Genomic DNA, 57671 nt, shown 5'->3' with positions numbered 1-57671 from the left:
CTCGAGCTGGGACAAGCGTCCTCCTTGTTACTCAACCTGTGCGCTATTGCACAGTGCGAGTATTATTGCACACCGTGTGCATCAACACGTAAAGGCAATATTTGGGTTGTGACAAAGGGACGGTCCCTTTGTCACATTCAGCGACCGCCTAGGTTGTGCCAGTTGTGCCTGGCTTTTGAAGCGGCATTGCCGATTGTTCAAAATGTCATTCGTGGGTAGAATAGTGTCGACGGCAGCCCAAGTTCTGGAAAGCTGGGCAGCGCCGTTGTTTGCATTAGGGGGTCAACGCCTTAGCGGCGGCGACCCCTTCTGTTGCGCTTCGAACGCTGCTTGAGTGCCTCGGAAAGGCCGACAAGTGCCGTGAAGAACGAGACCAAAGCGGTCAGAAGTCTCACGAAATCAATCAAATCGGTCATGGGCATCACCTCCCATCAGATGGAGGGCGCTGCCCGACACATGGAGCTGCCGTCAACGATACCGATTCTATCAAAACTTAGTTATATATACGAATATATGTTCGCATGCCAAAGGTGCAGGGTTCTCGTGAAAAAGGGGCTGTCCCTTTGTCAAATTATTCGATGACGGTGCGGGAATTTTGCTTGTGCATGGTGGCGAGCATGTGTTTGGGGACGGCGTGGACCATGCAGCTGCCGATGGTCGCGCTCGCGGCGGCCTTGGCGGCATCGCTTGCGTTTTTGGTCGCGTAGCTGTGGCGGAAGCGTTTGAGCATGGCAATGTCGTTGCCGCCGTCGCCGTAGACCGCGACCTCGTCCTCGGCAATACCGTAATAGCCCGCCAGCCACGCCACGCTCTCGCCCTTGTTGCACGCCACGTCCGTGATCTCGAACATCACCGGATCGAACGGCGCGTTGACCACGCGGTCCGATCGCTCAGCCAAATATGCCTTAAGGTCGCGCTCCAGCTCGGGCGAGGTCACGCGGCAGTTGATTTTGCACACGTCATGACGCAGGATGTCACCGATCGACTGGTCGAAATACTGTTCCTCGTGATACCCGCCACGTGCACGCATGCCGCGCATCACGATGCGCTTGATAGGACTGTCCTTTTTAAAGCCCGCCTGGTGCATCTCGAACGAACCGCTCGAGAACATGCCGTCGGGCGTGGAGCAGTCGAAGCAAATGTCCGGGAACGCTTTGAGCAGCTCCTCGGTAACCTGCGGGTCGATGGTCCAGGTCTTGAGCACCTCACCATGGCTGTCGCGCACGATGGATCCGTTGGAGCAGCAGGCGTCGAGTGCCAGACCTGTGAAGCCATGCTCGCCGATCGGCAGCGTCGAGCGTCCGGTCGCGGGAACCACATGCAGCCCGGCTTCGGTCAGCTCGCGAATGGCGCGGCGGATGGTTCCGTCGGCCTCGTGTAGGGCATTCAGCAGCGTTCCGTCTAAGTCACTCGCAAACATCTTGATCATGGGCATGCCTCTCCTTCGTCTGCACGATATTGTAGACGAGAACGGGCGCACCCCAAGAGAGGCACGCCCGTCAGGCGAAAGATTGTTCTACACCGCGGCGGGGCCGTGTTCGCCGGTACGGATGCGGATGACTTCCTCGACCGGCTCGACCCAAATCTTGCCGTCGCCGACGGTGCCGCAATCTTGGAAACGGCGCGGCAACGGACGCGAAACGGACGGGAAATACGCGAGCAAGGAAGCCGTGAGCGTGCCCGTCCCGGCTAGTGGCGGAACAGCTCGCGGGCTCGGTCACGGAGGTCGGTAGCTCGGATGACGCCTTCGTAGCGATTGATGCGCAGACGCGGGAAGGCGTTAAAGAAGCGTAGGTCGCGGCGGCTGAGCGACACGCTTGGCACCGGACGGCTCATGCGCTTGCCGGCAAGGCGACGACCGAGCGACGGACGCGGCATGCTCGGCGCGGCATCGGCCACGCGGCGGGCAGCGAGCGCCAAGCCGCGAGCACCATCCGAGATAAACGTCGGCATCGAAGCCTTCTCACGAAGGGCATCGAGCGTCGCGTCGCCCAGCTCGGCCAGCCACGCGTTAACGGCACGGCTACGGATATGCGTCTGTGCCACCGAGTCGATCGCCGAATCGGGAATACGTTCGAGCATGGAGTCGGACGCATCGGCAAGCGACTCATTGATGCGGTCGGCAAGGTCAGCGCGCACACGCTCCAGCTGATCGAACAGGCGACGCCAGCTGGCCAAAGAGCACACCGCGTCGACCATCATCGCGACCGCGGCGATAAAGGCGGACAGCCGCACAATCAGCACCGGCAGATGGCCAAGCAGCCCCAGCAATGCCGGCTCCACTAAACGGCAAATGCACAGCGCACCCAAGCCAAACGCGCAGGCCCAGTACAGGCAGATGCGTCCATGCAGGTTAAACGGCAGGTGCGAGTAATCCCAAAAGCGCGCGCCTGTTGTTTTTTCCAATAGAAGGCCCACGCTGTACTCGATTGCGCTACATACAAGCGCCGCGGCGACAAACTGGCTCGAGGCATCCGGAATCCCGCGCAGCAAAAGCCAGCAGGCAATGCCGCCCGCGCCATAGATGGGGCAGCACGGCCCCAGCAAAAAGCCGCTGTTGGCAAAGCGTCCGTGGTTGAGCATGGCGCAGACTGTCGATTCCCATGCCCAGCCGCAAAACCCGTAAAAGGCAAACGAGAGCACCAGTGCCGAGAGTGGGCAGGTGGCAAGCGTCGCGCCGCCAAATGCCATGTCGATCGCGGTCCCCACCGTCTACCCTCTCCTCTTTTCGCTCGATTCGCTACTCACGCTATCGACCGTCTCGTCTTTGCGCCGCAGACGACCGGCGACCGTCTCGCGCAGAGCACACCATTTATCCGCCAGGCACACAATCCATGCCTCACGACACGTCGGCGGCACCGGTACCAGCGGAAACATATGGCGCACGATGATATTCCGCTCGCGCGGCGTCAGCTCAAAATCTTCCTCCGCACGTGCCAGGGCAAAAAACGGGTGGCGAAAGCCATGCAGCCGATGGCTTGGGTCGGGATCGTGCCAGTCATAGAGAAAGTAATCGTGCAGCAGGGCCCCGCGCAGCAGCGAGGCACGGTCGACCGAGACACCGACGCGACCCAGGCGCTCGGCAAAGGACAGGCTCGCCCGCGCCACCGAGGTCACATGCGTATACACCGTCACATCGCCATGCTGGATAAACTCGCGCGTCAGGTCCAGACGGCCCGCCTGTGCCAGTTGACGGGCAGCATTGTCTACTTCGCACGCGATTTTCTCGGCACGAACGACATCAGACATGCTGTCTCCTTCCAGCGACTCACGGCGACAAGCTACGGCCTGTGCACAATCGATAAAAACATCATGGAACATATTAGTATGGCATCGGACAAAACGTTTTGCCCCACCAGTCGGCGAATTACCGCGCCGCCGTCACATATCAAACGCCAAAATGTGCGAGACTGTCTTGTGCAATTGTGCCGGCCGAGGGAGCGCCGGCGCTCGATTCGCATGGAGTAACCCACAACGATGCTGCTTACGCAAACGACAACGCCCGAGGACGTCAAGGCTCTCGACCGCACCGAGCTTCCGCTGCTCTGCGGCGAGATCCGTCAGGCAATCCTCGAAAGCTCCGCCGCCGTCGGCGGGCACGTTGCCCCCAACCTGGGCGTCGTTGAGCTTACGGTTGCGCTTCATCGCGTGTTTAACTCCCCCACCGACAAAATTGTCTTTGACGTGTCGCACCAGACCTACGCCCACAAGGCGCTGACCGGGCGTGCGTACACTTATATCGATCCGGAGCGTTATGGTGAGGCTTCTGGCTTTGCCAATCCCGACGAGTCCGAGCACGACCTGTTCGCCATGGGCCACACCTCCACGTCGGTAAGCCTGGGCTGCGGCCTGGCGCACGCTCGCGACCTGGCGGGTGACGCGTACAACGTCATCACCATCATTGGCGACGGCTCGCTTTCGGGCGGCCTGGCGTTTGAGGGCTTCAACAATGCTGCCGATCTCGACAGCAACCTGATCATCATCGTCAACGATAACGACCAGTCCATCGCCGAAAACCACGGTGGCCTGTATCGCAATCTGGCCGAGCTGCGCGCCAGCAACGGCACCTGTGAGCGCAACGTTTTCCGCGCGATGGGACTCGACTACCGCTATCTGGACGCCGGTAACGATGTGTTAGCCCTCGTCGACGCGCTGCAGGAACTGCGCAATATCGATCATCCCATCGTGCTGCACGTCTCCACCGCCAAGGGCAAGGGCTTTGAACCAGCCCAGAACGACCCCGAGCACTGGCACCACGTGGGCCCGTTTGACATGGCGACCGGGCGCAAGCTCTGCCCGGGCCATCCGAGCGAGCCTGCGCCGCGCACCTATGCCGACATTACGGGCGAGGCGCTCAGCGCCGCCATCGAGCGCGATCCGCAGGTCGTGGGCATCACGGCCGCCACGCCCTACATCATGGGCTTTACACCCGAGCTTCGCGCTGCCGCCGGCAAACAGTTCGTCGATGTGGGCATTGCCGAGGAGCACGCCGTGACCTTCGCCACCGCGCTTGCGCGCTCGGGCGCCAAGCCGGTCTTTGGCGTGTACGGCACGTTTTTGCAGCGTGCCTACGACGAGCTGTGGCACGACCTGTGCCTCAACGACGCCCCCGCAACCATCTTGGTGTTTGGCGCGTCGATCTTTGGCACCACGTCCGAGACGCACCTCTCGTTCTTTGATATTTCCATGCTGGGCGGTCTTCCCAACATGCACTATTTGGCGCCTTCCTGCATGGAAGAATACCTGTCCATGCTGAGCTGGTCGCTCGACCACCGCGAGCATCCCGTGGCGATTCGTGTGCCTGGTATTGGCCTGGTAAGCCGTCCCGATCTGGCGCCCGCCGAAGACGCCGACTACAGCACCGTTCGCTACAACGTGGTGCGCCAGGGTCGCGACGTTGCTGTGCTCGCGCTCGGCGATTTCTTTGAGCTGGGCGAGCGCGTGGCAAACCACCTGGCTGCCGAGTACGGTATCGAGGCCACGCTCGTCAACCCGCGCTTTGCAACCGAGCTTGACCGTGAGTTCCTCGACAGCCTTGCCGCCGAGCATCGCGTTGTCGTCACCCTCGAGGACGGCATCTTGGACGGCGGCTGGGGCGAGCGCGTGGCATGCTATCTGGCATGCACGCCGTTGCGCACGCGCACCTTCGGCATCGCCAAGGGCTTCCCCGATCGCTACGACCCCAACGAACTGCTTGCGCAGAACGGCATGACGGTCGAGAACATGGCCGCCGAAGCCGCAAGACTGCTCAACGAGTAGAAAAACCTCCGCAAGGGAAGCACCCCTGCGGAGGTTTTTGTTTTCGCGGCGCGATTATCTCGATCTGTAACATCTAGGGCCCGAATTCCCGTCTAACTGTTACAGATCGAGACAAAACGTCTTAGTCCCTGACCTTTGTCTCAATCTGTAACAGATAGAGACCTTTTGTCCGTCCAGATGTTACAGATCGAGACATTCGAATTCCCCTGAAGTGAAAATCTCGATCTGTAACAGGTAGAACCCATTTCCTCGTCTAACTGTTACAGATTGAGACAAAGCAGCGAGACAGGCCACCACATCTGCAAGAACCACCACAAAGGTGCCTGTCCCTTTTTGGTAGGTAGAATAACCCATAAGGCAAGTATGTTTCTGAGTTATTTCGTGTTGACCCATTTGAGCGCGATAGGGTATAACTCTACTCAACCGCTAGGGATTTTATTGAGAAAGGTGTTCTACCATGAGCAAGAACCTCTCCCAGCAGGTCGTTCTCGACCGCCGCGGCTTCGTTGCCGCCACCTTCGCAACCGTCGCCGGCCTTGGTCTTGCCGGCTGCTCTGACACCAGCGCCGAGGCCGACAAGGGTTCCGCCGCCGGCTCCTCCAAGAGCTCCGAGGATACCGAAGTTTCCGCCACGCTCGATGCCAAGGCATTCGACAAGCTCGTCGACAACGGCCCCAAGGCCGATGACGATGCCATCGCCGCCAGCACCTGGGCCACGGCTGTCAAGGACGCCGGCGTCTTTAAGATCGGCGGCGTTCAGACCTCAACGCTCTTCTCCCTCCTCAACGAGAAAGACGGCCAGACCCGCGGCTTCGATGCCGGTATCGCACAGCTCCTGTCCAACTACATCCTGGGCGAGAACAGGGTCGAGATCACCCAGGTGACCTCGGACACGCGAGAGTCCGTCCTGCAGAACGGCCAGGTCGACGCCGTCTTTGCCACCTACACCATCACTGACGAGCGCAAGAAGCTCGTCTCCTTTGCCGGTCCCTACTACTACACCCAGCAGGCTATCCTGGTGCTCGCCGATAACGACGACATCAAGAGCGTCGACGACCTGGCCGACAAGAGCGTTGCCGTCCAGTCCGGCTCCAACGGCCCCGCCATCCTGGAGGAGCTCGCTCCCAAGGCCAGCCAGCAGGAGTTCAAGACCGACGAGGAGGCCCGCCAGGCACTCCAGCAGGGCCGCGTTGACGCCTACGTCATCGATAACAACATGCAGCAGAGCGCCCTGGTCCGCGAGCCTGGTAAGTACAAGATCGCCGGCAAGCCCTTCGGCAGCAAGGAGCCCTACGGCATCGGCCTGCCGCTCGATTCCGACGGCGTCGCCTTTGTCAACGACTTCCTTAAGAAGATCGAGGACGACGGCACCTGGACCGAGCTGTGGCAGATCTGCATCGGCGACCGTACGGGCGACACCAATGTTCCCGAGCTGCCCGAGATCGGCGCCTAGGCAGCGGGCCTGGTAACGGCCGCAACGAAACCATACGGAAACGCATGATGCGCTTTATTGCGGTAAACTGTTTCCTCACTGAGTTGTCGGGGCTTCCGTACACACGGGAGCCCCTTTCCTTATCGGCGGGAGGTCCGCATGAGTCTCTCCGAACTCTGGTCGCTCTATGGCCAGAACTATATCGACGCGCTGCTAGCAACCTGGGGCATGACGCTTGAGTCGTTTGCCATCGCCATGGTACTGGCCGTCGCCGTCACCGTGATGCGCGTGTCGCCGCTCAAGCCACTGCGCGTCTTTGGCGACCTGTATGTCCAGGTCTTCCGTAACATCCCCGGCATCGCGCTGCTCATCATCGTCGTCTATGCGCTGCCGCCGCTCAAGGTCGTTCTGCCCTACCGCACCTGCGTTATCGTCGCCACGGTCCTTTTGGGCTCGGCCTTTGGTTCCGAGAACTTTATGAGCGGCATCAACACCGTCGGCGTCGGCCAAGTGGAAGCTGCACGTTCGCTCGGCATGAGCTTTAACCGCATCCTCGCCAAGATCGTGATTCCGCAGGCGCTGCGCTCGAGCGTGCTGCCCATGACCAACCTCTTTATCGCCGTCATGCTCACTACCGCACTCGGCAGCCAGGTGCCGCTTAAGTCGCAAGAGCTCACCGGCGTGGTGAGCTATATCAACACGCGCTCGCTCGGCGGCGTCGCCGCGTTCTTTATCTCGGCGCTCGGCTACCTGGGCACGGCCTTTGTGGTGAGCCACATTGGCAACTATATCGATAAGAAGGTGAGGATCCTCCGATGAGCAAGCACTCCTCCCCTGCACTTACCATGCGCGATGCGCTCTACGAGGCTCCCGGTCCCAAGATGCGCGCCAAGATTCGCATCGGCACCGCCATCTCGCTTGTTGCCGTGGCCGCACTCGCCGTCCTGGTACTGCAGCGCTTTTATGTGACCGGCCAGCTTTCGGTCCACTATTGGTATTTCTTTACGCACCTCACCACCTGGAAGTTCTTGCTTGCCGGCTTTGAGGGCACCGTTAAAGTCGCACTCACCGCTGGCGCCATCGCGCTGGTGCTGGGCTTAGCCCTTATGCTCGGCCGCACCAGCGACATTAAGCCGCTGCAGCTGGTCTGCCGCGTGCTTACCGACTTCTTCCGCGGTGTGCCGAGCCTGCTGTTTATCTACTTCTTCTTTTTGGTGCTGCCCCAGTACAAGATCTCGCTGCCGTCGTTTTGGATGCTCACGTTGCCTGTCGCGCTCGCTGCGGCCGGCGTGCTGGCCGAGATTTTCCGCGCCGGCGTCAATGCCGTGCCGCGCGGTCAGGTCGAGGCAGCCCAGGCGCTCGGTCTCTCCAAGGCCAAAATCACCTTTAAAATCGTGTTGCCGCAGGCTATTCGGTTTATCATTCCGTCGTTGATTTCGCAGCTCGTGGTCGTAGTCAAAGACACCACCGTCGCCTATGTAGTGAGCTACCCCGACCTCATGCAAAACGCCCGCGTGCTCATTACCAACTACGACGCCCTCGTGTCGGTCTACCTGGTGATCGCAGTCATCTACATCCTCATCAACGTCGCGATCAACAAGGCCGCTGTCTATGTTTCGCACAAGACCGGCGCGACCATCATCCGCTAACGCTTTACCATTTCGAGTCATAAGGAGCCGAGCACCATGGCACAGAGCACCTCTTCCACCGGCAATCAGCCGCTGATCGAGCTCAGACACGTCGATAAGCACTATGGCGATCTGCACGTCCTCAACGACATCAATCTGTCGGTCGACCGCGGCGAGGTCGTCGTGGTGATTGGCCCCTCGGGCTCGGGCAAGTCGACCATGTGCCGCACCATCAACCGCCTGGAAACCATCGACTCGGGCGAGATCCTCATCGAGGGCGAGCCCCTGCCGCAGGAAGGCAAGGATCTTGCCCGCATGCGTGCCGAGCTGGGCATGGTGTTTCAACAGTTCAACCTGTTCGCACATATGACCGTACTGCAGAACGTCATGCTGGGGCCGGTCGACGTGCTGGGCGTGTCCAAGGACGAGGCCCGTGAGCGCGCCATGGACCTGCTGAGCCGCGTGGGCGTGGCCGAGCAGGCCGACAAGGTGCCCGCGCAGCTTTCGGGCGGCCAGCAGCAGCGCGTGGCCATCGCTCGTTCACTCGCCATGCAGCCCAAGGCTATGCTCTTTGACGAGCCCACAAGCGCCCTCGATCCCGAAATGATCAACGAGGTGCTCGAGGTCATGGTCCGTCTGGCCCAGCAGGGCATGACGATGATTGTCATCACCCACGAGATGAACTTTGCCCGCCGCGTGGCCGATCGCGTCGTCTTTATGGCCGACGGCCAGATCGTGGAGACCGGCACGCCCGACGAGTTCTTCGACCATCCCCAGACCAAGCGCGCCCAGGACTTCCTCAACTCCATCAAGGGCCACTAACCCAATTGCCGCGCGGGGCAAATTCATCACCAGCGTTTGCCCCGCGCACCCCTGTGCCATGTCCACCCGGATTCGAAAGCAACACCTATGATCGGAACACGTACTTCCTCGTCCTATACCCCGCACGTCAACGTCGCCCCCGCCGACCGCCCACTCATCCTCGTCGCGCCGCGCTGGGAAGATGCAAAGCCGTTTTTAAGCGAGACGCTCTCTCCCAACGAGGAAATCGCAAGCGTCTTTGTCGATGCCATCCTTGCCGCCGGCGGCCTGCCACTGCAGATGTCCATCACCGAGGACATTGAGGTCATCCGTCATTACGTGGAAATCGCCGATGGTGTCGCTATTCCCGGCGGCCCGGACGTCAACCCCAAGCGCTGGGGCGATGATCGACCCTACGACCCCACCCTCTGCTGCGAGATCCGCGATAGCTTTGAGTTTAAGCTGGTCGGCGAGGTGCTCCGCGCCAAGAAGCCGCTCTTTACCACCTGCCGCGGCACGCAGCTGCTCAACGTCGCCACCGGCGGCACCCTGTGCATGGACGTGCCGAGCCTGGGTGCGCGCGAGGGCCGCACGCAGTGGCGCCACACCCACGTGCTCAACGATCCCGTGCATCCTGTCGAGGTCATGCCGGGCTCGCTGCTGGAGCGCGCACTTGGCGGGCACAGACTGATCCAGACCAACTCGGCACATCACTGCTGCGTCAACCGTCTGGGTAAGAGCACACGCTTGGTCGCCAAGGCAACCGACGGCGTTCCCGAGTGCATCGAAGTCGAAGGCCAGCCTTTCTGCCTGGGCATGCAATGGCATCCCGAGTACACCTGGCAGACGCTCGAGACCGACTTTAACCTGTGGAAGTCGTTTGTCGAGGCAGCGGCAAAGGTTAAGCAGGCCCGTTAATTCACAGACAGCACAACACAAAAGGGCACCTCGCCGACCACATGGCCCGGCGGGGCGCCCTTTTACCTATATGTGGCCGGGGCACACAGCCCAAGGCCCGCAAGCCCTTATTCAGCCGCTTCGCGCAGGGCCGACATCGTAGCCGCATATTGCTGCTGCAGCGCATGCATTCCCTCACGAGCGCCGTCAACGGCATCGGCGCCGCGCAGCGCCTCGGTCACCACGACCGCCGGCTCGTACAGATTATCGAATCCCAGGTTCTGGCTCACGCCCTTGAGCGTATGCGCTGCCATAAACGCGCTCTCGGCGTCTCTTGCCGCCATGGCAGCCTCCAGCTTGTCCATGCTCTCGTCATCCAAAAACTTGAGGGCAAAGCGGGCAAGCATTTCCTCACCCATCAGCCGAGCGCACGCGTCATCATAATTGGCGCCAATCTTCTCATACGCCTCACGCATGGAAATCATGGGTTAAAAACTCCTTTGGTCAAACTAAATCGTGGGAAACGCGACGACGTCGGCGGGGCGTGCCAACGTCTCGGCAATACGGTCTTGCACCTCGAGCAGGCAGTCGAGCAACAGCGGGTTAAAGGTGCCGCACTTACCGTCCAGAATCATCTTGATCGCCTCCTTATGCGGGATGGCGTCCTTGTACACACGCACACTCGTCAGCGCATCGTACACGTCGGCCACCGAAACCACCTGTGCGGCAATGGGAATTTCGTCGCCCTTAAGGCCATCGGGATAACCCCTGCCATCCCAGCGCTCGTGATGCCAACGCGCAATCTGGTACGCATATTCCATAAGCGCATTGCCGACGTGATGGCGGCCCAGCTCGAGCAGCATGTCGGCGCCGATCGTGGTATGCGTCTTCATAATCTCGAACTCCTCGGGCGTAAGACGCCCGGGTTTGTTGAGGATCGCATCGTCAATCGACATCTTGCCGATATCGTGCAGCGCCGAAGCCAGGGCAATCGTGGAGCGCTCCTCATTGTCGAGGGAGATCGTGTCGCTACGCTGAACCAGACAGTCAAGCAGCAGCTCGGTCAGCTTTTCGATATTCGTAACGTGCCTGCCGCTCTCACCATTGCGAAGCTCCATGACGCCGGCCATGATGTCGATGAGCATGCGACTGTTCTTGACGCGCTCGTTGTACTGCTGGGACAGCAGGCTCGTCAGGCGGCGCTGTTTGGCGTATAGGCGGATGGTGTTGCTTACACGGCGGCGCACGACACGGGAGTCAAACGGGCGGTTGATATAGTCCGAGGCGCCCAGCTCGTACGCGCGCAGAACCATATCATCGGAATCTTCGCTCGAAATCATGATGACAGGCAGATTGTCGATACCCGATCGGCGCGACAAATCGGCCAGCACCTCAAAGCCGCTTATGCCCGGCATGACAATATCCAGCAGCACGAGCGACAACTCATCGCCATAGCGGTCGACCATGTCGAGCGCCGTACGACCGTTATCGGCCTCGAGGATGCAATACTCGTCCTTGAGCATCTCGTTGAGAATGGCTCGGTTCATCTCGGAGTCATCGGCAATAAGCACCGAAGGCTTTTCGCTTTGGAAGGCCTCGATGGAATCGGCATCGGTCACGACCGTACCGGCTTTTGCCTTAGCGCGGCTCAATAACTGGACAGCGCGGCCAACTCCCTCATCGACCGTCTCGCCATGAATGCGAACGCCACCAACACATGCCGTCAAGCTCACGTACTCATGGCCCGGAATAATCGTGGCATGAACGGCATCGGATACCTGATGCAGGCGACGGGTGAAGTCATCGGAGGGAATATTGGGCATGACGACCACAAACTTGTCGCAGCCATAGCGCACAAGCTCGTCAGTCGAACGAATTCCGCTGCGTATGGCTGTCGCCACAGCACCGAGCGCAAGGTCACCGGCATGACGGCCACACGTATCGTTGAAGACCTTAAAATCATCAAGGTCAATCACCGCAACGCCGGCCTTCATGCGGGCGCTACGGAGCTTTTCCTCGTAATATCGGCGATTGTGCACATTCGTCAGCACGTCGGTGTAGACAAGGTCCTCTTCTGCAGCCTCTTGCTCATCAATCGGACGCACCATCAACAAGACGTGAGGCTCGCCCTCGACCTTCAGAGGGCGCAGGCGAGCGCGGTACTCGATACCATCATTGAGTAGCTGCTCCGACACCTCATCCGAATCTGCCAAGGCCTCAAGACTCGACTGACGCAGACAAGGGCAGCGATCGCCGGCGAGCAAGCAGTTAGGCTCGCTCTTAATCTGATCGGCCGACAGCAAACGCACCACGGGGTAGGTCTTCGCGACGCGGGCGACCTCGGCGGCGGCCTCCTCGTCGGTTAGATTGACCTCGTGATTATTGAGCATATGGGGCCCTTTCTATCGTTACGCACGGCAACGGTGCATATCAAATGGTACAAGGGTAACATCTAACAACTGCAGGCAAACGCGCGATTATCGTTACATTTTTATGACCTGGCAAACGGCGGTAATGGAGCCGCGGGCGCGCGGTTATGGGCGCATTCGTTAACAATGACGAAACGCTAACAGTCCCCCTCCCCGCAGGTCATCGAGCGTGCTAACGCTCCAAGATATCGCGAACGGCGTTTGCCGCCGTAACGGGACGATCGCGCAGACCGTTATGCGCGCCCGGGATCATCACAAGGGGGCAATCGAGATATTCGGCAGCCGCTCGCGTGCCAGCCTCGCGGGGTGTATCGACCGAAAGCTCGCCCAAAAACACAGCCGACACCGCCTTTGACGCGCGGGCGCGCTCCCAGTCGGGAGCATATGTCATATTTGTTCCGTATTCATTGGCCATAAAGCAACGACCATTGCGCAGGGCATGTTTGGCTTCCGCTTCGGTCGTCCCAGGAGCCTCGGGGTCCAAGTCGCCGAGAGCTCCCAAGAAAAGCCGGAGCGCCCTTGAAACCTTTCCAGCCGCAATCATATCGAGCAAAATCGGAGCTGCGCCCATGCCGACGCCTTCGGCCGACACAGCCGGCTCATGCAGAATCGCACGGGCGACGAGATGGGGTTCGGTGCGAAGAAGCTCCAGCGCCACCAACGTACCGGCGCTGTGCGCAAGCACATTTGTCGGAGCGCCAACGTGTTCGATCACGGCCTGCAGGTCGGCGGCCTGAGCGGCAAGATCATAGCTGCCGTCTGCCGCTTCGCTGCTGCCGCCACAGCCGCGGCGGTCGTAGGCAATTACGCGGTAGTTGCGGCTGAGCTCACAAGCGATGCCGTCGAAAAATGTGCCGTCGACACAAGCGCCGTGCACGCACACCAAAGCAGGAGTATCAGGCGACACATCCGGGCCGGCATATTCGCGACAGGCAATCGTGGTGCCCGCATTCTCGACCGTAAAATCCATGTTGTGCCCCCATCATCAATGCCCATCCAGCTGCACGTCAGTACGGTTGGATGGACCCGCATTGCCTTACGACTTGTTAACAGATTAACTGTACCCGACCCGAGGCTTTTCATGGCACGGCATCATGAGCGACGTGAAAAAACGAAACTTGTAAAGCAAGAGCCCACACCCTGCTTCGGAGCCGATGCTATGCTTAGGCACAATTGTCTTGAGGAGCATATGCCTATGTCTACGTTTTTGAATGCCAGCCCCATCTTTGGGCCCGTTCGCAGCCGTCGCCTTGGTCTCTCGCTCGGCGTCAACATGATGCCGGCCAGCGGCAAAATCTGCACGTTCGACTGCATTTACTGCGAAAACGGCCTCAACGCCGAGCGCTCCTGCCATGAACCGTACAACACGGCCGCCGTGGTACTCGATGCGCTCGAGGCAAAGCTGCGCGAGATGGCAGCCGAAGGCGAGCTCCCCGATGTGATCACCTTCGCAGGCAACGGCGAGCCCACCGCCGCACCGGAGTTTCCGCAGGCCATCGCCGGCGCCATCGCGCTGCGCGACGAGCTTGCCCCAAACTCCAAGATCGCCGTGCTCTCCAACGGCACGCGCGCCGATCGCCCCGAGGTGCACGACGCGCTCATGATGGTCGACGACAACATCCTCAAGCTCGATACCGTCGACCCGGCGTTTATCCAGCTGCTCGACCAGCCCGTTGGCCCCTACGACGTCGAGCACCAGATCGAGACGTTCGCAAGCTTTGACGGTCACGTCATTATCCAGACGATCTTTTTGACCGGCGAGTACCGGGGCAAGTCTATCGATAACACCGGCGAGGAGTACGTCGGCCCCTGGCTCGCGGCGCTTGAGCGCATTCGCCCACAAGAAGCGACCATCTACACGGTGGCGCGCGAGACACCGATCGCCGGCCTTACCAAAGCAGCGCCCGAGGTGCTCGACGCCATTGCCGCGCGCGTCCAAGCCCTCGGCATCCCCTGCCAGGTGAGCTACTAGCAAAACCACGCAGCAGCCAGTGTCCGCCATCCCGCTCCATCAGTTGCGGTGATATAGTTCCTATTTATGCTGTTAAACCGCTTAAATCGGAACTATGTCACCGCAACTTTTATGGACGCGTGGGTGGGCTATACTAGCTGCGGATGAAAGGAAGTTAGCCATGTATGACAAAGGACCCGTGCCTGGCCGCAACGACGCTTGCTGGTGCGGCAGCGGCAAGAAATACAAGAAATGCCATAGCGCCTTTGATGAGCGCCTCGAGCGCTTGTGGGAAGAGGGCTGGGAGGTTCTGCCTCGCACGCTCTACAAGACGCCCGCCGATATCGAGGGCATTAAGCGCTCGGCCGCCATCAACGTGGGCGTGCTCGATTATGTGGGCGAGCATATCGCTGCAGGCATGACCACCAATCAGATCGACCAGATGATCTACGACTACACCGTCGAGCACGGTGGTACGCCGGCCGACCTCAACTACGAGGGCTACCCCAAGAGCGTGTGCACCTCGATCAACGACGTGGTCTGCCACGGTATCCCCTGCGATGCGGATGTGCTGCACGAGGGCGACATCATCAATGTGGACTGTTCCACAATCCTAGACGGCTACTTTAGCGACTCGAGCCGCATGTTCTGCATCGGTGAGGTCTCTGCCGAGCGCCAGCGCCTGGTCGACGTCACCCGCGCCAGCGTGGAGGCGGGTCTGGCGGCCGTCAAGCCATGGCTGCCGCTGTCCGTTATGGCCGAGGCCGTGCAAAAGACGGTCGAGGACGCCGGTTTTAGCGTGGTGCGCGAATACGGCGGGCACGGCATCGGTAAGGAGTTCCACGAGGACCCGTTTGTGGGCTTTACCACCGAGGCACCCGATGTGGACACCATCATGGCCCCGGGCATGGTCTTCACCATCGAGCCCATGGTCAATGCCGGAGCGCCCGACATCAAGATCAGCAAGGGTGACGGTTGGTGCGTGCGCACCAAGGACGGCAGCGATTCGGCTCAGTGCGAGGTACAGCTCGTAGTGACCGAGGATGGCTACGAGCTGCTGAGCTGGTAACCGTGCGGACGCCGGATGCTAACGGGCACGCCCGTCTTGCATCCGGCGTTTTATTTGAACGTTTTGCCTGATAAAACCTGCCAAAATAAACCTGTCCCTTTTTGGCAGGTCGAGCGGAGAGGACTGCTAGTGAACATCCTGGTTTTGCTGCCCGTCAATGACCGCCATCGCGCAATTCTTGAGTCGAGTGCTCCGGGCGAGGACTTTATCTACACGAGCGCCGACGCCGCCACACGTGAACAGGTCGCCGATGCCGACGTGATCTTGGGCAACATCGACCCCGACATGCTCACGGCATGCGAGCATCTCCAGCTGTTGCAATTGCAGACCGCCGGCTATGACGACTACCTTGCCGCCGGCACCGTGCCGGCCAACGCCAAACTGTCTTGCTCGGTGGGCGCCTACGGCCAGGCCGTGAGCGAGCACATGTTTGCCATGGTGTTGTCTATGATGAAGCGCCTGCCCGGCTACCAGGATCTGCAGCGCGAACATCGCTGGGAGGACTTGGGCCCGGTCACCTCGCTCAGAAACGCCAACGTGCTGGTGCTGGGCGCAGGCGATATCGGCGGCCACTTTGCCACGCTCTGCCGCAGCATGGGCGCGCACGTCCGCGGCATCAAGCGCCATCCGCTCGTCTACCCCATTGTATTTGAGGACATGGACGGCATGGATGCCCTGTCCGAGCGCCTGGCCGAGGCCGATATCGTCGCATCCTTTATGCCGAGCACGCCCGAGACCCGTGGCTTGGCGAATGCCGAGTTCTTTGCCGCGATGAAGCCGGGCGCGTTCTTTGCCAACGGCGGCCGCGGCGATCTTGTGGTCGCCGACGACCTGGTTGCCGCCCTGGAGTCGGGGCATCTCGCCGGCGCCGCGGTCGACGTCACCGACCCCGAGCCGCTGCCCGAGACAAGCCCCCTGTGGGATGCGCCCAACATGCTCATCTCGCCGCACGTCTCCGGCTGGTTCCACCTGGCCGCCACGCTCAATAACGTGGTCGACATCGCCGCGGAGAACCTGCGTCACCTGCAGGCCGGCGAGACGCTTCGCTGCTGGATCGAACATTAGGGTTCCGCCGTTCTAACGAACGGCGGACCGGTCGACGCTACGCGCCGCCCAGAGCGACAATTTGTCATTCAAAAGGCAAGGCATGACCAGAAGGTCTATGCCTTGCCTTTTTCATGCCAACTTGTTCGCTCTGGACATCGCTCGCTGACGCTTGCTCAACCTGCGGTGTCATAACAATTCTGTCCAGCTGTTGGCTTTGCGGCATTTGCCCAGATAAAACCTGCCAAAGTAAACCTGTCCCTTTTTGGCAGGTATTAGAGCTCCACGCTTTCGGCGCCGTTGATGGTTAGGTTTCGCTCGTAGAAAGCCGTGAGGGCGCGGATGGCGTACATCACGTCGCGCACGCCGCCGGTCTCGTAACTCGAGTGCATGGCAAGCTGCGGCAGGCCCACGTCCACGGCATGCATGCTCGCCTGCATATTGGACAGATTGCCGAGCGTGGAGCCGCCGGCCATATCGCTCTTGTTGGCAAAGGCCTGTGTGGGTACGTCGGCGTCATCGCAAATAGCCTGGAACACCGCGCGGCTAAAGGCATCGGTGCAGTAGTGCTGGTTGGCGGCTTCCTTGATAACGATGCCGCCGTTGAGCACCACCTGGTTGCGGACATCGCACTTCTCGGCGTGGTTGGGATGCACGGCATGCGCATTATCGCAGCTCACGAGCATCGAGGCGGCAAGTGCGCGATGGTACGACTCGTCATCGAAGCCCAGCGATCCGTTAATGCGGCGCAGCGCATCGGCCAAGAACGTCGACATGGCTCCCTGCTTGGTCTCGGAGCCAACCTCCTCGTTATCAAAGCAGCAGAAGACCGAGACGTCGCGCGCGTTCTCGGCACCCAAAAATGCCTGCAGTGAGGTGTAGGCGCAGGCCAGGTCGTCGAGCTTGGGCGTCGAGATGAACTCGTCAGCCCAGCCCCAAATGCGCGCATCCTGACGATTGACCAGGAACAGGTCGCGACCCAGGATCTGCTCGGGCTCAACGTCCAGTTCGTCGGCGATCAGAGCATCAAAGTCGCCCTGCTTAAGGTCACCGGCGCTGATGAGCGGGCACAGGTCGACAGCACGATTAGGCGCAAAGCCCTCGTTAACGCCGCGGTTCATGTGGATGGCAAGGCTCGGGATAATAGCGACCTCGCGCTCGGTGGCAAGCAGGCGGCTCTCAATACGGTCGCCCTCGCGTACCAGCACGCGGCCCGCGAGTGCCAGCGGACGGTCGAACCAGGTGTAGTCGATCATGCCGCCGTAGGCCTCTGTGTTCAGGCGCAGCGTCTCGCCCGCGCCGTCGAGCTCGGGCACGGCCTTAACCTTAAACGTCGGCGAGTCGCTGTGCGACGCCGTGAGCTGAAAATGATAGTCACCGGCAACGCCGTCCTCGCCCCACGTCGCGGCCAGGTCCTCGCCCACCTTAAAGGCAATAACGCTCGAGGTATTGCGCTGCGTGTAATAACGCCCGCCCGGCTCGATGTCCCACGCCGCGTTCTCGGGCAGGTAGGTAAAGCCCGCCTCGTCGAGCTCGGCCATAATGGTCGCCGCCGTATGGAACATGCTGGGACATGCCTCGATAAAGTCGATGAGGTCGTTGGCGGCCTCGATATCGTCGGCCGTCACATGCGCGCGCTCGGGCGTTTCCTGATCCGTCATGCTCTCCCCTTTCGCTGGGTTGATGGTCCCTTCCAGCATACCCCGCCGCGCCAGCGCCGCACTCTTCATTCCGTGTTTAATCCCGCGCCGCTCGCCAAGTTGAGCCATCATGCCCGTGCACCTTTTGCGACAATTACGCTAACAGGACGAGAGGAGCCGTCATGAAGTCACGTAACATTGCCATCGCCTGCGGTGTCGCGGGAGTCGCCGCCGGCCTTGCCGCTGCCACCGGTATCGTTTATCACAAGCAAATCAAGTCCGCCGCGTCGCTCAAACGCTTGACCGGCTACGCGGATGGCTATGACCTGTACGCAATCGACATCGCCTACGACTACGATCTTAATCGCATCATCGCCGCTGGCGTGCGCGACGACCAGGCCTACATCGATGCCGTGGTGGCGCAGGTGCTGCCCGGTGTGCCGGTACATGTCCAGGCGCCCCAGTTTGCCTGCAGCGCTTTTGTCGCCGTAGATGCCGAAGGCCGCGTGCGCACCGGTCGCAATTACGACTTTAAGGACGACACCTCGGCGCTGCTGGTGCGCAATCACCCACGCGGCGGCTATGCCTCCATCGGGTTTGCCGCCCTTAACAACCTGGGCGATAACACTCCGCTTGACTCCGTCGCCGGACGGGCCGCCGCACTCATGGGCCCGTTTGGCCAGCTCGACGGTGTTAACGAATGCGGCGTGTCCATTGCCGTACTCACCCTGGATTCCAAGCCCTGTGACCAGGACGCGCAACGCCCCGTCATCAATACCTCGCTCGCCATCCGTCTGGTGCTCGACCGTGCCGCCACCACGCAAGAAGCTGTCGACCTGCTTTCCGCCTACGACATGCACGCCATGGCAGGACGCGATTACCACTTCTTTATCAACGACGCCGCCGGTGACGCGCGCGTAGTAGAGTGGGATCCGCGCGATCCGGACCGTGCTTTCAAAGCGACTCCTGTACGCCAGGTTACGAACTTCTACGCCTGCTATGGCGACGAAGTGCTGCCCAACCAAAAGAATGGCGAGCTGGGCCATGGTAAAGAGCGCGCCATCGCAATCGCCGATGTCCTTGACGCCCATGTCGGTGCCCAGGACGAGGCAGTCGCTTGGAAGGCCCTACGCGCTGCAGCGCAAGAACCCAATCCGAAAGACATCACCAGCAATACGCAATGGTCGGTCGTCTTTGACAATACCGAACCCGCCGCCGCCATTACGCTGCGCCGCCACTGGGGCGACGTCGACGCCTTCGCACTGTAAGGACCCAGGCTCGTCGACCTTACGCTCGCCTGACGTTGTTTACATTTCTATACGCTTGAGCTAACACGTTTTACCCCCGTATCAACAGTGTGCGGGGGTAAACTTATGCGCATGTTATAACTTGCCCGGAAGGATTCATCATGCTTAGGATCGGTCTTCTTACCAGTGGCGGCGACTGCCAGGCGCTCAACGCCACCATGCGCGGCATTGTCAAAACGCTTATGACCAATAGCGAAGAGCCTATTGAGATCTATGGTTTTGAGGACGGCTACCAGGGCCTTATCTACAGCCGGTTCCGCGTCATGACGCCCGCCGATTTTAGCGGCATCCTTACCCGTGGCGGCACCATCCTGGGCACGAGCCGTACGCCGTTCAAGCGCCTGGATATTCCCGAGGCCGACGGCGTCGAGAAGGTGCCGGCAATGGTCCACACCTATCATAAGCTGCAGCTCGACTGCCTGTTTATGCTGGGCGGCAACGGCTCCACCAAGACCGCCAACCGTCTGCGCGAAGAGGGCCTCAACGTTATCGCCCTGCCTAAGACCATCGATAACGACACCTGGGGCACCGAGCTGACGTTTGGCTTTACGAGCGCCATCGACGTCGCCACCAAGTGCATCGACGACATTCACACCACCGCTTCGAGCCACGGCCGCGTGTTCGTTATCGAGATCATGGGCCACAAGGTTGGCTGGATCCCGCTATACGCCGGCGTCGCGGGCGGCGCGGATGTCATCTTGATTCCCGAGATCCCCTACGACATGGATAACGTCATCAAGACCATCGAGCATCGCATGGAGACCGGCAGCCGCTTTACCATCGTGGCCGTCGCCGAGGGCGCTATCTCCAAGGAGGACGCGGCGCTGTCCAAGAAGGAGTACAAGAAGAAACTCGCCGAGCGCACGAGCCCGTCGATCGTCTACGACATCGCCAAGGAGATCGAGGCCAAGACCGGTCGCGAGACCCGCGTCGCCATCCCCGGCCACACGCAGCGCGGCGGCCAGCCCAACGCCCAGGACCGCATCTTTGCGACCCAGTGCGGCGTCGAGGCGGCGCTGGGCTGTCTACGCGGCGAGTTTGGCTACATGATCGCCCTGCGTGACGGCAAGATGTGTCACATGCCGCTCGAGGATGTCGCCGGCAAGCTCAAGTATGTCGATCCCCAGAGCGATCTGGTGCGCGAGGCCAAGGCGTTGGGCATCAGCTTCGGCGACGAATAGCCTCGGCCGAAACTGCTCTCATCGGAGACCCCAGGGCTTACCTCCCAAATCGTCCTCGGACATGTCAGGATCCCGCCGTGCGCTTCGCGCGGCGGGATCCTTCCGTCCTGCGGAAAGATTTGGGAGGTAAGCCCTAGGGCCTCCTGCGGTGACTGGGGAGGCCGAGACTATTCGTCTTCTTGCTGCGGGTGCCTGGGGTAGGATGCGGCGTGCATTTTTGGGAGTATTCAGCAGCCGAGGGTGCCTGCATACTGGATTTTGGGCGAAAGGCAGGCACCATGGGCCGCATCCTGTAAAAAAACGAGCGGCTCTAGAGGCGTTGGGACTCAGAATCGGGGCTTTCAGCGCAGTTTTGCACCCCCGCCCCCGCGCCCGCGGACCCCGGGACGCTGAATACTCCGGAATTTGCACGGCGCCCCCTGGGGTACCTGTGGGCAAAAAGCAACCGCCCCGTCAAAGTATGCATTTGGCGGGGCGGTTTATGCAAAAATGCTGCTGCGGGCGCGTCGGCAGCTCGCTAGAACTTGAATCCCAGGGCAGGTTACTCGGCGCTTTTGAGGGCGCTGACCATGTCGATCTTGTTGAGGGTACGATTGGTGGCGAGGTTGACGATAAACGTAAAGCCAAAGGAAAGCACCACGGCGAGCACGTAGCTTAGCGGCTCGACCTCAACATCAAAGTACAGCGACGGCATCTGCAAAATGTACGTAAAACTCTCGGCCAGCAAGCCGCCCAGTGGCACGCCCAGCGCGGCGCCAATTGCCGTGAGGATCAACGTCTCCTTGTTGACGTAATGGTGCACCTCGCCACGGCGGAAACCAAGCACCTTGATGGTCGCCAGCTCGCGCTCGCGCTCGGAGATATTCGTGTTGGACAGCGTAAACACCACCACAAACGACAGGCACGCCGCCATAAAGGTCACGAGCACCACGACGGAATTGATAATAGTGAAGTTCGCCTCAAAGTTCTCCCAATGCTCGGCCGTGCTCGAAATCGAAAGCCAGCCGTCACTCTTAAGCTTCTTGCTAAACGCAATCTGGTCGGCCGACGAACCCTTGAGCAGCGCAAAGATGCCATTGAGGCGAACGCTGCGCCCAAACGCGCGCTCATAGGTGCTCTGCGTCATGTAAAGCGTGTTGCCCAGATAGTTAAGCGAAATGTCGCTGACCTTGACCTTGGCGACGTTGAGTGACGAATCCTGGACGTGCGCCGTATCGCCCGGTTGAATCCCCAGCACCAGCTGTGAACTCTTACTCAGATACACGTCTCCGTCACGCAAAGACAGTGGCTCTTTGGACTCATCCTCAAGGCGAACATAGTCGTCCAGATCGTTCGTGCGGTCATCGGGCACCACGATCAGCTGCACGGTCTCGCTCTTTCCGCCGAATGTAAAGGTGACGTTGTCGGTCATGATCGGCAGCGTCGAAGTTACGGTCACACCGGAATCCTTGACCGCGCTTCGCTCGTCGAGCGCCGCGCACGTCTGCGAAAAATCGTCGGGATTGGCAACCGCCAGCAGGTCGTAGCGTGTGATGTGGCCGTACTGCTTGGGCGAAAGCGCGACCGACGTATCACGAATGCCCATGCCGCAGATCACGAGCGCCGTGCAGCCGGCGATGCCGAAGATGGTCATAAAGGCGCGCTTTTTGTAGCGGAACAGGTTACGCGCTGCCACCTTGTTCAAAAAGCCCATGCGGCGCCAGATAAATCCGATACGCTCGAGCAGAATGCGTGAGCCGGCACGCGGCGCCTTGGGGCGCATGAGCGAGGCAGGGGTCTCGGCCATCTCGTGGCGGCAGGCGATAATCGTGGCGCCCACCACGCCCACGGCAAACAGCGCCACCGAAACGATCGAGGACACGATGTCGTACGAAAGTAGCATCTGGGGCAGTGAGTACATGTCGTCGAACACCGTAAACAGGAACAGCGGCAGGCCCACAAATCCGATGATGTTGCCGAGCACGCCGCCGATCAGACAAGCCCACAGCGCATAGTCCACGTATTTGGACAGGATGCGCCCGCGCGAATAGCCGAGCGCCTTATACAGGCCGATGAGCGTGCGCTCCTCCTCGACCATACGCGTGGCGGTGGTAAGGCTGATGAGCACGGCGACGATAAAGAAGATGAACGGGAACACCGTGGCGATAGCCTCAATTGACGAGCTATCGCTCTCCACGCTCGAGTAGCTTGCGATATTGCCGCGGTCCTGGATGTACCAGGTGCATTCGCCCAGATCGGAAAGCTCGGCGCGGGCATCGGCAAACTGCTGGTCGGCGGCGGCACGGCGCTGGTCCAGGTCGGCTTGCGCCTGCGCACGCTCGTCGCTGCCCTCGGCCATGCGATTGATGTTGTCCTGCTCAATCCCAAAGAGCATATTCGCCTGGCGCTCGGCCGCATCCAAGCTTGCCGGCGTGTCGACCGTCAGCTCCTGGGCGCGCGCCTTCTCACGCTCCTCGCGGATCTTCTCGATATTGCCCTTGACCTCATTGATCTTTGCCGCGTAGGAATACGAATAGGAGTTGAGGCTCTTGGCTCCCTCGACGATCACGTGGACCGCGGAGTAGGAAGAAGATGTCGCGGCGTCCTCGCTCACATAGAACTTATAGTCCGCCGCCGAAGCAGCGCGAAAGGCGTTGACTGTCGAGTCAGAACTTACATCAGTGGGGTCGAGGACCTCAGCCGTAATGGTGTAATCGCCCGCGGCAAACTGGTCCTTGGCGCTTTGATTGGACGAGCTCGCGTCATTGGCGGCAAAACTCACCGTATCGCCGATTTTCTTGCCCGATGCCTTCAGGAACTTCGAAGTCACCGCGACTTCATCGGCGCTCTCGGGCAAATCGCCGTTCACGAGCACCGGCTGATCGATGTTCTCCTTGGAGAGACTCTGCACGACCACGCGCTCGCGCGTTGTGCCCACGGCGGTGTAGGCGGTCTCGGTGTAGATGCCCTCGGCCGTTTCGACGCCATCGACCTCTTGTATGGCGTCGAGATCATCGTCAGTCAGGCCATAGGTCGACTGCACGTTAATGTCATAGACATTTTGCTGGTCGAAGTAGGCATCAACCGAATCACACAGGTCCTCGCAACCCGCCTTAAGGCCGCACATCACGCTCACGCCAAGCGCGGTGATGACCACGATTGACAAAAAGCGCTTAAGACTGCCTCGGATTGTGCGGTAGATGCCACGGCGAAAAACCGTCGGCACCATATCGTTTGAGCTTTGGGCAGTGCGGTAGGTCGTAAAATCCTGCTCGCGCTCCGTGTTCTGCGCGTCGCGGCGTAGGCTGTTTTGGCGGTCTTGGTCCATGGGCGCTACCACTCGATCGTCTCGATAGGCACGGGATTTTGCTGGACCGTCTCGCTCTCCACGCGACCGTTCTTAAAGCGGATCAGGCGATCGGCCATGGGCGCCAGCGCGGAGTTGTGGGTGATGATGATGACCGTAATGCCCTGCTTGCGGCAAGTGTCCTGCAGCAGCTGCAAGATCTGCTTGCCGGTTTTATAGTCAAGTGCGCCCGTGGGCTCGTCGCACAAAAGCAGCTTGGGGTTCTTTGCCAGTGCGCGGGCAATGGACACGCGCTGCTGCTCGCCGCCCGAAAGCTGCGCGGGGAAGTTGGCGAGGCGCTCACCCAAGCCAACCTGGCAAAGCGTTTGCTCGGCATCGAGCGAATCAGGGCAGATTTGCGCCGCAAGCTCAACATTTTCGAGCGCCGTCAGGTTGGGGACCAGATTGTAGAACTGGAAGACAAAGCCGACGTCGGCGCGGCGGTATTCCACGAGCTGCGCCTCGTTAGCGGAGCTCACATCGCGCCCGTCCACCGTCACGGTGCCGGAAGTCGCCGTATCCATGCCGCCCAGAATGTTGAGCGCCGTGGTCTTGCCGGCACCCGAAGCACCCAAAATGATGGCGAGCTCGCCGCGCTCGACCGTAAAGCTCGCGCCGTCGAGTGCGTGAATGCGGGCGTCGCCCTCGCCGTATGCCTTGATGACGTCTTTGAATTCGATATAAGCCATCGATCGGTTCCCATCTGGTCGGATAACTCTTTAGTATTACCCATTTCGCACCGACTAAAAAGGGACGGGTTTATTTTGGCAGGTTCTATATGGGGAAACGGCAGCTATAGATGAGGCGCCGGGGAGGCAGAGAAATCATCGATGGGGTCAGGCCGACCGCCAAACACAACGCACGCATCTCAATCTGTCAGCCAAATCATTCGAACAGCTGTTCGTTTCTATGATATGATTCAGCTATCTAAGCAGGCCAATACGCAGAAAGGCGGCCAACATGGCGTTCGACTTTAAGAAGGAATGCAAGGAGCTCTACAGACCTGCGAGCAAGCCGAGTATCGTAACTGTCCCGCCTATGAGCTACGTTGCCGTTCGCGGAAAGGGCGACCCAAATACCGAAGGTGGCGAGTATCAAAATGCCCTGCCGCTGCTTTACGGCATCGCCTATACCGTCAAGATGTCAAAGAAAGGCTCAAGGAGTATCGAGGGCTATTTCGACTTTGTGGTACCGCCGCTCGAGGGCTTCTGGTGGCAAGACTCCCCGAGCGGCGACATCGATTATGTACGCAAGGACGATTTCAACTTTATCTCGTGCATCCGCCTGCCCGATTTCGTCACTCAGGATGACTTTGACTGGGCGGTCGCGGAAGCCACGGCCAAAAAGAAACTGGACTTTTCTGCCGTCGAGCTGCTTAAAGTTGACGAGGGTCTCTGCGTTCAATGCATGCATACCGGACCCTACGACAGCGAGCCGGCAACCGTAGACGCCATGCATGAATATGCGACCGAGCAGGGCTATGTCCCCGACTTCTCAGACACCCGTTTACATCACGAAATCTATCTTTCCGATCCACGCAAGTGTGCGCCGGAGAAACTTAAGACTGTGGTTCGTCATCCTATCAAGCGCGCTGAATAGCGTGGAGCGTCATTTCACGCGCTGGGTTTTAAGCCAGCCAACCAGCCGCCTCCTAGGCCGTCCGGTAATTATCTTGACGCGGCCCGTCGCATCTTATAAGTTTGTTTTGCTAAAGCTGGAAAGCCTCTCAACGATGCGCAACTCCAGCTCTTTTTCTATCAAGAGGCTTAATGAAATACCAGAAGTCGCGGATATCCATCAACGAACAAATAGCACTATTGACAGAAAACAAGGGTCTTAAGTGCTCTGATCAAAGCGAACTCGAGCGAGCTTTGGTCGAAGCCAACCACTACAGACTGTCGGCCTACTGGTTTCCCTACAAAACCAAATGCAAGTCCGGGATTACCATCTTTCGCGAAGGCACAACATTCGAAACCATCATCTACACGTATGAATTTGACCGAGCCCTCCGGCAGTTAATGTTTGATGCGGTCGGCAGTGCGGTCGGCAGAATTGAGATCTACCTCAGAAGCAGAATTGCCTATCTTGCCTCTGAGGAACGCGGGCCTTTCTGTTACCCAGATGTCGCCATAACGAGGCTCAACTCGGCATGCCCGTCGAGCTCTGCGCCGCACTGGGCTACGCAGCCGTCTTTGGCAGCGCCACCAATACGCTGCTCGCACCCATCCTTATTGGCTGCGAAGTCTTCGGCTTTGGTAACTTGCCGATGTTCATTATTGTCTGCGTTGTGGCTTACCTGTTCAACATGGATAAGTCCATCTACGCCCTGCAGGAGCGGGCGTAGATCGATGTCCAGGCAGGTGGTCTCAGCCGGAAACGGTGTCCCACTCTGAGGCTGTATTCCGGGACACGGTTTCCGCTCGGAACGCCATTCGGAAAGCGCATCCCGCTTTAAAACGGAATTCCGGGACGTAGTTTCCGTCTGAGCCTCCATTCGGAAAGCATGTCCCGTTCTTTCACGGCATCTTGGCTATGCAAAGCGCTCGAGTGTTACTCCTCGTACGCGCCCTCAAGCCGAAGCAGCCACTCCTTGCGATCAAGCCCGCCGGCATATCCGTTAAGCGAGCCGTCGGCCGCCACCACGCGATGGCATGGCACAATAATCGAAACAGGGTTGCGAGCGACCGCGGCCCCCACGGCACGGGGAGACACAACGGGTGTCTCATTTCCCGGCACACGATATCGAGCCGCAACACGCTGGGCGATCTCGCCATACGTAGCGACCTCGCCACGCGGAATAGAAAGCAGCTCGTACCAAACTTCACGCTGAAACGCCGTGCCAATCAAATGCAACGGCGGCGTAAACCGAGGTTCCTGCCCTGCAAAATAAGCATTCAGCCAAGCCCACGAACGCTCAAGCACCGAAGAAGCCGCACCATTTGCAGGACTCACCGACGACATGCCGCCAGCACCAGAAACTGCATCGGCGCCTTCAACATGTTCAGGATCTTCTTTGAGAAGCGTGGAGCCAAAATGCTCCTGTCCCTCAAACCAAAGCCCCGTCAGACCGCGGCCATCAGCGGCAAGCAAGATTTCGCCCAAAGGCGAAGCAAACGTCGTCGTGACCACCAGCGGCTCCTTTCAAAACTCCGCAACATAATACCGCGAATTGTGCAGACAACCCCAATCGACCCCAAAGTCACCCAAGGCAGCAGGCGCGCAGCGCCGAGGCCGCCGCCGGGACCAGGGCCCGCAACAGCCACGCGCCCCCACATCAGCCCAGCGGCCTCAACCAACAACGACCCCATCGCAGGCCGCTTGCAGCAGCGTCACCGCAGGCGGGGGCCGGGCTCAGTTTTCAGAACACTCCGCAGACCAGTGTGGCGCCTTGTCCGCGGCTCCGAAGGAGCAGGACAAGGCGCCACACATGGTCGAGGACGTTCTGAAAACTGAGCCCGGCCCCCGCCGGACAGGTCACACTACTCGCAGAGCAGCTTAGCGATCTGGACGGCGTTGGTTGCCGCGCCCTTACGGATTTGGTCACCGCAGCACCAGAAGGTAATGCCACGCGCGGCCTCCGGGTTCGAGATGTCGCGGCGCACGCGACCGACCCAAATCAGGTCCTGATCGGACGTATCCATCGGCATGGGGAAGCGGTCGTGCGCATCCTCGGCGCTCATGTCGTCAACCAGCTTCACGCCCGGAGCGGCAGCCAGCGCAACACGGGCCTCGTCAACCGTAATGTCACGCTCGAACTCGAGCGTAATGCTCTCGGAGTGCGAGCGCAGCACAGGCACGCGCACGCAGGTGCAGTTCACGCGCAGCTCGGGCAGGTGCATGATCTTACGGCCCTCGTTTTGTAGCTTCATCTCCTCAGAGGTAAAGCCCTCCTCCTTGACGCCGCCAATCTGCGGAATCAGGTTGCTCGCCAGCTGGGCGGCAAATGCGCGCGGCTCGGGAATCTCCTCGCCACGGCCCAGGGCAGCAAGCTGCGCTTCGAGCTCGGCCATACCGGGAGCACCGGCACCAGAAGCCGCCTGATACGTCGAGACGATCATGCGCTTCACGCCGGCAAGCTGATGCAGCGGCCACGTGGGAACCAGGCCGATGATGGTCGCGCAGTTGGGGTTGGCGATAAGGCCGTGATGCCACTTGATGTCGTCGGCATTGATCTCGGGCACGACCAGCGGCACCTCGGGATCCATGCGGAAGGCATGGCTGTTGTCGACCACGACGGCGCCGCGCTTTACGGCCTCGGGCAGCAATTCCTTGGCGATATCGTCGCCGGCAGCGCCAAGCACAATGTCACAGCCCTCAAAGGCCTCGGGGCAAGCCTCTTCGATCACGATTTGCTCGCCGCGGAACTCGACGGTCTTGCCCGCGGAGCGTGCGCTTGCCAACAGCTTGAGCTTGCCGACCGGGAACTCCTGCTCGTTGAGGCACTCGAGCATCTGGGTGCCCACGGCTCCCGTCGCGCCCAAAATAGCAACCGTGTACTGTTTCATGCTTCCCCCTTTAAAGGTTGTGGCTTTTGCCCGCACGCCGAGCAGGCCGATTATTGTTGCCAGTTTATACAAGAACAGGGCGGGCATGAAACCCGCCCCGTCGAAACGAAACCGAAACGAAACGCCCCGCCGTAGATTTTTGAGACATGACCCAAAAATCTACCGAGCAGTCGCTACTTTTTGAGCGCGGCCAGGGTGGGATCGGCCGGCGCGGGAGCCTCCAGATCGGAGACCTTCACAATGCCGTTCTCATCGGAGAAGGCACGGTAAATGGTCCGAATCGCAAGGTCGAAGTCCTTCTCCTCGACACCGATAATGATATTGATCTCGTCACAGCTCTGCGAAATCATGCGCACGCTCACGCCGGCCTGGCCAAGCATGCCAAACAGGTGGCCCGAGATGCCTGCACGACCGCGCAGGTTACGGCCGACGGTCGCGATGAGCGCCAGACCCTCGACAACCTCGATCTCGAGCGGCTCGACCTCCTGCTGAATGTCACCAACGAGCGAGTACAGCGAATCGTGCACGTCCTGCTCCTGCACCACGGCGCCAAAACGGTCGACACCGGTGGGCATGTGCTCGACGGAAACGTCATAGCGTTCGAACACCGAAAGCGCACGGCGCATAAAGCCAACGCGGGGCTTGGTGCGGTCGCGGGCAACGTTGATGGCGACAAAGCCGCGCTTGCCGGTCACGCCGGTAATGATGGGCTCCGCCTCGCCCTCATCAGCCGTCTCGCTAATGATGGTACCGGGGTCCTGCGGCGCATTGGTGTTCTTGATGACCAGCGGAATACCCGCCTCGCGCACGGGGAACACGGCCTCCTCGTGCAGGACGCTTGCGCCCATGTACGAAAGCTCGCGCAGCTCCTCGTAGGTAACGCGCGCAATGGGCTGAGCCTCGGGAACAATACGCGGATCGGCAGAATAGAAGCCCGAGACGTCGGTCCAGTTCTCGTACAGGTCGGCGCCCAGGCACTTGGCCAAGATCGAGCCCGAGATATCGCCACCGCCTCGATCGAGCAGCTTGATCTGGCCCTCGCGCGTCGCGCCGTAGAAGCCAGGCATAACGAAGCCGCCCTGCTGGCCATACTCCTGCACCAGCTCGGAGGTGCGATTCATGCTGAGCGTACCGTCGTGATGGAACGCCACAACCGTCGCGGCGTCCAGGAACGGTAGGCCCAGGTACTCAGCCATCAGGCGAGCGGTAAAGTACTCGCCACGGCTCACAAGCTCCTCGGTGGAGTAGCCGCCCGAGCGGGCGCGCTCGGCAAAGGCCGCGAACTCCTCACGGATGGGATAGGTGAGCTCCAACTCATCAGCGATATCAAAATAGCGCTGGCCGATGTCCTCGAGCAGCTCCTCACACGACACGTGGTACTTAACGTGCGCATTGACCAGATAGAGCAGGTCGGTCACCTTGGTGTCGCCCTTAAAGCGGCGGCCGCAGGCGGAAACCACCACAAAACGGCGGGCAGGGTCGGCGCCGACGATGGCCTTGATCTTTTTGAAGTGTTCGGCGTCGGCGACCGACGAGCCGCCAAACTTGGCAATCTTAATCATGGGCTGGAGGTTACCTTTCTAAAAAGCCTCTGCGAACCTATTTTGCGCGCTCTGATACCATGGTTTCACCGATTGGGACCAAGGCATCCGAGGAGCAGTGTTATATGGGAACTTATCATAGTACACGAGGACGCACTTTATCGTGCTCAAGTAAGGTGGCAATCCGTACCGGCATCGCTCCCGACGGGGGTTTGTTTGTCTCGGACGAGCTCGGCACCCAGCAGGTCGATATCAGCTCGCTTGCAGATAAATCGTACTTTGAAATCGCTCAAGATGTGTTGGGAATGTTACTGAATGATTACACGGCCGAAGAAATTTCGGCGTGTGTCGACGAGGCATACCGCGGCACGTTCGCGAGTGAAGAGGTTACGCCGCTCGTCAAACTCGACGCTGCGCCGGGCGCTGACGCCCCTCAGACCTATGTGATGGAGCTCTTTGGCGGTCCCACGAGCGCCTTCAAGGACGTCGCCCTGCAGATGCTCCCCCGCTTGATGGCCCGCACTTCCGCCAAGGACGGCGGCGCCGAGCGCATCATGATCGTCACCGCCACGTCGGGCGACACAGGCAAGGCAGCACTCGCCGGCTTTGCCGACGCCCCGGGCACGGGCATCACCGTCTTTTATCCCGAGGGCAAGGTCAGCCGCGTGCAGAATCTGCAGATGTCCACGCAGGAGGGCGGCAACGTCGCCGTCTGCGGCATCCGCGGCAACTTCGACGACGCCCAGAGTGCCGTCAAGCGCATCTTTGCCGATAAGGAGCTGGCCGAGCGCCTGGAGGCCGCCGGCACCGTGCTTTCGAGCGCCAACTCCATCAACGTCGGCCGCCTGGTGCCGCAGGTCGTCTACTACTTTGCCGCCTATGCGCAGCTGCTGCGCGCCGGCGCCATCGAGGCCGGCGATGCCGTGGAGTTCTGCGTACCGACCGGCAACTTTGGCGATATCCTGGCCGGCTACTACGCCAAGCGCATGGGTCTGCCCGTCGCCAAACTCGTCGTGGCCAGCGACAAGAACAACGTGCTCGCTGACTTCCTGACCACCGGCGTCTACGACCGCAACCGTCCGTTCTTCACGACCATTTCGCCGTCGATGGACATCCTTATTAGCTCTAATCTGGAGCGCATGCTCTACTTCCTGTCCGACGGCGACTGCGAGCTCGTTGCCGGCCTTATGGAGCAGCTTGCCCAGACCGGTCGCTACGAGGTGCCTGCCGAGCTGCTGGCCAAGATCCAGAGCGTATTTGGCTGCGGCTGGGCCAGCGAGGACGAGGTTCGCGCCGCCATCAAGAGCTGCTGGGATGCCAACGGCTACGTGATCGACCCGCACACCGCTTGCGGCTATCACGTCTTTGAGCAGGTCGCCCCCACCGAGGGCGCCAAGGCCCGCGTGCTGCTTTCGACCGCCAGCCCCTACAAGTTCCCGCGCGCCTGCTGCGATGCCCTGGGCCTCGACGTTCCCGAGGACGACTTTGAGGCCATGCGCGTGCTCGAGCAGGCAACCAACACGGTCGCCCCAGCCCAGCTCGCCGAACTCGAGTCCAAGCCCGTCCGCTTCGAAGACGTCTGCGACGTCGATGAGATGGCCAGCTACGTAGAGCAGGCTGCAAAAAAGATAGCAACCAACTAAACCCCTTATAAGGCGCCGGCGAAAGCCGGCGCACCTTCTTTTATCAGATACCTACCGGGATGATGACGAACGTGCATAGCGTGCCTGGCTGTTTAGTTTGTCGCGAGTTCCGCACGCAAAGGAAAGCACTTAATGTGCTTTCCGTCTTGCGCAGGACTGCCCGAGCAGCGAACTAAACAGCCAGGCACGCCAGGAGGACTCACATGATCAAGATCACCGTCCCAGCAACAAGCGCCAACTTGGGCATTGGCTACGATACCCTCGGCATGGCCGTCAGCCTCTACTCGCACTTCACCTTCGAGCGCGCCGACAAACTCACCATCACGGGCTGCCCCGAGGAATTCCAAAACGAGAACAACCTGGTCTACGTGAGCTTTGTCGATGCACTGGCTGCATGGGACGAGCCGGCTTTTCCCGTTGCCATCGACATCCAGACCGACGTGCCCGTCGCCCGCGGCCTGGGCTCCAGCTCCACCTGCGTCGTCGCCGGCATTATGGCCGCCGCCGCACTGACAGGCCACACCGTCGACCGCGCCGAGCTGGTTCGCATTGCCACCGAAGTCGAGGGCCATCCCGATAACGTCGCCCCCGCTATCCTGGGCGGCGCCGTCTGTTCCTTTACGCCGACCGATTCGCTCCCCCAGTGCCTGCGCTACGAGGTGAGCGATCGCCTGCGTTTTATTACCGTGATTCCGCCCTACGAGGTGCATACGAGCGAGGCGCGCAAGGTTGTGCCGCAGGAGATTCCACTCTCCACCGCCGTGTGGCAGATGGGCCGCATCGCCGGCATGACGCGCGGCTTGGAGACTGGTGACCTCGACCTGATTGCCGCCGCCAATGACGACCGCATCCAGGAACCCTATCGTCGCCGTCTGATTCCCGACTACAACGCCGTGCGCGACACCTGCCTTAACGGCGGCGCCAAGACCATCTGGATCAGCGGCTCGGGCTCGACTCTCATGGCCGTGACTGACGACACCATCGTGGCAAAGTTCCTGCAGGTCAAGCTGCGCGAGCAGTTCCCTAAGTGTGATACGCATATTCTGACGTGCGACACGGAAGGCGCCCAGATCGAATACCTGTAGTCGCCGTCCCGTATACTCGCCGGGGAGGCCAGGGGGCTTTGCCCCCAAATCGTCCTCGGACATGGCAGGACCCCCGCTGCGCACTTCGTGCGGCGGGGGTCCTGCCGTCCTGCGGAAAGATTTGGGGGCAAAGCCCCCTGGCCTCCCCTATGTTAACTTCGCCGGCGGCGGCTACAGGGACCTACGCTCTGGAAAGTCGCCGGGCTGATAGTTTGGCTTTTTATTGGTAGGGGCTCTTGCTAGGCTGGAGCACTTCCTAGAGGCCGGCATCGGCTGCGTGCCTGGTTTAGGCGGCGCTGGTTTCTTTGTATTCGAAGACTGGCTCTAGGAGGTCTTCGATGTTGCAGTGTAGGGCTTTTGCTATATCCCTTACGGTTGTTACCGAGGCTTCGTTGATGTTTCTCTGGCGTTGTTCGTACATTTGGATTGAGCGGAGGGACACGCCCGATTCGTATGCCAGGTCTTGTTGGGTTTTCTTAAGCTTCTTTCTTGCTAACGCAAGTTTGGTTTGCCTGGACGCTTTTTTCGCCATATCGCAGACGAGGCGAGCCACGCGTTCCTCCGAGGCTTCATGCCAGGGATAGTACAGACTGCGCAGTGCGTCAAACGGAACGACATGCAGCAGGTCTTCGAAAGACTCCCCTAAACGCCACTGCAGATATGCCAGTATCCAGCCTGTCCAATACTCTGGCGTCTTCTCAAAACGATAGGTGCGATCCGGTATAGACCCGCTCTGATAGCCGGACCTTTCAGCGATAAGCGCGAACAGCTCAACGCCCGATTTTCCCGATACGACCCATGCGTTGCCGCGTTCGAACTCGCGAGCTACGCCGCTCAGGCAAAAGAGTTCAGCAACTTCCGATCCTTCTGCTCCATAATCGTTAACGGCATAGTCAAAGCAGTCGCCGAGGTTGTTCATTGCATCCTCGAGGTAGTAGACGGGGTATGTCCTACTCGGCCCACAATCCGTTAACTCTTGGATCATTTAAATCAACCCTCCCTGCCATTAAATCCCTAATGTCGATACCTTCGGAATCGAACCCGTTAACCGTATCCAAGTATTTGCGTCGAGCATTCTGCTCTCGCTCAAAACGCTTGGGATAAAACTCAGACCCCAAAGCCTGCTTCCAATCGCAGAATCTAATCGCCGAAAATGCGCACTCGCTCATAAGAGCATATTGGATACCCAAATCACCCAAGCGCATGATACGTTGCAGCTGCCTGAGCGAGATCATGCCGCTGACAAACTGTCTTGCAAACGAAAAATAGGAGTCGTCGGCGCGATAACCTCGAATTACGTCATAGGGAGAAATATCAATCAGGCAGTTATCCAGCAGATAGCGAAGTCCTTCGCGCGCCAGCGGTGTCGAAACATTGAACTCCCTATTGTTAGCCAAAATCGCAAGCCAATTGAGAATTGAAAACTCCCCGGACTCCAAATCCAAGACTGCGAGACCATCCATATCGAGCTCATATCGATTTGCAATGCCATCAGACTCAGTCCGACATGCCCACTCCATTGCCATTTCCTCATGTGGCGTGCAATAAAACCCACACCCATAGTCATTGAATTGTCTGCATTTATCCAACGACGGATGCTCGACAACAACCTCCGACCCGTGCCAAAGCTCCATATCGACCTCCAAACAAAAATATCACCCCAGTGATAGTGTACCAATAACTATCACTGGGGTGATATAGATAGATGCAAACTATTGCCTGCCAAGAACCCTTACTAGAGGCAAGCCTCGGCGATGCGCTTTTTGAGTTCGTCGATGCCGGTGCCGGTCTGGGAGCTTGTGATGATTACGTTCTCGGCCGGAACGTTGAGCTGCTTTTTGATGGCTGCTGCCTGGCGGGCCTGCTGGGTGCGACTGAGCTTGTCGGCCTTGGTGAGGCAGACGATAAAGTTGAACTCATTGCCCTGCAGGTAGTCGATCATGTCATGATCGAGCTTGCTGGGATCGTGACGAATGTCCACCAGCGAGACGACCAAGTTAAAGCTGCGCTCGGAGTCGAAAAAGTCGCCGATAAGCTCGGCCCAGCGGTCGCGCTCGGCCTTGGAGCGACGGGCGAAACCGTAACCCGGCAGGTCCACGAAATGCACGTCGTCGGCCTCAAAGAAGTTGATGTTGCTCGTCTTGCCCGGCGTACTGGAAACCTTGACTAGGTTCTTGCGGCCAAATAGCTTGTTCATAATCGACGACTTGCCCACGTTGGAGCGGCCGACAAAGCTCACCTCGGGGCAGGTGGACTCGGGAATCTGCGAAACCTTGCCATAGCTGGCGACGAACTTGGCAAGCTGGTAGTTAATGGAATCGGCCATGGACACTCCTTGGTCGTAGGTTCTTACAAATAGACGCGCTATTGCGCAGCGGCAATGCGGCGGACGATATCGAGCGTAATGTCACTTGCGACACGCGCGTACTCGAACAGATCGAACTCTCGCTCGCAAATTGCATCGTACGCCTCGTCACAATTATCGCTGATAGCGCGCAACACCAGGCAATCGACACCATTTTTGGTTGCGACATGGGCAATTGCCGCGCCCTCCATGCCGACACAATCGGCATGCGTCGCCTCGATAGCGTCGTTGCGCATGGCGGCGCCCGTCACAAAACGGTTACCCGTGGCAATCGTGCCGACCAGGAACTGCTTGGTGCCCTCATTCGAAGCGACTGCATTTGTCGAAGCGTCAACAAACCCACGCTCAGCAAGCACGTCGGCGGCAATATCGACCAGCGCGGGCGTCGAGCCAAACTCCTCGAGCCCCGGTGCGGACTCGGCGATAAGCGCGGTATCGGTATCCAGATAGCGTAGGCGTTTGCCAATGACCACGTCGTCGATATGGAGCTTGGGGTTCAAACCGCCCGCAATGCCCGAAAACACAACAGCCTGCGGAGCATACTTGCTAATGAGGTGCTGTGTTGCAGCGGCGGCGTTCACCGTGCCCATGCCCGCCGTTGTGGCGACAACTGTCAGGCCGTCGAGCTCACCGCTCACAACGGTCAAGCCTGCCTCCCGTGCCTCGCAAACGTCGCTCAGCTCTTCCTTAATCTGCATGATCTCTTTTTCGAGCGCACCGATAATCGCGATGGTAGCCATACCATTCCCCAAACCTATACGAAATTCTCAACCAAGGTATGGTACCAGCATTTTGTTTGACCTCGCCAAACGAACACGCTAAGCCAGTGCAGCTCGCGTATCAAACAGAGCCTTTGCAATCGCAGCCGTAACCTCGCTCGAACGGTCGCTCGATGGCATCGATGTCATGACGCTCATGACATAGGTACGGCCATCGATGTCGATGAGGCCTGCATCGCATGTCGAATAGTAGCCGTCCTCGCTGATCCAACCCGCTTTGTTGCGCACCAAGACCTGATCGTCCGCAATGCCATCGCGAATAAACGAGCGCGATGTTGATGCCAAAAGGCCTGACAACCACTGTGAAGTCTCGGTATCCATGCTCAGATACTCGCTCATCTCGCGCCATAACCTCGCAGAAGTGCGCGGGCAGTAGGTCGGAAAATCACTCATCGGATTCAGTGCCGTTTCGTCATCAACACCCAGATTGGCAATCCAATCCTCATAGCCATCATGGTCAAACGCCGCGCGTAACGCGATAAACGAATCGTTGTCTGAGTTGGCGACGGCATTCTCGATAAGGTCGCGCACCGTCTGCCAACCCATGTTGTAGCCACCATAGGTGCCAAGGAAGTCATCGAGTGAAACCTGGCCCGTCTCGACCAGAGATTCGCAGATGTACAACGCATAGAGTGCCTTGTAGCTACTCGCACCGTACACCTCGACATCAGCGTTATACGTCACGCCCTTACCGCTCGACAGGTCGTAAAACACCACGCCCACATCGCCCAGCTCCTGCGCCTGGTCAAGCGCATTCTGGAGTGCGGCGAGGTTCTCATCCTCCAGGGCGAGGATCTGGTCATCAACCAGTGAGAAGGTCTGCACGGTATCGCCTGAGGGAATATCGTTAAAGTCCGCCTTCGAAAGCCCCGTCTTGAGGTTCGCTGTCGACAGGGTTTGACTTGCGGTGACTTTAGATTCAGAGACCTTTTTGTTTTGCGTCTGTACCGTTGACGCATCTGAATGTGCCATTCGCTCCGATGCGTAGGTTTTGGCGGTAATTCCGAGGATAATAACCGCCGACGTTAGCATCCCAATGGCGGCAATCTTCCTCACGCGGATGCGAGTGTCGGCAAGGCCACGCGAAGACGTGTCCTTCGTCTTATATCTGCTGCCATGCTGCGGCACATACTCGTCCCGCGATGCGATGTTTCGCACGTGGTCTCCTGACTGCTACCGTTTATATACGAGCAGCATGATACCGAGCAGGCATTTCTTTCCAAAGATATTCAGCGGCGTTTAAGGTGTCTTTAAAGAAACCACAAGCGTTTCTATGCATTTTTGCCAATTCTGTTGCACATCTCTACCCAAAACGCAGTTGCGGTGAAATAGTTCCTGTTTGGGCGGCATAAGCCGAAAAACAAGAACTATTCCACCGCAACTTGACGGGGCTCTTTGGCAATCAACTTGGTGCCCAAGGGCGCTCATTTAAGTCTGTCCCCAATGAGTGCCTTTGGGGCGCAAAAATGGCACGCTAGCCGATGGCGTTTTTTAGCTCCGCACGGCGCTCTTTCATGCCGGCCATAACGGCATTGCGCAGCTCGGGCATACGCGCGGTATCCATCTGGGGCACGCCCTCGAGCTTATAGGGAATGCCCAGTTGCTCGTACTTGACGACACCCATCGTGTGATATGGCAGCATTTCCAGGCCCACCACGTTGTGCCATGGAGCGATGAGGCGACCGAGCTTCTCGCACTCCTCCACCGTGTCGGTAATGCCCGGCACAACCACGTGGCGGATAACGACCTTGATCTTGCGACGGGCAAGCTCATCGCCAAACGCCAGGATACGTGCAGGATCGCAGCCGGTCAGCTTTTTATGCTCAGCCGGATCGGCATGCTTGATGTCGAGCAGCGCCATGTCGGTCTCGTTGAGAACGGCATCGAACTTCTCGGGATGCTGAGGGTCGAAGGCGTAGCCACAGCTATCCATGCAGGTATGTACACGACCATCGGGGTTGTTGTGCATTGCACGGAACAGGTCGGCCAAAAACTCGGGCTGCAGAAGTGGCTCGCCGCCCGAAACCGTAATTCCGCCGCTGCGGTAAAACTCATGGTTACTCTGGAACTCGTCCATAAGGTGCTCGACGGTCACCATGGTGCCGCCGCTAACCGACCAAGTATCGGGATTGTGACAATACGCACAGCGCATGGGACAGCCCTGAACAAACACCACAAAGCGGATGCCGGGTCCGTCGACCGTTCCCATCGTCTCGATTGAATGCACGCGGCCTAGGGCAAATGCGGAATCCTCAGGACGAGCGTCCACACCCTCAAGCGTCATCTCAGCCATTCCCGCTACCTTGCCTCTCCTTGGATGCAACCAATTAAAATGCCAGAGCCATTCTAGCCCATGCGCTTGCGTTTAAACGTCTCGGGCTAGAATGGCACGTTTTAATCTATCCCCCATCACCATGGCTGGGGTCTACGTCGAGATGTCAGGCTGAAGAACGCTCGCCTGCGGCCTTTACGCCTTAAGCGTGAGCACCGCACCGAAGGCGGTCGGGCCACAGTGGCTCGAGATGACGCCGCCGACTTGAGTCCAGGTAACGTCCTTAAAGCCCAGGTCATGCGCATAGACTTCCATGTCATCGCGCAGCTCCTGGGAAAGGCCCACCGAATACGCCAGGCCAATGTGCGAGTAGTCAATCTCGCCCTTCGCAACCATGTGGTCAATGAAGGCGCGGGCGCACTTGAGCATAGAACCGCGGAACTTCTTGGTCGCCACGAACTTACCGCCCGTCACCTCAATGCAGGGCTTAATCTTGAGCAGATGGGCACCAAGGAATGCGACGTTGGACAAGCGACCGCCCGCCTTAAGGAAGGCAAGGTCCGTAGGAACAAAACCCAGCAACACGCGGTCCATGACGGAGTTCGTAAATGCAAAGATCTCGTCAACGGTGGCATCGGGATGAGCCTCAATATACTTGGCGGTCTCGACGACAACGAGCGACTGGCCCACCGAGACAAAGCGCGTGTCCATGGAGAACACGTAGTCGCGCCCCTGAGCCGCAATCTTAGAGGACTGATGCGAACAGGTCGTGGCCTCGGAATATGCAAGATGCAAAATAGTCGCGTCGGGTTGCTCGGCATGGATGCGGTCGTACACATGCGCAAAATCCGCTGGCGAACAGCCACTGGTCTTGGGCATCACACCAAACTCGTTGCAGCGCGAATAAATCTCGAGCGGATCGATCGAGCCGTCCTCGACGGTCTCGTCACCAATCGTGACATGCATGGGCACGCGCACGATGCCGTAGCGCTCGCAGAGCTCCGGCGTTACATCCGACCCAGACTCAACCACGATTACATACTTGCCCATTCTTATCACGACCCATCTCGACATTGGCTTTTCAATACATGACACGCGCGTCGCGCTGTTGCACAACGGCATCTAAGCGCCAAAGAGACGCCGCCCTTTGCACATAACAAAGGACAGCGTCTCCCTGGAAAACTCCGTGCTTAACTGAGATTTTACACGGTTTATTAAGGAGTGTTACTTATTCCGCAAACGGTCGCTATACGCGATAAACGGTAGTTGGCCGCGGCAACTGCGACACATTCCGCCCAACAAGTCCAATCGTGCTCCATGCACGGTTAATGAGCGAGGCGGTAGAAATCCATCGACGCCGCGCCCTCGGCGTGCAGCGCCATCGCCGGAACCGCCGACGAATAGGTACGGCTCGTAAGTGCCGCCTCACCGCCGTTGGCAAAAATCTCGACCATCGTAGTGTCCGAAAGCACGCGCAGGTCGCGAAGCTCGCCGAGCTCAATCGACCTCTGGTCGCGCCCATAGCCTTCGTCACCCATGTCGAGGGTAAGCATCCCGTCCGCATAGCGCACAAAGACACCCTTGCGAATCTCGAGCTCAACCATCTTGGCGCCCTCACAGGAAACCACGAGATCAAACAGGCGGCCCGGCTCCTCAACGGTTTCACCGCCTGTCGTGCGAACGCAGTCGCCGCGCATCCTCTCAATCTCGTGCGCCGGCTGCTGGCAGAGCTTACCATCGCGCATGCTCAGCTCTCGCGGCACCGTCAACGCGCACTGCCACCCGCGCGCCACCGTCGGGTTTTCCGCCGTCGCATCGGGGCAACCCGACCATCCGATCATCAATCGCCGGCCTGCAGCATCCTCAAAGGACTGCGGAGCATAGAAATCAAAACCGGCATCGACCATCGGAGGCATGCCCTGGCCGACGATCTTAAAGCTCGGCGCCCCCCAATCGGCCTCGATGGAGAACCACACGCACTGATGCGGATTGCGGTAACGCCAGCCATCGGCGGGCACGCCCTGCGGACAGCAAACGAGAATAAGCTCGCCATCGAGCTCAAACAGATCAGGACACTCCCACATAAAGCCAAACTTCTCGCCCAGCTCAATGCGCGTCGCATAGCCCCAGTCCTCTAGATCACGCGAGGTATAGACAAGCACGCACCCGCGATCGTCTTTCGTACGAGCGCCGAGAACCATGTAGTAGATACCGTCGTGTTCAAGGATCTTGGGGTCGCGCACGTGCGTACCGATATCGTCGGGGTAATCGACCGGCCCAACAGCTATGCGCTTCTCGCCCAATTCGTCGGGATTCTCGGCAACCATATGAATTTGGTTTTGCTCACGGCCCGTCAACACGTAGTCGTAATCATCACGGTCAAAATGTTTAACGTTGCCGGTATAGAAGTAGTGAATCTTGCCATCACGTACAAAGGCAGAACCAGAATACGCTCCACTCGAATCCAAATCGGAATCGGGGAACAGCACGGGGCCGTGATTCTCGTACGTCACAAAATCCTTTGTCGTCAGATGGTTCCAAAGTACTGGACCGCCATGCGCAGCATCGAACGGATCGTATTGATGATAGATGTGATACGTATCACCAATCTGAACCAAACCATTGGGGTCGTTGAGCCAGCCAAGCTCAGGCTCCACATGGAACAGGAGTCTATCGGGGTCGGATGCGATGCGAGCCACCGTCTCATCCTGTCCGGCACGCCACTGCTCATAGTCCGCGCATGTCACCTTATTTTTTTGATTAAACATCGCCGTTGACTTTCTCGTCTATGGGAAAGGACGCTCGACTCACACGAGCCGAACGCCCTTCCCCAAATGGACTTATCCGCACATTACGCTGAACGGCTCAACTAGAAGCTAACGTCGAAGCCAGCGCCAGCGCCCTCTTCATCGGTGGTCGGCACGCCCTTTGCCTTGTTGTAGGCAAAGATCAAGACGATCGGCACGATGAAGGCGATGAGATTGCCAGCCACATACCACACGAGCGTCTCGGGCGTAACGATGAGCAGGCCAAGCACGCCGGTCAGACCCTGACCGATAGCGCGCACCTCAAAGAGCTTGACGAAGGCACCGCCGCAGCCTGCACCGATGCATGCGCAGATGAACGGAATGATCGAATAGCGCATGTTTGCAGCAAAGATAGCGGGCTCGGAGATTCCGACCAGCGTCGGGATAAAGGACGACATGCAGATGTTGCGCTCTTTGGAGTGCTTCTTGTGAATGAGGTACATACCGATGGCGCCGCCGCCCTGGGCGATGATGGAAACCGACCAGATGGCCTGGATGTAGTTGAAGCCAGTCGTGGCAACAAGGTTTGCCTCGATACCCTGGATGAACTGATGCGTACCGGTAACGACGAGCGGCTGCAGGAACGCGGCGAAGACAAAGGCACCAAAGACGCCCATCCTGTTGTACAGGATATCGATTACGCCGGCGAGGACGTCACCGATCAGGTTGCCGAGCGGGCCGAACACGGTGAACAGGGCAACGTTAGCAAGAATCAGGGTAACGGTCGGGACAAAGACGAACGAAACGACCTCGGGGATGTACTTCTGGGCAATCTTCTCGACCTTGGCCATAAACCAGGCAGTCAGGATTGCGGGGAACACACCGCCCTGGAAAGCAACCATGGGAATGGATAGCGGACCGAAGTTCCAGTACTCAGCACCCGTCGGGTCCATAACGAACGTGTTGCGGTTCATAAGGCTCGGGTGAACCATGACGATACCGACGAGGATGCCCAGGATCGGGTTACCGCCAAAACGCTTGACCGCGCTGTACATAACCAGGACAGGCAGGTAGTCGAACGTGGTGGCGATAATGGCAAAGAAGCTTGCGAGGTTCTTGAGGAACTCGCTGTGATCGGCGAGGCTGCCCTCCATGCCAAAGAGGCCGTTGGCAACGATCAGCGACTTAAGGCCGATGATGATTGCAGCGCCGACGAAGGCGGGAATGATGGGGATAAAGATGTCCGAGAATACCTTGAGGACCGAGAAGAACTTGCCTTTCTTGTCCGCCTCGGCGCCCTTGACCTCGGAAGCACTGATCTCCTTAACGCCCGTCAGAGCCATAAACTCATCGTAAACCTTGTTGACGGTACCGGTACCGAAGATGATCATGAGCTGGCCGCTGTTGTACAGCACGCCCTTGACGCCATCGATGTTCTCGAGCTCGGCCTTGTTGTATTTGCTCGTATCCTTGAGCACCAGACGCAGACGGGTCACGCAATGCGTGGCGCCCTCGATGTTCTCCAGTCCGCCGACGTTGTCGACGACTTGCTGGGACACTGCCTTGTAGTCCATGTTCCTCTCCATTCCTTTTCTAAATCATAAAACGGTTCGTTGCCGCTACAGAGAAGCGATCGTTGCGTTTGCGCACTTGAGCGCACCGTCGGTGACGGTAAGCGCCACACCCTGGCCCTGCTTATTGCAGAAGCGCGCGTTAAGCGCAACATCATCGACAAAGATGGTCGCGATATCGTCGTCAACGACCAGGCGCACATGATGAGTGCCCTCGCCCTTAAAGAACAACGGACGCTCGAGGCCCATGTTGTTGACCTGGAACCACGGATACTGGGGGGCCGCCGTGAACTCGAGCTTGCCCTCACGCAGGTTGGCGCGGAACTCATAGGCAAGACCGGACTCGGCGTCCTCGGCAAGCTTCACCGAGAAGCCGGCAGCGTCACCGGCGAGCTCGATGTCGGCATCGAGCAAGTAGGTGGAGCCGGCATCCGCGGCGAGCACCTGCTCGACCTTGCCCGACTCGCAGGAAAGCTCAAAGGCCTCGACTGCCTTAGCCTCGCCAAAGGCGCCAAGCATGCTGTCGGGGAGCTTGGTGCCGAGCGTTCCGTCAGCACGCTGAACGATCTCGAGAGGCATAAAGGTGCCACCCCACAGGTAAGAGCTGGGGTCACCGCCCTCGTCACGCGTAGGAACCCAACCAAAGAGAACGCGGCGCTCGCCATCAAATGCGGTACGCGCGGCATAGTACGCGCGGCCATCGAAGGAATCGTCCGCAGGAGTGATCCAAGGACCGTTGATAGAGCGAGACATGCGGTAACGGGTCTTGTTGCCATCACTGTACTCGGAGAACACCAGATACCACCAGTCGCCCATCTTAAAGAGATCAGGCATCTCGAACATGGTGTACAGGCCCGGATTCCACCAGTCGCCCTGGAACTCCCAGGTATCCAGGTCCTTGGAGGTGAACTTGACCAGACGACCGGTCATCAGACGCTTGTCCTCGCCCACACGCGTGCCGAGGATGAGCATGTACTCTTCGTTCTCCTCATCCCAAAGCACAAAGGGATCGCGCCAGTTGCGGTCATCGTAACCCTCCTGGGGCGGAAGCAGCGTCTCGGCAATGTTCTTCTCCCACTTGACGGCGTCGTCACTCGTTGCGTGAAGAAGAACCTGCTTCATCAAGCGTGCCTTGACCTTATCGCGATTGCAACCAGTGTAGAGCGCATGGTACTTGTCGCCCACCTTAAACACCGTGCCGGCATAAACATACTGGTCGACTTCCTCGTCGCCGCCACGCTCAAGGCTCTCGCCAAAGTCTTTGTAATTGACGAAGTCCTTGGTCGTAGCGAGTGCCCAGCCAAACGGCTCTCCGAAAGGTCCGGGGTTACGCGTGTCACGCTGGTGATAGAGATAGAACGTGCCGTCCTCGCCGTACGGCATGATGTCGCCTACCCAAATTCCCTCAGGCTGGTAATACACCTTGTGCATCCGAGACTTCCTTTCTCACGAGATACTAGCTCGGTACAACTGCAAGATATGTCAATCGTTTTCATATGTCAAACGTTTTCACACCAATACATCTTTTCGCAGTTCCAGTCGTCGGCAAACGGTTGACATATGCCGGCGAACGGTCATCAGAGGCGTTTGAGGAATTCTTTTGGCACGGGATGAACTACGCGGTTTTACCCTCAATGAGTTCAACGGGGAGCTTGATATTCGATTCGGGCTTTTCGCCGTTAACAAGAGCGACGATGGATTGCGCCGCGAGCTCACCGATGCGATCGATATCTTGGCGTACGGTTGTTAAGTCAGGCATAAACGTCATAGTGCGGCGGGCACCATCCGCGCCCACGACCTTAATATCATCCGGAGCGCTCAAGCCGCGCTGCTTCATCACGTTAAGACAGATAGCCGCCATCGTGTCGTCTCCCGCAAAGATGCCGTCAATATCGGGGTTCTCATCGAGGATCTTCGCAACGACCGCGCTCTTTTCGTCGTCGGGCTTAACGAACTCGACCTCACGGACAAGCGCGGGCAAACCGGCCTGCTCAACAACATCGAGGTAGGCATCGGTACGCTTATTGGCAGGCATGCGCATGCGGCTATTGCTGCGCAGGCACAGGATGCGTGAACATCCGTCATCGATCAGGCGACGCGTGGCAAGTTCGCCGATGCTATAGCTGTCGCTCGCAATCTGAACAGAGGCTTCGCCAAGGTCGCAGTCGATACCAACCAGACTCAAGCCCATCCCGGCATACGCCTCGGCACCGATATTAAGCGAGTTGACGATGACGCCATCAACCATATTGCGTCGAAGCATGTCGATATAAGAGCGCTCAAGCTCGGGTCGATTGGCGCTATTGCACAGCAGCATCTTAAAACCGTTTTCGGCCAGGGTATGCTCAATGACTTGAACCACTTGGGCATGAAACGGACTGCTGACATAGGGGACGATCATACCGATAAGATTCAGGCGACCGTTGAGCATGGCACGGGCGATATCGTTGGGCGTATAGTTGATGCGCTTCATCGCGGCATGGACCTTATCGCGGGTCTCTTGGCTAATATAGCCGCGATTATTAAGCACGCGAGATACCGTAGTAGGCGAAACCCCCGCCACCGCTGCAACTTCCTTGATGCCAGGCTTAGCCGTATCCTTAGAACGAGCACTCTCGCGAGCCATAACACCCTCCCCCATCAACATGTCATACGTTTACATACGAACAAAGCATACCCCAACAACAGCGGGAAGACGGTAACAGCACAAGTAAGTAAACGACTCATCCAAATAATTAGGAGAGTTCCGCCTAAAGGGTGACTACACAGGACCCCGCCGGGGCTGCTTGGGCTATCTCCCAAAATATTCCGCAGGACGCAAGAAGCCCTCGCCGCACGAAGTGCGCAGCGAGGGTTTCTTGCATGTCCGAGGACGTTTTGGGAGGTAACCCAAACAGCCCCGGCGATCCTGCGGGAGTTAAATCCCTTTAGAACTTGTCGTGGAAGGTACGCGAAATGACCTCGTCCTGCTGCTCCTTGGTGAGCGTGTGGAAGTTCACGGCATAGCCGGAAACGCGGATGGTCAGCTGCGGGTACTTCTCGGGGTGAGCCTGAGCGTCGAGCAGCGTCTCACGGTTGAAGACGTTGATGTTCAGGTGGTGGCCACCCTTCTCGGCGTAAGCGTCGAGCATGTGGACCAGGTTATCGGCCTGAGTCTCGGAAACTTCAGAAACCTTCATAATGTGTCTCCTTCGATTGATAGGCGCCGGCCGAAACCGGCGCACTAATCAGTAATCGTTATTGTTAGTATAGCACTAACAATAGTTACTCGCCCAGCTGATCAAGGTCGATATCGCCAAAGAACACCTGATCCTCCTTGCCGAGCGCACTCGGAATGATGGAGAAGGTGTTGGAGATGCCGTCCTGAGCATCGCGGAACGGGAGCTTGGAAACCGAAGACAGCGAAGCGATGGCGCCGTGGCTATCGCGCTTGTGCATGGGGTTAGCACCCGGGGCGAACGGCTGGCCAGCCTTGCGGCCGTCGGGCGTGGAGCCGGTCTTCTTACCGTACACGACGTTGGAGGTAATGGTCAGAACCGAGGTCGTGGGCACGGAGTTGCGGTAGGTGTCGTTCATGCGGATGTACTCCATGAACTGGTGCACAACGTCGTGAGCGATCTGGTCGACGCGGTCGTCGTCGTTACCGTACTTGGGGAAATCGCCCTCGGTCTCGAAGTCGACGATAATGCCGTTCTCGTCACGGACGGGGTGGACCTTGGCGTACTTGATGGCAGACAGGGAGTCAGCCACGACGGAAAGGCCAGCGATACCCGTAGCGAACCAGCGGTGCACGTGCTTGTCGTGCAGAGCCATCTGGATGCGCTCGTAGCAATACTTGTCGTGCATGTAGTGAATGATGTTCAGCGAGTTAACGTACACGCCAGCGAGCCACTTCATCATGTCGTTGTACTTGGCCACAACGTCGTCGTAATCGAGCGTATCGCCCTCGACGGCGCGATACTTGGGGCCGACCTGCTTCTTGGAGACCTCGTCAACACCGCCGTTGAGTGCGTAGAGCAGGCACTTGGCAAGGTTGGCGCGGGCGCCGAAGAACTGCATCTCCTTGCCGATGCGCATGGAGGACACGCAGCAGGCAATGCCGTAGTCGTCACCGTGATAGACGCGCATGAGGTCGTCGTTCTCGTACTGGATCGAGGAGCTGGCGACGGAAGTCTTGGCGCAGAACTTCTTGAAGTTCTCGGGCAGACGGGTCGACCACAGAACGGTCATGTTGGGCTCGGGGCTGGTACCCATGTTCTCGAGCGTGTGCAGGTAGCGGTAGCTCATCTTAGTAACGAGCGTACGGCCGTCAACACCCATGCCGCCGATGGACTCGGTGACCCACTGCGGATCGCCGGTGAACAGGGCCTGGTACTCGGGGGTACGGGCAAACTTGACCATGCGGAGCTTCATGATGAAGTGATCCACGAACTCCTGGATCTGCTCCTCGGTGAAGGTACCGTTGGCAAGGTCGCGCTCAGCGTAGATGTCGATGAACGTGGAGGTACGGCCGATGGACATAGCGGCGCCGTTCTGCTCCTTAACGGCAGCGAGGTAGGCGAAGTACATCCACTGGATGGCCTCCTGCGTGTTGGTAGCAGGGTTGGAAATATCGAAACCATAGGTCTCGGCCATCATCTTAAGCTCGCCGAGGGCGCGGATCTGCTCCTGCAGCTCCTCACGATCGCGGATGTTGTCGGCGGTCATGACCGTCGGGGTGGAAGCCTTCTGGGCCTCCTTGTCCTTGATCAGGTAGTCGACACCGTACAGGGCGACACGGCGGTAGTCGCCGATGATGCGGCCGCGGCCATAGCCATCGGGCAGACCGGTGATGATGTGGGCCGAGCGGCAAGCACGCATCTCGGGGGTGTAAACATCGAAGACGCCGGCGTTATGGGTCTTGCGCTCGAAGGTGTAGCGCTCGACAACGTTCTCGTCGACCTTGTAGCCGTGCTGGCTGGCAGCCTGGCAAGCGATGCGGATACCACCGTTGACGTGCAGCGCGCGCTTGAGCGGCTTGTCGGTCTGGAGGCCGACGATGGTCTCCTTCTCGCGGTGGGCGTTATCGATGTAGCCAGCGGGGTGGCTCACGATACCCGTGACAGTCTTGGTGTCCATATCGAGGACACCGCCCTGCTCGCGCTCCTTGAGCAGCAGGTCGAGAACCTCGCCCCACAGCTCCTTGGTACGCTCGGTCGGACCGGCGAGGAACGACTCGTCGCCCTCATAGGGGGTGTAGTTCTTCTGGATGAAGTCTCGGACGTCAACTTCTCCCGTCCAGATGCCTTCCTTGAAGCCTTCCCATGCCTCCTGCATTGTGTAACCACGCTCCTAGTTACGTGTAATGCGGCGCTCTCTCACACCGCTGCTTATTGAATTCTTGAATTATCGGCTTGCACTACCGGCTTCTTCCGTTCTTCACCACACGTTGGTACAGGGAAAAACGTTTGTCCACCTTGGAACTGCAACCCAAAACCCAAGATTTCACCCGTTTGAGAAGGATAACATAGCCACCCCCTTCATCAGGGCTGTTATATGTTTCTTTTTTTATACCATTAGGGCGTTTTTAACAAATCCGCAGGAAATGCGAGCGCGAGCAACTACCGTTCACCGATTTGTTTGGTATTTTTCCTTGCCTTTGTACGACGTTCACTCTAGCTGTTATGTCAGCTTTATCAGGGTAAAGTACCCCAGAGACCCTTCAGAAACTGAAGGGCGGCCACGGGATTTCCCCCGGGGCCGCCCTATGGCGTGGCTAGTTATTTAGCTTTGATTGCCGTTTGGCATTAGGCGGCTGCGGAAGCCTTGTCGGTCGTTGCCTTGCTGTTGCTCTGCTGGCCCTCAAAATGCTTGTAGCACCAGCTGGTGACCAGCGGGGTCAATATAGCCGTCACGATTGCGCAGGCAGCAACCTGTGCCGTAGCCGTCGCGAGCACGGCGCCACCGTACATGGCCCCGTTGACGCTTGCCATGGCAGCAGGCGTAGCCACATTGGCTCCGGCGCAGCTCGAAATGGCCGCACCTGCGACACCCGTGCCGCCCGTGAGCTTGTCGACCGCGATGACGGGAATTGCAAAGATCACCGAGCAGATCACGCCGAGCAGAATACCGGGAAGACCGCCATTAATGAGCTGGCCAAAGGTCATGGTCGAGCCCATGGCAAAGAAGACGAGCACGATGACGGCGGAAAGTGCCGGTGCCATCATCTTCTTAAAGCTGGGGAAGACGTTGCCCAGAATAATGCCGACGACGATCGGCAGGATGGCACCCACGAGCGACCAGCCGATCGGAGCCTGGCCGGCAGCGCCGAGCACGATCATCGTGACCGGAGGGCCGACAACGAGCGTGGTGATTGCGACAGCGCCACGCTCGGCCTCATTGCCCATGGTGCCCATCAGACCAGCGTACATAGCGTTGTTGGCGCCGGTGCAAGCCGCCAGCATCACCATGGCAGAGATGCCAAACAGGTTGTCGTTGAACACATAAAGGATGAGCAGCGACATGGCAACGACCACGATCTGCTTGACGGCGATGATGATGGCGCCGCGGGCAGCGGCGGCAGGAGCGCTCTTAAACGAAATCGTCGTACCGACGATGAGCAAAAAAGCGCCCACGAGCGGGCCAGCGCCCTGCTGGGTCATGCCAAGCGTAAAGCTGCCGAGCGTTTTGAACAGGTCGGGGAATAGCGTGTTGAGCAGACAGCCCAACAGAAGCGGCACCAAGATATTGGCGCCCGGGATGGAGGACATCTTAAAGAACGGCTCCTTTGCCGCCGGCGCCTCCACCGCAGTCGATTCACTCATATATATCTCCTTTGGATGCATGCGAATCGTAGCCGCATGCGCCTATATCAGAAAGAAGGCGACGGTCCCGAGTCGCAGGAGCCGTCGCCGAATAATCGTCGCGGAGTATTACCCGTCCAGAACGATGCCACCGTCGCAGTCACCGATCTCGCCGTTCACGAAGCTGGCGAGGTCGGAAGCGAAGAACAGCACCATCTGCGCAGGCTCGCTGGCCTGGGCGGCGCGGCCCAGAGGAATACCGTTGATGATACGCTGAGAGTTCTCGTCAGAGAGAATCGAGGTCATATCGGTCAACGTGAGCGACGGGCACACGGCGTTACAGCGGACGCCAAACTTGCCGCCTTCCTTGGCGACTGCCTTGGTCAGGCCGTTGACACCGGCCTTAGAGCTCGCGTAGGCCGCGGTGCCGAGCAGGCCGCCACCGATCTTGCCAGCGACAGAGCTCACGTTGACGATAGTGCCGGCATGGGCCGCCTTAAAGTGCGGGTACACGGCGTTCATCATAGTGAAGGTACCGTTGAGGTTGATATCGATGGTGCGACGCCACTCGGTGTCATCGATCTCGTCGAACTTCTTGGTGCTGATGACGCCAGCGCAGTTGATCAGGATGTTGGTTTGCGGCAGGTCCGTAAAAATCTGCTCGACGGTCTCGCGCGCCTTGGGTGCATCGGCGACATCGAGCTGATAGAACTTGTTGCCCTCGCCAAGCTCGGCCACCGCGGCCTCGCCCTTAGCAGCGTTCCTTGCGATGAGCGCGACGTGTCCGCCGCCCGCAACGATGCCCTTGGCAATCTCGAGGCCAATGCCCTGAGTGCCGCCGGTAACGATCGCGGTTTTGCCCGTGAAGTCAAATGCCATGACTCCAACCCCCTTGATTCAGGTGTCTCCTTGCGGGAAGTTGGAGCATCGCACGTGGCGATAAATGAGTCCCAGTCGTCATGGTGGTGACAACCCCTCGCCTAACCGCGGGCATAATAGTTCTTTGAAACGCTTCAGCGATTGAATTTTTTACTCTTTATGCGCTCTTTATATTGCCCAGCAACCAGGTAGTTTTTGGGACATGCCTAGAGATCTGCCCCTAACTTTGCTGGCACCGACGGTGTACGGAGATCGCCTAAAGGCAGTTTTCTAGGCATGTCCCAAAAATCTTCCGTATAGGGCGCGCGTGCAGGGGTATCATCTTCCACCGAAAATAGTTTCTAGTGTTAGGGGTTTTCGGTGGAAGATACCGATTTCCATGAGCTTGGACGCCAGCTCCTTACCGAGTTTGGCAGCATGCATCAGCGCGTTTCGCGCTTTGCGGACAAAGCTCTCGGCGGCGAGATGGCCGTCATGCGCGCCCTCATGCTCGCTGGCGGTTCGCTCACGCCGAGCGAACTCGCAGATCGCGCCTGGGTCTCGAGTGCCCGCATCGCCAATATCCTACGCGCTCTCGAAGCCAAGGGCTGGGTCGAGCGCGAGCACTCAAAGACCGACCGTCGTCGCGTACACGTCACGGTGACCGACAAGGGATTCCATGATCTCGAAATCAAGCGTCGGGAATTCGAGGACCGCACCGCGGCCTTCCTCGAGCAGTTCGGCGAAACAGATACCCAAGAGATGGTGCGTCTTCTAAGACGTGCCAACGAAATAATCGACCGCAACCAAGAAAGGAGAGATGCCGAGTGAGGATTCTCAAGCTCTTTAAAAAGCATGTCCTGGCACTGTTCGCAGCTATCGTACTTATCGTAATCAGCTGCAACGCCGATCTGGCGCTGCCTACCTATATGAGCGACATCGTCGACGTGGGCGTGCAGCAAGGCGGCATCGCCTCGCCCGTGCCCGACACCATTCGCGCCGAATCGCTCGACGACCTCGAACTCTTTATGAGCGCCAAGGACGCCAAGGCTGTGGAGGCCGTGTTTAGCAAGGCTGACAAAAACGGCATTCGAACGTACAAGGGTACCGAGGAAGAGCGTGCCGATGGAGGCAAGATTGCCGGCATTATGAGCCTGCCTGAGACTGTCGTCCTTTCGCTCAACCAGGGCATCGATGCCAACTCCATGGGCGACATGATGGGCACGTCCGGTGAGAAAGACAACAGCGGCGCCCAGGCCATGCCCACGCCCGAGCAGATGGCGGCGATGACGCCCGAGCAACTCGCCGAGATGCAGCAGAAGGCCGCTGCGGTGCAGAACATGCAAAAGCAGATTGATGCCGACGGTGGCAAGATCACCATGAAGAGCCTGCGTCTAGGCGTTGAAGGCGGCCTAATCGACCAGGGCAAGCTCGTTGAGGGCGCCAACCAAATGGCGGACAAAATGGGCTCCATGTCGGGCTCCATCGTCACCCAGCGCGCCGTGAGCTATGTGCAGGACGAGTACAAGGCACAGGGCATCGACCCCGCCGACGTGCAGAACGCCTACCTGGGCCGCATGGCGACCACGATGTTTGGTCTGTGCCTAATCTCGCTGGTCGCCACCATCCTGACCGGTGCCGTGGCTTCGCGCACCGCCTGCTCCATCGCCCGCGACCTGCGCCGCGAGACCTTCAACAAGGTTATGCACTTCTCGCCGGCCGAGGTGGGCAAGTTTAGCCAGGCCTCGCTCATCACCCGCTGCACCAACGACATTCAGCAGATTCAGATGGCCGCAACCCTGTTTATCCGCATGTGTCTGATGGCCCCCGTCATGGGCATCGTCGCCGTCATGCGTGTCCTGGCCAACCACACCGGCCTGGAGTGGACCATCGCCGTGGCCATCATCGCGGTCTCGGCCGTCGTCGGCGTGCTTATGGGCCTCACCATGCCCAAGTTCAAAAAGATGCAGAGCTTTGTGGACCGCGTGAACCTTACCGCCCGCGAGCTGCTCGACGGCCTTATGCCCATCCGCTCGTTCAACCGCGAGGAGCATGAGCTCGAGCGTTTTGACAAGGCTTCGCTCGACCTGATGACCACGCAGCTCTACACCAACCGAGCCATGAGCTTTATGATGCCGCTCATGATGCTCGTCATGAACTGCATCACCGTGCTTATCGTCTGGTTTGGCGCGCAGGGCGTGTCCGACGGCGTGATGCAGGTCGGCAACATGATGGCGTTTATCTCCTACACCATGCAGATCGTCATGGCGTTTATGATCCTCACCATGGTTTCGGTCATCCTGCCCCGCGCCGAGGTCGCAGCCGAGCGCGTGGAAGAGGTCATCACCTGCCCCACGAGCATCAACGACCCTGCCTCGCCCAAACTGCCCGCGGCCAGCGCGCCGCGCGGTGAGCTCACCTTCCGCGACGTGAGCTTCCAGTATCCCGATGCCCGCGCCGACGTCATTAGCGGCGTGAACTTCACCACGCATGCCGGCCAGATGCTCGGCATCATCGGCTCCACGGGCTCGGGCAAGTCCACGCTCGTGCAGCTGATTCCGCGCCTGTACGACGTCACAGGCGGCAGCATTTCGCTTGACGGCGTCGACGTGCGTGACATGACTCTCTCCGAGCTGCGTCGCCGCATTGGTTACATCCCGCAGCAGGGGCGCCTGTTCTCGGGTACTGTCGAGAGCAACCTCAAGTTTGCCGGCGACATGGTGAGTGACGAGGATATGCGCCAGGCAGCACGCGTCGCCCAGGCGGAGGACTTTATCGCCGAGCGCGAGGGCGGCTACGACTCCCCCATCAGCCAGGGCGGCTCCAATGTTTCGGGTGGTCAGCGCCAGCGTCTGGCCATCGCCCGCGCGTTGGCCAAAAAGCCCGAGGTCGTGGTGTTCGATGACTCGTTTAGTGCCCTCGACTACAAGACCGACGCGCGCCTACGCGAGGAGCTGGCCAAAAACGTTACCGACGCCGCGCTCGTGGTCGTGGCCCAGCGCATCGCGACCATCATGCACGCCGACCAGATCATCGTGCTCGACGACGGCCACGTAGTGGGCACCGGCACGCACAAGGAGCTGCTGCGCAGCTGCCCGGCGTACCTGGAGATCGCACAGTCGCAGCTTTCCGCCGAGGAGCTGGGGCTTACCCAAGAAGAAATTGCAGCCGTCATGGAAGGAGGCGAGCGCTAATGGCAGACGAGACCAAGACTCAGATTCCCAAGCCCACCCGCCAGCGTGGTCCCATGGGCCGCATGGGCGGCATGCGTCGCGGCGAAAAGGCCAAGGACTTTAAGGGCACCATGAGGCAGCTGCTCGGCTATATCGGCCAGCACAAGATTGCCGTGTTTGCCGCCGTCGCCTTTGCCGTGTGCTCGGTCATCTTTAACATTGTGGGACCCAAGGTGCTCGGCCAGGTTACGACCAAGCTGTTCGAAGGCCTGGTCGCCAAGGTCAACGGCACCGGCGACGTTGACTTTGACTGGATCGCCAAGACGCTCGGCTTTTTGCTCTGCCTGTATCTGGCGAGCTCTGTCTGCAGCCTCATCCAGGGCTGGCTCATGACCGGCGTCACGCAAAAGATTTGTTACCGCATGCGCAAGGAAATCGCCGCCAAGATTGCCGTCGTGCCGATGAGCTACTTCAACGGCCACAGCAAGGGAGACGTACTCAGCCGCATCACCAACGACGTCGATACGCTGGGTCAGTCGCTCAACCAGAGCGTGACGCAGCTCATCACGTCGGTGACGCAGATTATCGGCGTGCTCGTCATGATGCTTTCGATCAGCCTGCCGCTTACCGGCGTCACCGTGCTCACGCTGCCGGCCGCCGCGATTATCCTGACCGTAATGATTCACTTCTCGCAGCCGTACTTCCGCGAGCAACAGCAGGTTCTGGGCGCCGTCAACGGCATTATCGAGGAGGACTTTGCCGGCCAGAACGTCATCCAGGTGTTCGACCGCGCCGAGGCCTCGATCGAGGAGTTCGACCGTCAAAACGACCGCCTCTTTATTAGTGGCTGGCGCTCGCAGTTTCTGTCGGGCCTGATGATGCCGCTTATGAGCTTGGTGGGCAACATGGGCTACGTGGGCGTCGTCGTGGTGGGCGCACAGCTCGCACTGACCGGCAACGCCACGCCCGGCGACATCCAGAGCTTTATCCAGTACGTTCGCAACTTTACGCAGCCCGTGCAGCAACTGGGCAACGTGAGCAACACGATGCAGTCGATGGCAGCCGCCACCGAGCGCGTCTTTGAGTTCCTGGCCGCGCCCGAGGAGGAGCAGAAAGCCGACGCGCAGATTCCCGAAAAGCGCCCCGGCCATGTGGAGTTTGATCACGTCAAGTTTGGCTATACGCCCGACAAGACCATCATCCACGACTTTAGCTGCGAGGCGCAGCCCGGCCAGACCATCGCCATCGTCGGTCCTACCGGCGCCGGCAAGACCACGCTCATTAAGCTGCTGCAGCGCTTCTACGATGTGGACGGCGGTTCGCTGCGCGTCGAGGGTGTCGACGTGCGCGACTGGGACCGCGCGGCGCTGCGCGGCGAGTTTGCCATGGTGCTGCAGGATACCTGGCTGTTTAACGGCACCATCCGCGAGAACATCCGCTACGGACGCCCCGATGCAAGCGATGCCGAGGTCGAAGCCGCTGCACGCGCCGCACGCTGCGATCACTTTATCCATACGCTCGCCGGCGGCTACGACTTTATGATCAACGAGGAAGGCACCAACCTGTCGCAGGGCCAGCGCCAGCTCGTGACCATTGCCCGTGCCATTTTGGCCGACCGCCCGGCGCTAATTCTGGACGAGGCAACCTCCAACGTTGACACTCGTACCGAGGAGCTTATTCAGCGTGCCATGGATGTGCTGATGCAGGGCCGTACCAGCTTTGTTATCGCGCACCGCCTGTCCACGATCCGCAACGCCGACGTGATCTTGGTGATTCGCGACGGCGATATCGTCGAGAAGGGCACGCACGACGAGTTGCTCGCCCAGGGCGGCTTCTACGCCGACCTATATAACTCGCAATTCGACGAGGCGGCGTAAATTCTGCTGCAGGGAACGAATAACGCCCGAGAACGGGGACGCAGGACAACCTGCGCCCCCGTTTTTTCGTCCACGGCACTCGAATTAGCTCTCTTGGGGCCCGATTGACAGCCCCTTCCGGACCCTGTGGCCAAAAAAGGTCAAATATGAGTACTGTTACATTTTTAGTAGCAGCCAAAACCGCCTCAAATGACCTCTTTGCGGCTTCTATACGCCTTCAAATTAATCAAAACGCCCGTTAACATGCTTCTGTGTGCCAACGTTAATGAACATATTTGCTGTTATGCCTATTATCTTGTAAGCTCGATATGAGACTACGCCAGCAACAGTACTCATATTTGCCATTTTTTGCCCACGGGGTATGCCGCAGAAGATCCAACTTGCTCCAGCGTGCCGTACGCCGACCCCCTTCCGGCGAGTGCCGACATTTTCCCAGATAAAACCGACCAAAATAAACCTGTCCCTTTTTGGTAGGTTTCGGGGTGACAAGGGGTTGCACTTTAGCGTGCGACAGCGGATAATGCCGAGCATTCGACAATACGCTTATTGCTCTTTCTATAGATTGAGGAGACCCCTATGGCCATGGAATTCAAACGCAGGCTGCCGATCCCCATGGAGATCCGCGAGGAAATGCCACTTTCTGCCGAGCTTACCGCCAAAAAGCAGGCATTTGACGCCGAGGTCGCCAAAGTCTTTACCGGCGAGGACGCACGCAAGGTGCTCATCATCGGCCCGTGCTCTGCCGACCGCGAGGATTCGGTGCTTGAGTACATGAACCGACTGGCCAAGACCGCCGAGGAGGTCAAGGACAAGCTCATCATCATTCCGCGCGTCTACACCAACAAGCCGCGCACCAAGGGCACCGGCTACAAGGGCCTGCTGCACAACCCCAACCCCGAGGCTCCCGACGATCTGCTCGAGGGCGTCAAGGCCATCCGCCATATGCACCTGCGCGTTATTGAGGAAACGGGCTTCTTCACCGCCGACGAGATGCTCTATCCGTCCAACTACCAATACCTCGTCGACCTGCTGAGCTATGTTGCCGTGGGCGCACGCTCGGTCGAAAACCAGGAGCATCGCCTGGTGTCGAGCGGCATTTCGGTACCCGTTGGCATGAAGAATCCCACTGCCGGCTCTACCACCGTTATGCTCAACTCCATTTACGCCGCGCAGGCGCACCAGAGCTTCATCTTCCGCAACTGGGAGGTCGAGTGCGACGGCAATCCGCTCGCGCACGCCGTTATGCGTGGCTACATCGGTCTCGATGGGCGCACCTACCCCAACTACCACTACGAGCACCTGGAGCGCCTGGCCGAGCGCTATACCGAGCATGCCGGCTATGCCAATCCGGCAGCGATCATCGACTGCAACCATGACAACTCGGGCAAGCGTCCGCTGGAGCAGTATCGCATTTGCAAGGAAGTGCTCGACAGCTGCCGCCGCAACGAGTCCATCTCCAAGCTGGTCAAGGGCTTTATGATCGAGTCTTACCTGGAGGACGGCAACCAGCCGGTCGACGGCGGCGTCTTTGGCAAGTCGATCACCGATCCGTGCCTGGGCTGGGAAAAGACCGACTACCTCATCCACGAGATCGCGGAACGTATTTAGTTACGCGGTTTTACCAAACCGCGTAACGGCTCGACGCTGCAAACCCGCCAGAACGGCAATCTGCCTTTCAGCTTCGACGGCATGACCAGAAGGTCAATGCCGCCTCGCTTCAAGGCACCTTGCTCGCTCTGGCGGGTTTTCGCTGACGTTTTTCGACCTGCATCGTTGCCAGGGTTGGCACCAATGACTAATGCGGTAACAAGCTACGTCGGTCCGCTTGACCGGCTGGGTTTCTGAGGTGCGGCAGATTCCCGTGAAATAGGAGCGCCGCGCACTTTGGGTACGCAAGCGACAAATGAACGGGAAGGTGCCGCACCTCGGGAAGACAGACAGTTACGCCGAGGGTTCCTGCTGCGTAATGCAGTGGATATTTCCGCCACCGAAGACGACCTGCTCGGACTGAACGCCGACGCACTTGTAGACGCCCTCGCCCCAGACCTCGTCGTAGATCTTCTGGAGCGTGTCAACGGCAAGTTGATCGTTCTCGTCGCCGTACTGCGGGACGATAACGCCGTGGTTGGTGACCAGGTAGTTCATGTAGGAGGCGATCAGCGGCTCGTCGGCAACGCGCGGCTCGGCGTTCTCGTCGGCGTCGATGGTGTCGCAGGAAGCCTGGTCCATGAACAGCGGGTTCACAGGCATGCAGAGCTTGTAGACCTTCATCTTGCGGCCCTTGGCGTCAACGGCGTTGGAGAGGGTCTCGTAGACGGCGTGGCATTGCTCGTAGAACGGATACTCGGGATCGTCGGTCCAGATGCAGGCCATGACGCCCGGAGCGATGAACGTGGCGACGTCGTCGATGTGGCCGTTGGTCTCCTCGGGGTCGATGCCCTCCTTGACCCAGATGACCTTCTCGACGCCCAGGTAGTCCTTGAGGTGCTCGTTCATGTACTCGCGAAGCT

Annotated in this window: 50 protein-coding genes (1 of these 50 running past the window's edge); 19 read left to right on the top strand and 31 right to left on the bottom strand. The window is 59.1% G+C overall.

The window, feature by feature from the left end:
- From AAAX36_RS06315 to AAAX36_RS06290, 6 genes are all read right to left on the bottom strand, one after another.
- Nucleotides 1-15, bottom strand: partial view of a TetR-like C-terminal domain-containing protein gene (locus tag AAAX36_RS06315; protein WP_349074670.1) — the beginning only. The gene continues 696 nt to the left of window position 1, outside the view; 15 of the gene's 711 nt are visible here — the first part of the coding sequence; it begins with the start codon at nt 13-15; its stop codon lies beyond the left edge, outside the window.
- A gap of 275 nt (nt 16-290) precedes the next feature.
- Nucleotides 291-416 (bottom strand): hypothetical protein, encoded by a 126-nt coding sequence (locus AAAX36_RS06310; protein ID WP_022094649.1) that lies wholly within the window; start codon nt 414-416, stop codon nt 291-293.
- A gap of 155 nt (nt 417-571) precedes the next feature.
- Complete coding sequence (locus tag AAAX36_RS06305) at nt 572-1429, bottom strand: HAD family hydrolase (RefSeq protein ID WP_349074667.1); 858 nt, start codon at nt 1427-1429, stop codon at nt 572-574.
- Between the two features lie 87 nt (nt 1430-1516).
- Nucleotides 1517-1663 (bottom strand): P-II family nitrogen regulator, encoded by a 147-nt coding sequence (locus AAAX36_RS06300; protein WP_349074666.1) that lies wholly within the window; start codon nt 1661-1663, stop codon nt 1517-1519.
- A gap of 26 nt (nt 1664-1689) precedes the next feature.
- Entirely contained in the window at nt 1690-2709 is a 1020-nt protein-coding gene (locus tag AAAX36_RS06295; RefSeq protein WP_349074663.1) for a putative ABC transporter permease, read from the bottom strand.
- A 3-nt stretch (nt 2710-2712) separates the two neighbouring features.
- Nucleotides 2713-3249: an HD domain-containing protein gene (locus tag AAAX36_RS06290; protein ID WP_349074660.1), complete on the bottom strand. Its 537-nt coding sequence runs from the start codon at nt 3247-3249 to the stop codon at nt 2713-2715.
- A 228-nt stretch (nt 3250-3477) separates the two neighbouring features.
- On the opposite strand from AAAX36_RS06290, the gene AAAX36_RS06285 reads away from it, so the two are divergent.
- The 6 genes from AAAX36_RS06285 (at nt 3478) to AAAX36_RS06260 (ending at nt 10038) form a co-directional block, all read left to right on the top strand.
- On the top strand, nt 3478-5259 hold the full coding sequence (locus AAAX36_RS06285; RefSeq protein ID WP_349074658.1) for a 1-deoxy-D-xylulose-5-phosphate synthase: 1782 nt from the start codon (nt 3478-3480) through the stop codon (nt 5257-5259).
- Between the two features lie 457 nt (nt 5260-5716).
- Complete coding sequence (locus AAAX36_RS06280) at nt 5717-6712, top strand: glutamate ABC transporter substrate-binding protein (protein WP_215692773.1); 996 nt, start codon at nt 5717-5719, stop codon at nt 6710-6712.
- A 138-nt stretch (nt 6713-6850) separates the two neighbouring features.
- The gene (locus tag AAAX36_RS06275; RefSeq protein WP_349074655.1) at nt 6851-7510 is read left to right on the top strand and encodes an amino acid ABC transporter permease; all 660 of its coding nucleotides are present in this window, start codon (nt 6851-6853) and stop codon (nt 7508-7510) included.
- Complete coding sequence (locus AAAX36_RS06270; protein WP_195503719.1) at nt 7507-8340, top strand: amino acid ABC transporter permease; 834 nt, start codon at nt 7507-7509, stop codon at nt 8338-8340. Before AAAX36_RS06275 ends, AAAX36_RS06270 begins: the two co-directional genes overlap by 4 nt.
- Nucleotides 8341-8376: 36 nt before the next feature.
- Entirely contained in the window at nt 8377-9141 is a 765-nt protein-coding gene (locus AAAX36_RS06265; RefSeq protein ID WP_006234892.1) for an amino acid ABC transporter ATP-binding protein, read from the top strand.
- 87 nt (nt 9142-9228) lie between these two features.
- On the top strand, nt 9229-10038 hold the full coding sequence (locus AAAX36_RS06260; RefSeq protein WP_349074652.1) for a gamma-glutamyl-gamma-aminobutyrate hydrolase family protein: 810 nt from the start codon (nt 9229-9231) through the stop codon (nt 10036-10038).
- Between the two features lie 107 nt (nt 10039-10145).
- Here AAAX36_RS06260 and AAAX36_RS06255 read toward each other — a convergent pair whose 3' ends face one another.
- From AAAX36_RS06255 to AAAX36_RS06245, 3 genes are all read right to left on the bottom strand, one after another.
- A complete protein-coding gene (locus AAAX36_RS06255) occupies nt 10146-10502 on the bottom strand; it encodes an Hpt domain-containing protein (RefSeq protein WP_349074651.1) in 357 nt (118 codons plus the stop codon).
- A 24-nt stretch (nt 10503-10526) separates the two neighbouring features.
- Complete coding sequence (locus AAAX36_RS06250) at nt 10527-12407, bottom strand: HD domain-containing phosphohydrolase (protein WP_349074649.1); 1881 nt, start codon at nt 12405-12407, stop codon at nt 10527-10529.
- Between the two features lie 211 nt (nt 12408-12618).
- Entirely contained in the window at nt 12619-13416 is a 798-nt protein-coding gene (locus AAAX36_RS06245; protein WP_349074648.1) for an alpha/beta hydrolase, read from the bottom strand.
- Nucleotides 13417-13641: 225 nt separating this feature from the next.
- On the opposite strand from AAAX36_RS06245, the gene AAAX36_RS06240 reads away from it, so the two are divergent.
- The 3 genes from AAAX36_RS06240 (at nt 13642) to AAAX36_RS06230 (ending at nt 16531) form a co-directional block, all read left to right on the top strand.
- Complete coding sequence (locus AAAX36_RS06240) at nt 13642-14418, top strand: radical SAM protein (RefSeq protein ID WP_349074646.1); 777 nt, start codon at nt 13642-13644, stop codon at nt 14416-14418.
- A 160-nt stretch (nt 14419-14578) separates the two neighbouring features.
- Nucleotides 14579-15466 (top strand): type I methionyl aminopeptidase, encoded by an 888-nt coding sequence (map, locus tag AAAX36_RS06235; RefSeq protein ID WP_035137617.1) that lies wholly within the window; start codon nt 14579-14581, stop codon nt 15464-15466.
- A 129-nt stretch (nt 15467-15595) separates the two neighbouring features.
- Nucleotides 15596-16531 carry a D-2-hydroxyacid dehydrogenase gene (locus AAAX36_RS06230; protein ID WP_349074644.1) on the top strand — a complete coding sequence of 312 codons (936 nt, stop codon included), beginning with the start codon at nt 15596-15598 and terminating at the stop codon, nt 16529-16531.
- Between the two features lie 254 nt (nt 16532-16785).
- Here the strand turns inward: AAAX36_RS06230 and AAAX36_RS06225 are convergent, their stop codons facing one another.
- Nucleotides 16786-18171: a M18 family aminopeptidase gene (locus tag AAAX36_RS06225; RefSeq protein ID WP_349074642.1), complete on the bottom strand. Its 1386-nt coding sequence runs from the start codon at nt 18169-18171 to the stop codon at nt 16786-16788.
- Between the two features lie 161 nt (nt 18172-18332).
- Here AAAX36_RS06225 and AAAX36_RS06220 point away from each other — a divergent pair, with 161 nt between their 5' ends.
- Together AAAX36_RS06220 and AAAX36_RS06215 are read left to right on the top strand one after the other, a co-directional pair.
- On the top strand, nt 18333-19418 hold the full coding sequence (locus AAAX36_RS06220; RefSeq protein ID WP_349074641.1) for a carcinine hydrolase/isopenicillin-N N-acyltransferase family protein: 1086 nt from the start codon (nt 18333-18335) through the stop codon (nt 19416-19418).
- A 140-nt stretch (nt 19419-19558) separates the two neighbouring features.
- Complete coding sequence (locus AAAX36_RS06215) at nt 19559-20638, top strand: ATP-dependent 6-phosphofructokinase (RefSeq protein ID WP_271748849.1); 1080 nt, start codon at nt 19559-19561, stop codon at nt 20636-20638.
- A gap of 541 nt (nt 20639-21179) precedes the next feature.
- On the opposite strand, the gene AAAX36_RS06210 is transcribed toward AAAX36_RS06215, so the two are convergent.
- Both AAAX36_RS06210 and AAAX36_RS06205 read right to left on the bottom strand, forming a co-directional pair.
- Nucleotides 21180-23945, bottom strand: a complete 2766-nt coding sequence (locus tag AAAX36_RS06210) for an ABC transporter permease (RefSeq protein ID WP_349074637.1) — start codon at nt 23943-23945, stop codon at nt 21180-21182.
- Between the two features lie 5 nt (nt 23946-23950).
- The gene (locus AAAX36_RS06205; protein ID WP_138339534.1) at nt 23951-24652 is read right to left on the bottom strand and encodes an ABC transporter ATP-binding protein; all 702 of its coding nucleotides are present in this window, start codon (nt 24650-24652) and stop codon (nt 23951-23953) included.
- A gap of 271 nt (nt 24653-24923) precedes the next feature.
- On the opposite strand from AAAX36_RS06205, the gene AAAX36_RS06200 reads away from it, so the two are divergent.
- Complete coding sequence (locus tag AAAX36_RS06200) at nt 24924-25562, top strand: GyrI-like domain-containing protein (RefSeq protein ID WP_195361856.1); 639 nt, start codon at nt 24924-24926, stop codon at nt 25560-25562.
- Nucleotides 25563-26112: 550 nt separating this feature from the next.
- Nucleotides 26113-26307, top strand: coding sequence for a chloride channel protein (locus AAAX36_RS06195; protein WP_117635684.1), 195 nt, complete (start codon nt 26113-26115; stop codon nt 26305-26307).
- 206 nt (nt 26308-26513) lie between these two features.
- Here AAAX36_RS06195 and AAAX36_RS06190 read toward each other — a convergent pair whose 3' ends face one another.
- The 3 genes from AAAX36_RS06190 to AAAX36_RS06180 all read right to left on the bottom strand — a co-directional run bounded on the left by AAAX36_RS06190 (nt 26514) and on the right by AAAX36_RS06180 (nt 30030).
- On the bottom strand, nt 26514-27092 hold the full coding sequence (locus tag AAAX36_RS06190) for a methylated-DNA--[protein]-cysteine S-methyltransferase (RefSeq protein ID WP_349074634.1): 579 nt from the start codon (nt 27090-27092) through the stop codon (nt 26514-26516).
- Nucleotides 27093-27442: 350 nt separating this feature from the next.
- Entirely contained in the window at nt 27443-28468 is a 1026-nt protein-coding gene (locus tag AAAX36_RS06185; RefSeq protein ID WP_196022780.1) for an aspartate-semialdehyde dehydrogenase, read from the bottom strand.
- A gap of 173 nt (nt 28469-28641) precedes the next feature.
- A complete protein-coding gene (locus AAAX36_RS06180) occupies nt 28642-30030 on the bottom strand; it encodes an aspartate kinase (RefSeq protein WP_349074631.1) in 1389 nt (462 codons plus the stop codon).
- A gap of 104 nt (nt 30031-30134) precedes the next feature.
- On the opposite strand from AAAX36_RS06180, the gene thrC reads away from it, so the two are divergent.
- Both thrC and thrB read left to right on the top strand, forming a co-directional pair.
- Nucleotides 30135-31652, top strand: coding sequence for a threonine synthase (gene thrC, locus AAAX36_RS06175; protein ID WP_117840224.1), 1518 nt, complete (start codon nt 30135-30137; stop codon nt 31650-31652).
- 203 nt (nt 31653-31855) lie between these two features.
- Nucleotides 31856-32737: a homoserine kinase gene (gene thrB, locus AAAX36_RS06170; protein ID WP_138113253.1), complete on the top strand. Its 882-nt coding sequence runs from the start codon at nt 31856-31858 to the stop codon at nt 32735-32737.
- Between the two features lie 286 nt (nt 32738-33023).
- On the opposite strand, the gene AAAX36_RS06165 is transcribed toward thrB, so the two are convergent.
- The 15 genes from AAAX36_RS06165 to AAAX36_RS06095 form a co-directional block, all read right to left on the bottom strand.
- Nucleotides 33024-33656, bottom strand: coding sequence for a helix-turn-helix transcriptional regulator (locus AAAX36_RS06165; RefSeq protein WP_006234873.1), 633 nt, complete (start codon nt 33654-33656; stop codon nt 33024-33026).
- Between the two features lie 31 nt (nt 33657-33687).
- A complete protein-coding gene (locus AAAX36_RS06160) occupies nt 33688-34371 on the bottom strand; it encodes a DUF3990 domain-containing protein (protein ID WP_006234872.1) in 684 nt (227 codons plus the stop codon).
- 101 nt (nt 34372-34472) lie between these two features.
- Entirely contained in the window at nt 34473-35063 is a 591-nt protein-coding gene (gene yihA, locus AAAX36_RS06155) for a ribosome biogenesis GTP-binding protein YihA/YsxC (protein ID WP_006234871.1), read from the bottom strand.
- Nucleotides 35064-35101: 38 nt separating this feature from the next.
- Nucleotides 35102-35842 carry a 5'-methylthioadenosine/S-adenosylhomocysteine nucleosidase gene (gene mtnN, locus AAAX36_RS06150; RefSeq protein WP_118271063.1) on the bottom strand — a complete coding sequence of 247 codons (741 nt, stop codon included), beginning with the start codon at nt 35840-35842 and terminating at the stop codon, nt 35102-35104.
- Nucleotides 35843-35920: 78 nt separating this feature from the next.
- Nucleotides 35921-37039, bottom strand: a complete 1119-nt coding sequence (locus AAAX36_RS06145) for a serine hydrolase (RefSeq protein ID WP_349074629.1) — start codon at nt 37037-37039, stop codon at nt 35921-35923.
- A gap of 316 nt (nt 37040-37355) precedes the next feature.
- Nucleotides 37356-38174, bottom strand: a complete 819-nt coding sequence (pflA, locus tag AAAX36_RS06140) for a pyruvate formate-lyase-activating protein (RefSeq protein ID WP_349074627.1) — start codon at nt 38172-38174, stop codon at nt 37356-37358.
- 174 nt (nt 38175-38348) lie between these two features.
- Nucleotides 38349-39203 (bottom strand): DegV family protein, encoded by an 855-nt coding sequence (locus tag AAAX36_RS06135; RefSeq protein ID WP_229107860.1) that lies wholly within the window; start codon nt 39201-39203, stop codon nt 38349-38351.
- 275 nt (nt 39204-39478) lie between these two features.
- Complete coding sequence (locus AAAX36_RS06130; RefSeq protein WP_349074625.1) at nt 39479-40921, bottom strand: glycoside hydrolase family 32 protein; 1443 nt, start codon at nt 40919-40921, stop codon at nt 39479-39481.
- Between the two features lie 101 nt (nt 40922-41022).
- Nucleotides 41023-42474 carry a PTS transporter subunit EIIC gene (locus tag AAAX36_RS06125; RefSeq protein ID WP_052044095.1) on the bottom strand — a complete coding sequence of 484 codons (1452 nt, stop codon included), beginning with the start codon at nt 42472-42474 and terminating at the stop codon, nt 41023-41025.
- A gap of 45 nt (nt 42475-42519) precedes the next feature.
- The gene (locus AAAX36_RS06120; protein ID WP_349074623.1) at nt 42520-43902 is read right to left on the bottom strand and encodes a family 43 glycosylhydrolase; all 1383 of its coding nucleotides are present in this window, start codon (nt 43900-43902) and stop codon (nt 42520-42522) included.
- A gap of 184 nt (nt 43903-44086) precedes the next feature.
- Nucleotides 44087-45097, bottom strand: coding sequence for a LacI family DNA-binding transcriptional regulator (locus tag AAAX36_RS06115; protein WP_349074621.1), 1011 nt, complete (start codon nt 45095-45097; stop codon nt 44087-44089).
- 301 nt (nt 45098-45398) lie between these two features.
- On the bottom strand, nt 45399-45650 hold the full coding sequence (grcA3, locus tag AAAX36_RS06110) for an autonomous glycyl radical cofactor GrcA3 (RefSeq protein ID WP_117583521.1): 252 nt from the start codon (nt 45648-45650) through the stop codon (nt 45399-45401).
- 85 nt (nt 45651-45735) lie between these two features.
- Nucleotides 45736-47787, bottom strand: a complete 2052-nt coding sequence (gene pflB / locus AAAX36_RS06105) for a formate C-acetyltransferase (protein ID WP_022093918.1) — start codon at nt 47785-47787, stop codon at nt 45736-45738.
- 470 nt (nt 47788-48257) lie between these two features.
- On the bottom strand, nt 48258-49274 hold the full coding sequence (locus AAAX36_RS06100; protein ID WP_349074619.1) for a 2-keto-3-deoxygluconate permease: 1017 nt from the start codon (nt 49272-49274) through the stop codon (nt 48258-48260).
- A 108-nt stretch (nt 49275-49382) separates the two neighbouring features.
- Entirely contained in the window at nt 49383-50132 is a 750-nt protein-coding gene (locus AAAX36_RS06095) for an SDR family NAD(P)-dependent oxidoreductase (RefSeq protein ID WP_006234857.1), read from the bottom strand.
- A gap of 360 nt (nt 50133-50492) precedes the next feature.
- Here AAAX36_RS06095 and AAAX36_RS06090 point away from each other — a divergent pair, with 360 nt between their 5' ends.
- The 4 genes from AAAX36_RS06090 (at nt 50493) to AAAX36_RS06075 (ending at nt 56769) form a co-directional block, all read left to right on the top strand.
- Nucleotides 50493-50942, top strand: a complete 450-nt coding sequence (locus AAAX36_RS06090; protein ID WP_117746638.1) for a MarR family transcriptional regulator — start codon at nt 50493-50495, stop codon at nt 50940-50942.
- Nucleotides 50939-53305, top strand: a complete 2367-nt coding sequence (locus tag AAAX36_RS06085; RefSeq protein WP_349074615.1) for an ABC transporter ATP-binding protein — start codon at nt 50939-50941, stop codon at nt 53303-53305. The genes AAAX36_RS06090 and AAAX36_RS06085 overlap by 4 nt, the downstream gene beginning before the upstream one ends.
- Nucleotides 53305-55161 (top strand): ABC transporter ATP-binding protein, encoded by a 1857-nt coding sequence (locus AAAX36_RS06080; RefSeq protein ID WP_271761298.1) that lies wholly within the window; start codon nt 53305-53307, stop codon nt 55159-55161. The genes AAAX36_RS06085 and AAAX36_RS06080 overlap by 1 nt, the downstream gene beginning before the upstream one ends.
- A 576-nt stretch (nt 55162-55737) precedes the next feature.
- Entirely contained in the window at nt 55738-56769 is a 1032-nt protein-coding gene (locus tag AAAX36_RS06075) for a 3-deoxy-7-phosphoheptulonate synthase (RefSeq protein WP_148346442.1), read from the top strand.
- 333 nt (nt 56770-57102) lie between these two features.
- Here AAAX36_RS06075 and AAAX36_RS06070 read toward each other — a convergent pair.
- A partial coding sequence (locus tag AAAX36_RS06070; protein ID WP_349074611.1) for an agmatine deiminase family protein occupies nt 57103-57671 on the bottom strand: 569 nt, incomplete at its 5' end.

Origin of the sequence: Collinsella sp. CLA-ER-H10 (assembly GCF_040092475.1) — a bacterium.
GTDB lineage: Bacteria > Actinomycetota > Coriobacteriia > Coriobacteriales > Coriobacteriaceae > Collinsella.
Note: the sequence above shows the minus strand (reverse complement) of the source record. Positions and strands in the feature narration are given on the sequence as shown.

Coding starts and splice junctions, on each gene's coding strand:
- AAAX36_RS06310 (WP_022094649.1), bottom strand. CDS start 416: ATGACCGATTTGATTGATTTCGTGAGACTTCTGACCGCTTTGGTCTCG.
- AAAX36_RS06305 (WP_349074667.1), bottom strand. CDS start 1,429: ATGATCAAGATGTTTGCGAGTGACTTAGACGGAACGCTGCTGAATGCC.
- AAAX36_RS06290 (WP_349074660.1), bottom strand. CDS start 3,249: ATGTCTGATGTCGTTCGTGCCGAGAAAATCGCGTGCGAAGTAGACAAT.
- AAAX36_RS06285 (WP_349074658.1), top strand. CDS start 3,478: ATGCTGCTTACGCAAACGACAACGCCCGAGGACGTCAAGGCTCTCGAC.
- AAAX36_RS06280 (WP_215692773.1), top strand. CDS start 5,717: ATGAGCAAGAACCTCTCCCAGCAGGTCGTTCTCGACCGCCGCGGCTTC.
- AAAX36_RS06275 (WP_349074655.1), top strand. CDS start 6,851: ATGAGTCTCTCCGAACTCTGGTCGCTCTATGGCCAGAACTATATCGAC.
- AAAX36_RS06270 (WP_195503719.1), top strand. CDS start 7,507: ATGAGCAAGCACTCCTCCCCTGCACTTACCATGCGCGATGCGCTCTAC.
- AAAX36_RS06265 (WP_006234892.1), top strand. CDS start 8,377: ATGGCACAGAGCACCTCTTCCACCGGCAATCAGCCGCTGATCGAGCTC.
- AAAX36_RS06260 (WP_349074652.1), top strand. CDS start 9,229: ATGATCGGAACACGTACTTCCTCGTCCTATACCCCGCACGTCAACGTC.
- AAAX36_RS06255 (WP_349074651.1), bottom strand. CDS start 10,502: ATGATTTCCATGCGTGAGGCGTATGAGAAGATTGGCGCCAATTATGAT.
- AAAX36_RS06250 (WP_349074649.1), bottom strand. CDS start 12,407: ATGCTCAATAATCACGAGGTCAATCTAACCGACGAGGAGGCCGCCGCC.
- AAAX36_RS06245 (WP_349074648.1), bottom strand. CDS start 13,416: ATGGATTTTACGGTCGAGAATGCGGGCACCACGATTGCCTGTCGCGAA.
- AAAX36_RS06240 (WP_349074646.1), top strand. CDS start 13,642: ATGTCTACGTTTTTGAATGCCAGCCCCATCTTTGGGCCCGTTCGCAGC.
- map (WP_035137617.1), top strand. CDS start 14,579: ATGTATGACAAAGGACCCGTGCCTGGCCGCAACGACGCTTGCTGGTGC.
- AAAX36_RS06225 (WP_349074642.1), bottom strand. CDS start 18,171: ATGACGGATCAGGAAACGCCCGAGCGCGCGCATGTGACGGCCGACGAT.
- AAAX36_RS06220 (WP_349074641.1), top strand. CDS start 18,333: ATGAAGTCACGTAACATTGCCATCGCCTGCGGTGTCGCGGGAGTCGCC.
- AAAX36_RS06215 (WP_271748849.1), top strand. CDS start 19,559: ATGCTTAGGATCGGTCTTCTTACCAGTGGCGGCGACTGCCAGGCGCTC.
- AAAX36_RS06210 (WP_349074637.1), bottom strand. CDS start 23,945: ATGGACCAAGACCGCCAAAACAGCCTACGCCGCGACGCGCAGAACACG.
- AAAX36_RS06205 (WP_138339534.1), bottom strand. CDS start 24,652: ATGGCTTATATCGAATTCAAAGACGTCATCAAGGCATACGGCGAGGGC.
- AAAX36_RS06200 (WP_195361856.1), top strand. CDS start 24,924: ATGGCGTTCGACTTTAAGAAGGAATGCAAGGAGCTCTACAGACCTGCG.
- AAAX36_RS06195 (WP_117635684.1), top strand. CDS start 26,113: ATGCCCGTCGAGCTCTGCGCCGCACTGGGCTACGCAGCCGTCTTTGGC.
- AAAX36_RS06185 (WP_196022780.1), bottom strand. CDS start 28,468: ATGAAACAGTACACGGTTGCTATTTTGGGCGCGACGGGAGCCGTGGGC.
- AAAX36_RS06180 (WP_349074631.1), bottom strand. CDS start 30,030: ATGATTAAGATTGCCAAGTTTGGCGGCTCGTCGGTCGCCGACGCCGAA.
- thrC (WP_117840224.1), top strand. CDS start 30,135: ATGGGAACTTATCATAGTACACGAGGACGCACTTTATCGTGCTCAAGT.
- thrB (WP_138113253.1), top strand. CDS start 31,856: ATGATCAAGATCACCGTCCCAGCAACAAGCGCCAACTTGGGCATTGGC.
- AAAX36_RS06165 (WP_006234873.1), bottom strand. CDS start 33,656: ATGAACAACCTCGGCGACTGCTTTGACTATGCCGTTAACGATTATGGA.
- AAAX36_RS06160 (WP_006234872.1), bottom strand. CDS start 34,371: ATGGAGCTTTGGCACGGGTCGGAGGTTGTTGTCGAGCATCCGTCGTTG.
- yihA (WP_006234871.1), bottom strand. CDS start 35,063: ATGGCCGATTCCATTAACTACCAGCTTGCCAAGTTCGTCGCCAGCTAT.
- mtnN (WP_118271063.1), bottom strand. CDS start 35,842: ATGGCTACCATCGCGATTATCGGTGCGCTCGAAAAAGAGATCATGCAG.
- pflA (WP_349074627.1), bottom strand. CDS start 38,174: ATGGCTGAGATGACGCTTGAGGGTGTGGACGCTCGTCCTGAGGATTCC.
- AAAX36_RS06135 (WP_229107860.1), bottom strand. CDS start 39,203: ATGGGCAAGTATGTAATCGTGGTTGAGTCTGGGTCGGATGTAACGCCG.
- AAAX36_RS06130 (WP_349074625.1), bottom strand. CDS start 40,921: ATGTTTAATCAAAAAAATAAGGTGACATGCGCGGACTATGAGCAGTGG.
- AAAX36_RS06125 (WP_052044095.1), bottom strand. CDS start 42,474: ATGGACTACAAGGCAGTGTCCCAGCAAGTCGTCGACAACGTCGGCGGA.
- AAAX36_RS06120 (WP_349074623.1), bottom strand. CDS start 43,902: ATGCACAAGGTGTATTACCAGCCTGAGGGAATTTGGGTAGGCGACATC.
- AAAX36_RS06115 (WP_349074621.1), bottom strand. CDS start 45,097: ATGGCTCGCGAGAGTGCTCGTTCTAAGGATACGGCTAAGCCTGGCATC.
- grcA3 (WP_117583521.1), bottom strand. CDS start 45,650: ATGAAGGTTTCTGAAGTTTCCGAGACTCAGGCCGATAACCTGGTCCAC.
- pflB (WP_022093918.1), bottom strand. CDS start 47,787: ATGCAGGAGGCATGGGAAGGCTTCAAGGAAGGCATCTGGACGGGAGAA.
- AAAX36_RS06100 (WP_349074619.1), bottom strand. CDS start 49,274: ATGAGTGAATCGACTGCGGTGGAGGCGCCGGCGGCAAAGGAGCCGTTC.
- AAAX36_RS06095 (WP_006234857.1), bottom strand. CDS start 50,132: ATGGCATTTGACTTCACGGGCAAAACCGCGATCGTTACCGGCGGCACT.
- AAAX36_RS06080 (WP_271761298.1), top strand. CDS start 53,305: ATGGCAGACGAGACCAAGACTCAGATTCCCAAGCCCACCCGCCAGCGT.
- AAAX36_RS06075 (WP_148346442.1), top strand. CDS start 55,738: ATGGCCATGGAATTCAAACGCAGGCTGCCGATCCCCATGGAGATCCGC.